The organism is Actinotignum sp. usb-actsch-213, from assembly GCF_059085665.1.
Genome location: NZ_JBHNSQ010000080.1, coordinates 1 through 48,890, shown reverse-complemented (window position 1 = coordinate 48,890; position 48,890 = coordinate 1). Strand labels below are relative to the sequence as shown.

Sequence of the window (48,890 nt, the reverse complement as noted above, 5' to 3'; positions counted from 1 at the left end):
CGCCTCGACCATGGAAAACACGCGCACACGGAGCACTTACTCACCCCGAGTTACCCCGGGTGAGTCTGGTTGGTTAGGCGCGCTTGCGGCGCACGAGCCACACACCACCAACAACCAGACCCGCGGCTGCGAGAGCAGCCAGGGTGATACTGGCGCCAGTGCGGATCAGCGAGGGAGGAGCCGGCGGCGTCGGAGGTGTCGGAGGTGTCGGAGGCGTATCTACGCTCACCGTCTGAGCGGAATCCTTCAGATCGTGATGGACCGAGATGGTCTTGCCGTCTTGGGTCACGGTTTCGAAGACCACGACTTTCTTGCCCGCGAGCTTGCTCGCATCGAAAGTGATGTCAATCGAGGCGCAGTCGTTCGCGGCCGCTGGAATAAACTTCGAGGTAACCGTCACCGGCTTGCCGTCCTTGTCGAGCAACGCATCGCCGTTATCCAACATCAACGCGGTCGTAATTTCATACTCGGTACCCGGCACCAACGTGCCGGAAACATCGCACACCTTGTCCGTAATCACGGCGTTAGGCACCGGCGCGATCACCTTGTCACCATCGCTCTTGTCGGTCGCGGTGGTTGCCAGCTTCGAGAACGTCACCGTCTGATTGAGATCGTTGATGTCGGCGTGGACAGCGATTTCACGACCATCCTGCGTCAGCTTCTCAAACGCAACCGTCTGCTTACCCGCAAACAGGCTTCCGTCCACTGTGAATACGACAGTGGCGGTGCCGTTCGGTGTCTCCGGCACAAACACAGCCGTGGAAACAATCTTGGTGCCGTTTCCGTCTTCGAGCGGCTTACCGGTTGCCTTATCCATCAGAGTTCCCTCAAGCACGTATTCCTTACCAGGCTTGAGATTCTGGTAAGAGACCGTATCGACAAGCTCCACCTTGTCGGTATTCGGCGCCACGTGCGTGTTCTCATGCGTCAAAGTGGTGTGAATCGACGGCTCAGGGGTGATGGTGAATTGCTCCGTCACGTCCTCGACGCTCGTCGTGAGTGGCTGGACGCGGTCATCACCAGCAAACGACGAAACGAAAACATAGGTGCCCGGCAGATTTTTACCATTAGCGTCTTGCTTCACCAACCAGGAAATTTCACCCACGCTGGGGTAGAAGCCGTTGCGGGCGGGAATTGTGACCGTTTCGCCGATCTTTTCTGCCCTATCGCGGTTGGCCTCGGTAACGGCAAGGCCGTGGGGGAAGAACAACACCTCATGCGAAATGGTCGCGGTGTCGGCCTTGAAACCCATCCCACCCGCGAAATCCGGATGATTAGCAGGGAGTCCCGTCACCCACACATCATCGACCAAATAGGTACCCGACTTGGTGTCGCGGATAGACAAGGTGGAGTCGATCTGTGCGGGGTAACGCACCGACGTGGTCTCGTCCGGCAGGCCAAACTGGTCGGCCCACCCTGGCTTAATCCACTTCGCGGAATCCGCGGGCTGGTCTTCAGCCTTGACTTCCCAAACCCAGGTGACAAACCCGGCCTTTACTGTGGGCTGCGAGAGCGTGGCCTTGATCTGGCCCGGCCCATTAGCTACGACCGTGACAGATTCAATCAGCTCCGCACTGGCCGGCACAGAGTCCGTGGTGGTCGGGAGTTCGGTCGGGGAAACATAATATGCGCTCGCCCGGTAGGTCACCGGCACGAAGGTGCCTTCATCAAACGACGCGCCAGGCGCAACGATGCGTGTCCATTCACCATCCCGATAAGCCGGGTCGGCCTTAGCCTCGAACGTATCGGACAACATTGTGCCCTTGTCGATTACTTTCGCGTCAGCCACGTTCGAGGTGCCGAGGGGGCGGAAGTCGAAATTCTCTGATGTCGTTTCTGCTTCCAGTCCGTAAGAATCCGCCCAGTTCTGGTGAATATACTGGCTGTTCGCGCCTTGCTTGGCTTTATCGACCGACCAAACCCAGCTCACGTAACCACGCTTGGGTGTGGTTAGCTTCGCTTCCAGCTTCTGGCCCTCACCCGTGGCTGTAACGTCCACGCTGCCGAGGACTTCGGCACCTGCTGGGATGGTGGTGCTGGTGGTGGGCTTTTCACGGCCCGCCCAATACGCGGTCGCGGTATAAACCACAGGAACCGGCTGGTTGTTTACCTGCGTCCACTGCCCATCACCATAGGACTTATCAACCGATGTGGTGAGAGTGTCCGAAATGGTGCCGTCAAGGTTGATCTCCTGGCTGGCGGCTTGGCTGGTGCCGGTGGGTTGGAAGTCAAAAATCACACGCCACGACGGCCCAGGCCCTGTGATGGTCTCAGGATCGTTCGCCGGTCGGTTGCCGTACGTGATCATGTCCTGGATGGAGCCATCTGAGCCGTACTTTGTGAGAGTCGTGCGGAACTTGGTTTTGTAAGCGTAATCCGCTTGAACAACGCCATTACCGCTGGCTTTCCATTCGAGAGTGATAGGGCGATCTTGTGTAACGCCCTCCCATACCGTGCTGCCGCTCTCCTTGAAAACGGCAGGCCCTGTGAGCGTGATTTTTACGGGGATATTGGGAACCCAAAAATCAGCGTTATCAGGATGAATACCGATGTTGAATAGCTTTCCCTCGCGTTGGCTCTCACCCTCTACGCGGCCGGCTTCGTAGCCGACGGCGGCACTGTTACGGGCCTCGGCAACGTATTGAATGGCTCGTGCCCACACGTCCGGCTGTTGGGTTTGCGTTGCCCCGGCGATTTCATGAGCCACCGAGGCGGTGTTCTCGAAGTTCGCGTGCATGAGCAAACCCAACGCCGCGAGATTTTCGTTATCTGTGGTGTTGCCCTGGTACTTGTTCAAAAGCCAAGCGGCCTGCGGTGTCGTGAGCGCCAGCTCGGGCACGTGCTGCGCGGAATCCGTCAAGGTCGCAATTGAAGTCAAATCATTCGGCCCCGGGTCGGCCTTCTTCCCATCAATACACCACTGAGGCGAAGCATCAATCCCTACCCCGCCAATCTGCGGAGTCTGGTTAATATGCGGCCCAAGCCGCAAAGCACCCGAGGCATTGATACCGATGAGGTCAATGCCGCGCCCAACCGTGGAATCGTAAGCCGCCATGGCACTCCCGCCAAGCAAGCTTGAAATTATCAGAGTAAATACCGCAAGGAGCGCGGCAAGCGTCCGGCCTCCTGGCCGGGCATGTGTGGTCGCTGCCATAATGGTAACGAGTCCTTTCTATATCGAAATGTTTAAGGTCATTGCGAAAAACTGGAGGGATTCACCGGCTCGGTGCTTGTTGGCGCAAGCACCGAGCCACCTTTTGGTTTTAGGGGCATTCGTAAGTCCAGCTATTGCCATTGGAATCCGTACCCGCGCAGAAATTACCTCCGGTCGAGGTGTCTACCCATCCGTCATTGTCAGCAGGGGCAGGCTCGGGAGCTGCGGGAGCAGGTGCTGGCGCCACCGGAGCCGGCGCAGGAGCTGCCTCATAACCAGAATCCGAGTTGTCGCTCCCCCACGAAGACGACACCGACGACGAAGACGCTGACGAGCCAGCCGAAGAAGCGGCCTGTTCGGGCTGGACTGCCTGGTCAGGCAACGCAACCGTCCCGATAGCGGCGCGAGTCTTATTCATCGCATCCTCCAAGTCATGAATCTGGAAACCCAAAGCCGCAACACGCTCTTGAACCTCACGCCACCGCATCTCACCGTGCTTATCTCGCACCCGAGCGCATTCTTCCTCTAGGCCGGCTGCTTTCTGGTTCATCGAGGTGATAATCCCACCATCAGCAACCTTGCCAGTCGCCTCACCAGCGAGCTGACGCGCTTCGCCCAAGACCTTCTCACACCGCTTCAAGACCGAGGTACCGTCCTCGCCCTTACCAGTCACATACCGAGTGACCTTCTTAGAGAAAGCCTCATCGAGTTCGGCCATCTTGGTTTCGAGTTCGCTACCCCACCCGCGCAACACGCTCACACGCTCGGAAATAGCGGTCGCAGCCGCGCGTGCCTCCTTAGCACCAAGAGTCTCGGCCTTGCGAGCATCTATAGGCTTGGCCAGTTCGCCCTCAATCGAGGCACGCAACTCAAGCGCCCTAAAACAGCTCTCGGGATTACCCCCGTCGTTAGAGCACTGGACAGGCTGGAAATCAACCGTCTTGATCTGTTCCTCCAGGGAGGTCTTCACTTCCGCATACTCCGCCGCCGCTCGCGTGTAGTCAGCACGGGCATCCTTAGTGGCCGATACCCCACGCAAATACAGCGCGATACCGACGATGAGCGCGATAGCGATAATTCCTATACCGGCAAGCACATACGCCTTCCGGTTCTTGATTCGGGTGATGTCCATGGTCTGGTTCTTCCTCGTAGTTTGCTTCTTCTCTTGTCTCTAATGGTGCCTTACCGTTACGACACTTTAAACACTCCGAAGCGTGTTTATGCGTTCGCGTATCGCGCGGAGGTTTTCCTGCCCGCCAACCTGGGAACCCACGCCACTCTTAGTGTCTGGTGGCTGGCGGGCAGGAAGACTAAACACCGCCAGCGAGGCCGCGCCCGGCTTTTCTTCTGGAGCCGGCGCTACCGGCGCGGGCGCTGGTGGTTGTTTGGTGCCGCGTGGCTGTTTAGACGCAATATGCCGGATCCGATAAATCACCAGACCCACTGGATTCTTCGCGTCCGCCGGGAATGGGTTGTTATTCAAAGCGTTGTAGATTGCGTGTTTCGTCCAGCCGTGATCGAGTGCTTCCTCGAGATACCCGGTGGCACGCTCACGACCCACCCCTTTCAGCAGATTCGCTAGCGGTGCGGGTACACACTCATCCACCACATCAACACCCGCAGGGACTTCGCGGCGTTCCCGACGCTCACGCACCATCCCCTGGCCCGTGCCGGTTGTGCTTGCGGTATCTGCCGACGCGGCTGCTGTGGCTTGCGTTGGAGAGGTTGTCATGGGAGTATCCGAGATCACCACCCGACCATCCGCGCCCCAGAACCGATAACCCGCGGCTTCCAGCTCCGAGAGGGCTTTACGGGTGCGGGCCTCACTCAAACCACGCCCCGCCAGTGCCCGATAACCCGCCGAAGCATTCTCACCCAGCCCCAGGCAGTAAACCGCCAACGCTAGAGCATCAAACGAGAGCCGCTCATCTTCCAGCAGTGCCTTGGGCACGCCGACGACACTGCGTTCAACGTGTGTGTCCATAACAACCTCCCTCCAAAAACCTCAAAAACCTAGTGTGTGGCTACCGCTACCGTTTGGGGTAGTTCGGCCAAGATCATTTGCCGCCACGCCCGAGAAAGCCGCGGGTCATCCCGAATCCGAGCCTCAAACACCCGAGCCTCACCCGGCGCAACCCTTTGCGCCTCGGTGAGCAGGCCGGTGAGTTCGTCCATCGAATACCCCCGCGCCGCCCGCTGGTTGGTTACTGGCGGGGAGGCAGCGATCTGGCGAATCCGATACGCCACCAAACCCCCAACATTCCGGACATCGCCCGGAATCGGGGAGCTATTCAAGAGCCGGTAAACCTGGCTTGCAGTCCAGCCCGCATCTAACGCGGCCCGCAAATCACGGGCCACCACTTGCAAGCGTGAAGGAGCAATAAACCCGGCCAGGCGCTCGGGAACACAAGACGCCACCACAACCGCATCCCCCGCCGCATCCACGCCCGGCCCCTGTGGCGTCGTCGAGTCCGGCCCGGCAGGTGCTGGCGTGTGGGTAGCCACGACAGTGGCACCCACCACGCCTTGCTGGCTTGGGTCACCATCCACACCAACCACACCCAAACGAGAATCATCTGCTGGCGTTTCAGGCCGGGCTGGTTGGTTGGATTTAATCCCTTCTGAACGTAGTGAAGAAGGGTATTGGTTTAAGGGGTACCGCTCACCGACGGACGATAACCGGTACCCCGGAGAACAATCACCTGTGGATAACCCGGTGTCGCCAACAGACACCCCCACGGTAGCGTTTTGGTTTTGGCGGTTTTCCGCCACTTCACTCCGAGGTACCGGAACCGGTACCCCGGCCACACCACCTATGGATAACCCAGGCATGTCGCTATGTGTATTCTCGTCACTGGAGGCTTCGTCCGTGCCGTCGGCGATGGTGATCGGATGACCGTCCACGTCCAGCTGGACGACTTCCTCACCATCGGGCCGCGGGGATACACACGCCACCACATCGCCGCGCACACTCTCCGGAACTTCAAGAAAAGCTTCCTCAAGACTGATCGGCTCACTAGAAAGCACCGTGACCGTCGCGAATGTTCCACGCCCACCAGCAACACGGAACCGATACCGCAAACCGGCAACCTCGAGTTCTTTGAGCGCGGTAGATACCGCACGCCGGCCGAGTCCGAAATGCCCGCTCATCGAGTCCCGAGTCTTCGGAGCGTGGGGTGGCATCGAGAGCATATAGACGAACAAGCCGAGCGTCGGGGCAGACAAGCGCACGCCCCACACGACATCATTCGTCATCCAGGTGCCGCCGCGGTTTTTCCGGGTAACGAAGAGATCACTACTCACGGGTGTTCACCTCCCCCGCTGTTCGTGTTGAAGAATAGGGCTGGCTGGCCCTCTAGGAGTACCGAAGGCCAGCCAAGCCCGCGCGCCAATGGGAAGCGCGCCCCCAACCAACCCACGCATAATAGAAGAAGCAAACCAACTATCAGCGTCGATGGAAGGGAAGAACATAGAACTACTGGCGGTTACCATGGGATTATCTCCAGCCACTCGCTGAGATTTTCCGCAGCGATCTGCGAGGACGCGGGCGGGAAAACCGTCTCTCGGGTAAGGATGCCCGGCGACGTGAAAGCCGCGACCTTCAAGCATTCCCCACCAAGCCACGTACCAATGCAGGTGTCCGTGCGGTTCGCGACTATAAGCCCCACAAGCGGGTCAATCTGGGAGTGGGAAACATACACATCCTCACCCTCGCTAGCGTTGGGGCCAAACGCCGGAGTCGTGCGGTAAGCCAGGCCGCACACCAGCCACGGCAAACACCAACCCCACAGCTCCTCCGGGAGTGCGTTCAGGTTGTAGCCCAGGCGAATCTCGCCGCCCTCCACGCACACCTTAAAATGCTCAAGCACCCGACACGCTTTATCGAAGTGTTCTTCGGGTACGCAGTCCACATCGAAAGCTACATACACCCACGGGTCACACACCCGCATGCCCAGTTCTGGCGAATACACGCCCTCATCGCCGATATTCAAATTCCAGCACTGAATAACAACCGACTGCCCCAACTCCAACGTCGTGTCCATGAGGTGCCTACCCGAAAATTTCCAACTGGCCCGGCAGAGCCGCGCCTGACACCTCGCCGGCATTATCCGGCGAAGCATCCTCCGCAACCGGCGCAAGAATACGATCAACCTCCGACTTAGGGATGCGCCATTGGCCGGACGGAAGTCTTACGGCGCGGATATCGTTCTCGGAGCACCAGCGTGTGACAGTAGTACGGCTTACACCCATAAGAGAAGCAACTTCTCTCGTCGTCAAAATCCGTTTAGGCACCATACCCCCTAGTTGCGCTACGCTCATCTGGTTGCAAGCCTATATGGTGCGGCCAGATGCGTCAAGACGTGCCAGTTGCGCGTGATGCGACTGGATGGTACGCTATAGGCATGTCAATCGCCGCTGAAGAACTAAATCTCACGAGCGACGAGGCCGTTGGCATTAATGTCATTCTCTGGCTTCGCCGTCGCGGAAAACAACAAATGGAGCTAGCGAACTGGCTCGGGCTCAATAAGGCAAGTGTTTCGCGGAAAACTTTGGGTAAAACTCCATGGTCAGTGCAAGACCTTGTTTCTACCGCAGCTTTTCTGGATGTGCCTATCTCCGCACTTCTTCCCGACTCCGTTGTAGAGGAAGAGCAAAAGAAAAAGGCCCGCACATCCGAAGATGCACAGGCCGTTCAGAGCCACCTGAGAGAATCGAACTCTCGACCTATTCATTACGAGTGAATCGCTCTGCCGACTGAGCTAAGGTGGCACGCTACCCGCAGCTAGCCGCGTATGCGGCCAGTTCACAAGGCAACAGATGCATACTACCCGGCCGGTGCGCGGGCACGCAAACCCCGGAGCCGTGAGCTAGCGAACGTTGCGGGCGGGGCAAGGCGACCGGGCGGCAGGCGCGGCGTCGTCGTAAAAAGAAAGGAAAGAAAAGTGTTGCTCCCCGGGGCGAGAGTCACATGAACTCGCCTCGGGGAGCAACATGGGGATTACAACATCCCCAGATGAGCACACCGACCACCACAACCGGCGGCTCAGGCCTATAAAGTTTTTGACAATCAGCCCTGCTTGAAAGCCCATTCAAGAATGGCCGCGTCAGCACATACAAGCATAACGCCCCGGCGCTAAGGGAGCAAAGAATTGCGTTCCCTATTTATGTGTACAACTTCACTACGGGACCGTAACTTCGTGAAATTTGCAGCAATTCCATGCCGACCTGGGACGATAGGCCGATATTAAGCACACGCCCCGGCCCGCTCAGCCCGGCGTTCACCGCACCTCGCCCACCTCGGCCGCTCGCCACGAAGCGCCCGCTCACCACGCTAACGCGCCGGGCAATTAAGGTTCTCCGGGACGGCTCCGGTGAGGTAAAACTGGCGAATCGGATCATCGATGCACCGGCCCGCGGTCCCGAAAGCGGTATGCCCATCACCTTCCCAGGTCACCAGCACGCCAGATTCTAAATCCTCAGCGAGGGACTTCGCCCAAGCCTGCGGGGTAGCCGGGTCGTACTTGGTGCCGATCACGATGATGGGCGCCGCGCCGGCCGCGCGGAAGGGCCCCGGATTCTCCTTCGCCTGGGTGGGCCACACCTGGCACAGATCCGAACCCGCGTAAGCATCCCCGAGCAGCGGGCCACCCTTGGTAGCCCGCGAGGCTTCCTCCAGTTCCGCATCCGTGGCGGGCCGGTAATCCGCACAATTAATAGCCCAATTCGCTTCCGTGGAATTATCCAGGAAATGCCCGTCGCTCGGATCGCGGCTCTGCCCGGTCAGGGCGATGAGCTGGAGAACCGTCCCCTTATTTTGCTTATCGACCTCCGAAATCCCCTCCATGAGCACCGGCCACAGCATCTTGCTGTAGAACGGAATAGTGAAAGCCGATAGCGCCTGCGCGCCGGTAAGCGGCATATTCGGATTCCCGGTGGCGATGGGGGTGGCGGTGGCGGCGTCGATAATACCGCGCATATGCGCGATGCCCTCATCCACGTTCCCCTTCAACGGGCAGCGCGAACCCTGTTCCTGCTGGCACCATTCCACGAAACGGCGCGCGGATTCTTCGAAACCACGCGTTTGATCGGTGGCGAGACGGGCCGTGCCCAGGGTGGTGTCGACGGCGCCGTCGAGCACCATACGCCCCACGTGAGCAGGGAAAAGATCCGCGTACTGCGCGCCCAGGAACGTGCCGTACGAATAGCCCAGGTAGTTGAGCGAGCGATCCCCCACCAGGTGACGCAGCACATCGAGATCCTGCGCCGCCGAACGGGTATCAACGTACTTGAGATACTCGCCGTTTTTCTCCTTGCAGCGTTCGGCCACCCGCCGCGCATCCGCGGCCTCCTTCGCGCCCGCCTCCGGATCGGAATCCGGGTAGGTGGTATCTACGAGCTGCTGCAATTCCGCATCCGTGAAACAGGTTATCGGGGTGGATTCGCCCACCCCGCGCGGGTCAAAACCAATGACATTATATTTTTCGACAACATCCTTGCCCAGAGAAATCGAGGCCGTGGGGAGCAACTCAAGACCCGAACCACCCGGGCCACCAGGATTAATAAAAATAGAGCCGACGGCGCTGCCACTCGCCTCTTGTTTCCGCATCGATAATTCGATGGTCGCCCCTTCCGGGTCCTCATAATTCATGGGAACCTGGACGCGAGCGCATTGATCTTTGCCGCAAGAAGTCCATTCCACCCGCTGCTCATAGAACCGGGCGAGCTGCGCCGGATATTCGGGCAACCCGCCGGTGGAGGTATTGCCGGTGCCGCCACGCACCAGGGCATTATTGGCACACCCGGAGACTAAAAACAGCACGGCGCCGAGAGCAGCAAGAGTTCTTTTCACGTGTCTAGCGTACGGGAGCAAGCTGGTAATAGGCAGGAGGCCGCCATAATTTCGCTAGCCGTGCAATTACTGCATTTTCGCGTCTCGGGCATTGCGCGGGCGGTCACCCTCTGACACACTAAATGTGATACTCACTACACATCTTCGGATGTATCGCGGTCGTTTATTTTCAACGCCACTGAACGGTGTCCACTGGCGCCGCCGTGAAAGGCCGCGGATGCAGAGGGTGCGCCGGAACGTCCCGGCAGGTAGATGGATATCGCGTGCGCGCTGTGCAAGCGTGCCCAAACATAGGAGGAAGAATGAAGGCTATTCGCTACTACGGCAAGGAAGATGTCCGGCTTGAGGATATTCCTGAACCTGAACTCCAGCCGGGAACCGTGAAGATTTCCTTGGCATATAACGGTATTTGCGGCTCTGATCTGCACCTGTATTTTGATGGGGTCATGCCACCGGCTCCCTCGGCTGATGAACCGCACCCCATTTCCGGAGAAACTCTCCCGGTGGTTTTCGGTCACGAGTTCTCCGGAGTTGTGGATGAAGTTGGCGAAGGCGTGACCAAGGTGAAGGTCGGGGATCGCGTCGCAGTGGAACCGTTTATGGTATGCGGGGAATGCCCGGCCTGTAAGAAGGGCATGTACAACCTCTGCGAAAAGATGGGATTCATTGGAATTTCCGGACGCGGGGGTGGCCTGGCTGAGAAGATCGTGGTGGAAGAACGTTGGGTTCATAACGTTGGAGATATTCCGCTCGATCAGGCCGCTCTTATCGAGCCGCTCTCCGTTGGTCATCACGCTGTCGTGCATGCTGGCGCTGCTTTCGGGAAGGCTGAAGGCAAGGTCGCCGTAGTGGGCGGAGCCGGTCCTATCGGGCTGCTCACCGCCTCGGTTCTCAAGGCCTACGGCGTGAAAACCATTGTTTCCGAACCGTCCGAAATTCGCCGCGCGAAGCTCGAGGAAGTGGGGGTTGCCGATCTTATCGTCAACCCTGCGGAAGAGGATCTGCTGGAGAAGGTGAAGGAATTTACCGACGGCGTGCTCGCGGACTTCGCTTTCGATTGCGCCGGTATTGCCGCGGTGGCCGATCAGCTTCTCAGCGTGCTCACCACCGGCGGGCACCTCGAAGTGGTAGCTCTGCACGCTCATCCCTTCGAGCTGGATCTCATGGGTGCCATTATGATGCCCGAACGCTCCATCAGCGCGTGCATTGGCTACTGCAATGATCACGAACCGGCCATCAAGCTGGTGCAGGAAGGCAAGGTCAACCTGGAGCCGCTCATCACCTCGAAGATCACCGCGGATCGCATTGTCGAGGATGGGTACAAGCGCCTGCGGGGTAATCCGGGTGAAGTAAAAATCCTCGTCTCGATGAAGTAACCCACTGAAGTAAGCGGTAACGTCAAGCTGGCGGGCCGGTACAGAAGCTATTCCTCGGGGGAAGACGAGGGAAGGTTTCTACCGGCCCGTTAGTTTGCTTGAGATGGTTGCGCTAGCGACGGCAAAGCGAGCTCGATAAACATCGCTTCGAGGGCGAGCTGCGGGGCAACATTCGCGGCCAGACGCCGCCGCGCCCGCGCCACCGCATCCATGCGCGCCACCGAGAGTTCCGGGGTGGAGGCAGCCGCAGCCGCGATGATCTGTGTTTCAAAATCGGCATTAATGAGTTCGACGCCGGCATCAACCTGCACCGCTAGCACATCACGATAGAGAGCCAGAACATCGAGCATGGCCCGGTCCAGATAGTCACGGTCCTCCCGCACCGCCCGCTTTTTTCGCTGTTCCTCAAAAGCGCGGATCTGAGCGCGCTGCGAGGCCGAACCGCTCTCCCGCTCCCCCAGGCCGATGCTCGCTCGGAATTCCGCGAGCTCGGTATCGGTTTCGGTATCAGCCGCCGCCTTCGCGCCCTTTTTCGAGGCGGTGCCAGAGTGCGCGGATTTCGAAGCAATATTTTTCGACGCCGCACCCGCGCTCGCCGGGTAGCGATCAAGGAGATGTTGGGCAGCGACCACCGCATCTGATGTTCCACCCAAATCGAGAGTTTCCCGCAGTAAAGCCGCGCGCTCTGCCGCAACCTGCGGATCACGAAGTAGTGCGCGAGCCCGCCCAATATGGCATTGAGCAATACGCGCGGTTGCGCGAGCTGTGCGCTCATCCACCTCGAATTCTCCGGCCAGGAGCTGGGCAACCGCCTCTACGCTCGGAACCTGGAGGGCCACGTGGCGGCACCGGGAACGAATGGTGGGGAGCATATCCTCGGGCGAGGCAGTAATCAGAATCCACACGGTATCGCGCGGAGGCTCCTCAATTGCTTTGAGAAGCACATTCGTGGTGCGTTCCAGCATGCGGTCCGCGTCTTCAATAATGATGATGCGCCGCCGGCCCACCGAGGGGAACGTATAGGAAGATGCCACCAGCAACCGGGTTTCTTCCACCGAAATTGTCACCGAGCGCGGATCCATCCGGATTACATCGGGATGGGTGCCGCCCAGCGTGGTGGTGCAGGCATGGCAGTGCCCGCAGCCGGGCACTGGGCCGGTGCATTGCACGGCAGCCGCGAAGGCCAGCGCGGCCACTGACCGACCCGATCCGGGCGGCCCGGTAACCAGCCATGCTTGAGCCATTGCCGCGCTGCTAATATCCGTCGTCGTACTAACATCCAGTGCCGTATTTAAATCCGCAGCCGTATCCGTATCCGACGCGGCCACCGCATCGGTAGCGGCGCGCGCAGCAGCCGCGGCAACGGCCGGACCGCGCAGCTCCGGGTCATCGATCCGCGAGGCCCAGGCCGCTCGCTGCAAGAGCTCGGCAACCGGCCGCTGGCCAATAAGCGCATCGAAAACACTCATGAGGTTTCTCCCGCGGTTAGCTGAGGCGCACCGCGATCCGCCAGCTCTTCGAGACCCGCCAGCAAACTTTCCACCCGCGCAATAATCTGCGCGGCAAGATCAGCAACGGTATCACGCGCGTTGAGCACCAGGTAGCGCTGCGGATTATCCGCCGCGAGCGCGAGGAAATTCTCGCGCACCGCCCGGTGGAACTCCCGGCCTTCCGACTCGATCCGGTCATACTGGCCATCGTCCGCGCGCGCTAAGCCTTCGTTTTCCGGGATGTCGAGGAGCACGGTGAGATCCGGCCAGAGTTCTTCGGTAGCCCACTCGGATATCGCCCGGATTCCCCCGCCCAGATCACGCGCCCCACCCTGGTATGCCAGGGACGAATCAATATAGCGATCCGAAAGCACGACCGCCCCGGCCTCCAGACCCGGGCGAATAACGGAAGCGACATGCTGGGCACGGTCCGCGGCGTACAGAAGGGCTTCGGCTCGCGGGCTGACGGCACCCCCGTGCAGGAGTAGCTCCCGAATCTGGGTGCCGAGCATGGTTCCCCCGGGCTCCCGGGTTTGCACAACGGTATATCCCCGCTTGGAAAGCTCCGCGGCAAGCAGCTGCAACTGGGTTGTTTTCCCAGCTCCATCCCCGCCTTCAAAGGTAATGAATGCCCCGCGCATTTATGCCTTCTCGGTGGTCGATCCGGTAACGGATTTTTTCGAGCTAGACTTTTTCGCCGTGCTCTTTTTCGCCGTCGTTTTCTTCGCGGCGGGAGCCTTAGCCGTGTTCTTCTTCGCCGCCGTACGCCGTTTTACCGGTCCCTTCGCGCGCCGATCCGCAAGCAGCTCGTAAGCGCGCTCGGGGGTAATATCCTCCACGGTATCGCCCTTGCGCAGGGACGCATTCGTTTTCCCGTCGGTCACGTACGGACCGAAACGGCCCTCCTTGAGCACCACCGGAGCTTCGGTCACCGGATCGGTCCCCAGCTCCTTGAGCGGGGGCTTAGCGGCTGCCTGCCCGCGGCGCCGCTTGGGCTGGGCCAACAACGCCTGCGCTTCTTCCAGGGTGATGGTGAAAATCTGCTCCTCGGTTTCCAACGAGCGAGTGTCTTTCCCGTGGGTAATATACGGTCCGTATCGCCCGTTCGTCGCGGTGATATCCACACCGTCCTCGCCCTGCCCGATCACGCGCGGCAGGTGCAACAAACGCAGGGCCTCTTCCAGCGTGACAGTTTCCGGCTGCATGGATTTCAGCAACGAGGCCGTGCGCGGCTTCGGTGCCTTTTTGGAGATTTTCCCGGTGGGCGTGAGCGCAACTTCACCTTCGCGAATAATTTCAGTCACGTACGGCCCGAAACGTCCAGATTTTACGACGACGCGCCGCCCGGTTTCAGGGTCCTCGCCCAGTTCACGTCCATCGGAGGATGCCTTCTCCAGGATGTCATGGGCGGCCTCAACCGTCATTTCATCGGGGGCCATGCCTGCCGGCACTGAGGCGCGCTTATCGGAACCTTCCACTTCCAGATAGGGCCCGTATTTTCCGTTGCGCAGGGTGATCCCCTCCCCGATTGGAGTGGAGTTAATGGCTCGCGCATCAATATCGCCAAGGGATTCAACCCGCCCTTCCAGGCCCGGTTTATCGCCATCTCCCCGCCAGAATTTCGACAGGTAGGTCACCCGATCCCCGCTACCCTCTGCAATTCGGTCGAGATCGGTTTCCATTTGCGCAGTGAAATCATAATCAACCAGGTCAGGGAGATTTTCTTCCAGGAGGCGCACCACGGAGAAAGCGGTCCAGGTAGGAACAAGCGCCTGACCGCGGTGCTCCACATACCCACGATCAGTAATAGTGGAAATCGTGGAAGCGTAGGTTGAGGGGCGCCCGATACCCAGTTCTTCCATCTTCTTCACCAGCGACGCTTCGGTATACCGCGGCGGAGGGAGAGTTTCGTGGCCGGTGGCTTGCGGGGCACTCACCGGCAGTTCCTCCCCTTCTTTCACATCCGGGAGCCGGGCGGCATCCGTGGCTTCGTAACGATTGGCATCCCGGCCTTCTTCGTATGCGGCTAGGAACCCGGGGAAAGTAATCACCGTTCCGGATGCGGAGAAGGTGGCGGTTTGTGCTCCGGCCGCACCACCAACCGGCACATCAATTTTTAGAGAAACCGTCTGCCCACGTGCGTCTTCCATCTGGGATGCAACGGTACGTTTCCAAATAAGTTCATAAAGTCGGAAATCGGCACCCGAGAGTTCACCGGCCACCATCTGCGGAGTGCGGAAATGATCACCGGCCGGGCGGATAGCTTCGTGCGCTTCCTGCGCGCCCTTCGCCTTCTTACCATAGAACCGTGGCTTTTCCGGCAAGCTAGCCTGCCCGTACAATTCCTTGATCTGGCTACGGGCCGCGCTAATTGCCTGCGCGGACAGGTTCGTGGAATCGGTACGCATGTAGGTGATATAGCCCGATTCGTACAGCGACTGGGCTATCCGCATCGTTTGACGCGAAGAGAGACGCAGTTTACGCCCGGCTTCCTGCTGCAAGGTTGAGGTAGTGAAAGGTGCGGCAGGACGACGGCGATACGGCTTTTCGTCCCGGCTGCGTACCGTGCCCCTCGCGCCTTCGAGGGTTTCTGCCAGCTGACCAGCCAGCTCAGCGTTGAGAGCCCGTACGCCGTCCTTAGTCGCCTTGGCGGATAGTGCGCCGTCGTCGCCAAAATCTTTACCGGAAGCAATCCGTGCGCCATCAAGAGAATGGAGGGCTGCTTCGAATTGTTCGGACACACCGAAGGTGGCGGTCACGTCCCAGTACGATGCGGAAACGAAAGCCATGCGTTCGCGTTCGCGTTGCACAACCAGGCGAGTGGTGGCGGATTGGACGCGGCCGGCGGAAAGCCCCGCGGCGACCTTGCGCCACAGCAGGGGCGAGACTTCGTAACCGACCAACCGGTCGAGGATACGGCGCGATTCCTGGGCATCTACCAGCTGGGTATCGAGCGCGCGGGGTGTTTCCAGGGCACGGGAGATCGCTTCGGGAGTGATTTCGTGGAAAACCATCCGCGAGGTGGGAACTTTCGGCTTGAGCACCTCGTAGAGATGCCAGGCGATCGCTTCTCCCTCGCGGTCCTCATCGGTTGCCAGGAAGAGTTCGTCGGCGTTCTTCAAAGCTTTCTTCAGCTCGGCAACCGTTTTGTTCTTCCCGGCAGAAATAACGTAGTAGGGCGAGAAGTCACCGTCCACATCGACAGCGAAGCGCCCGTAGGGTCCCTTCTTCATGTTGTCGGGTAATTCCGAGGGCTGAGGCAGATCTCGAATGTGCCCCACGGACGCCAGCACCTCGAAATCCTCACCCAGGTACCTGCCGATCGTGCGCGCCTTGGCGGGAGACTCCACGATAACCAGCTTCGTCACAACTGCATCCCTCACTACTCACGGCGTGACACGGCCACGCCTCCAACACATATTTTGTGCCCTGTTGTCACACGGTAGCACGCCCGCGGCGAAAACCGATGCTCGTCACGGGAACTCTCTTGTTTATCGCCTAGTTCCCAGTTCCTGTTCCTTCGATCAAGAACCCGGTGGCGATGAGCTCGCGCACCGTCTCGAGGAGACGGGTTTGGACATCCGCGCTCTCCTCTCCGTAAATACGCGCAATCGCCTGACACAGGGCGCTCACGCTCAACTCACCATCGCAGGCGCCCACGAAAGCCGCGACTTGGGAATCAGCCGGGAGGGTCTGCTGGAATCCGCCCGTGTGCGCGAGAATAATACGTAGCGGATCGGCCGCCCCCGGGTCATAAAACCGATGTTCGATCACCTCGGTGCGGGTCAGGGTGCGCTGTGCTAATTCCTCATCGGGGGCGGCCACCAGGTGCCGGTTCTTCCAAACCCGCTGAATATGCTGGCGGATATCGCCCTGGGGGCGGCCCGGTATTTCCTCGGTGCGGATCATGGGTTCGCGAGCGGCAGCCGGGCGGGAGAGGATCCCGTATCCCAGACTGATCGCGCGTATCCCACGCTCAGCAAAATCATCGAGCCAGGCGCGATACGCCTCCTCGTATCCGGTATCGCGCGGGCGCAGGCCACCATCCCGGAGCCACATCTCTACATAGTGAGCCGGATCGACCTCATCACGCGCAATAAACCAGGCATCGAGGCCCGCCACCCGGGCCCACACCTGCGGGTGGGTATCCCAGGAGCAGCCGTCTTCCACTTCCCAATTCCCCAAAATATAGGCAGTGCCGGTATCTGTGAGGTGGGCGGGAAGCGCGGAGATGAGTTCAGAAAGGAGTGTGTCCCCACCAAATCCACCGTCGCGATACTCGAAATCGACTTTTTGCCGGACGGCCGCGGGGGTGATAACAAAAGGTGGATTGGACACGATGGTGTCAAAACGCCCCTCCACCGGTTCGAAAAGAGAACCGTGCAGTAGTTCTACCCGTACGGCCGCGAGCGCGATATTTAGGGCGGCGAATTGCAAAGCTCGCGCAGAAATATCGGTGGCAACCACCTCGCAGCCTTGCAGTGCGGCGCTAATGGCATGGATTCCGCATCCCGTTCCCACATCCAAAACCCGTCCCCCGCTATAGGTGACGATATTCGCGAGGGTGCGGGTGGCCCCACCCACCGGCATAACGTGGTGGGCTCCGGGTACCCGGCCGGCCAGTTCCCCAAAATCGGAGGCGATAAGCACCTCGGTACGGGTGATACGCCGGGTGCCCCTCCTAGTAATGTCTAGCGGAACGGGAACCACTTGGAAGCGGGCCCGATATCCCGGGTTGCTGACCGCGAGCAGGGCATCGCGCGTGACCCGATCCCCGAAGGTGGCGGGGAAGGCGCTCTCAAGTTCTTCTGCGCTGAGAGTATCGCCGAGAATAAGGAGACGGACTTGGCAGGCCAGGATCTCCGCTTCGGTATGCGGCGCAGTGGCCTGGTGGCACACGTTTTCGCATGCGAGAAGAGCGGGAATGCGCTGTTCGCGGCGCATGGCAGCGGTGGCTTCGGGGCCGAGCAGGGTCGAGATATGCGCGGTGGTATAGCCTGTGAGATCTTGACGTAACGTGGTGGCGAGGCGCTCGGGGGCGCCCGGGACAAAGAGCTCCATGCCATAACAGTAAACTGCCCGGCCGTGTTGAGGAAAGCCCCGGGGAGAGAAACGGGAACTAGCGTGGCTTTCTTTGGCCCTCAACCCCATGGCTCTCGGCTCCATACCTCGCAGTTCTTTGGCCTTCGGTACCTCATCGGGCACACTACACATATGCGTCTCCTATCCGTTCTTGAAGAATCCGCCACCGCGGGACAGTTGGTAGCGCTGCGCAAACAAGATGCCCGCCCCGCGGGAGTAGCCGGGTGGCCCGCGTGGGTCAGCCCGCGGGTAATAAGCGCCTGCGCTAGCCACGGTGTGCCACAGCTGTGGAAGCACCAGGTCCGCGCCGCGAATCTCATTCACGCAGGTATCCACACGGTAGTGGCCACCGGGACCGGTTCGGGGAAATCTTTGGCGGCGTGGGTGCCGGCGCTCACCGAGATGCTGGGCCCGCGTAGCTCGACTAGTTTGGCGCGGGTAAGCGCTCCTCCCACCGTGCTTTATCTTTCCCCGACCAAGGCTTTGGCGGCAGACCAGTACACCTCGTTGCGGGCCCTGGCTCGAGATGTTGATTCCCGGATCACGGTGGCTACCGCAGACGGGGATGCCGACTCGGAGGAGAAGACTTTCGCGCGCGACCACGCCGATATTGTGCTGACCAATCCCGATTTCGTGCATCACGCGATGCTGCCCCAGAAAGACCGATGGCAGCGGATCTGGCGCGGGTTGCGGATGGTCGTTGTCGACGAATTTCATTCGTATAAGGGGCTCTTCGGAGCGCACGTGGGTCATGTGGTGCGCCGGATTTTGCGTATCGCAGCATTGTATGGCAGTCGGCCCACAGTTGTTTTCCTGTCGGCAACTGCCGGAGAACCGCAGGAAACTGCCACCAGATTTATCGGAACGGCCTTTGGCCCTGTCGAAGCGGTAACAGATGATGCCTCCCCGCGCGGCGAACGTACCATCGCCTTGTGGCAGTGTTCTCCTGTGGACGACGACGAGACCGACCATATTCTTTCCGGGCAGGTACGGGAAGGTGAGGGAGAAATCGTGCGCCGCTCGGCCACGGTAGAGGCGGCCGATCTCACCGCTCGTTTCGTGGCAGAAGGGGCGCGGGTTCTCACCTTCGTGCGTTCGCGGGCCGGAACCGAACGGGTAGCTGGGCTGACCCAAGAGTTGTTGCGCGAAGAACACAAGTCTCTGGCCCAGGCGGTAGCGGCTTACCGCGGCGGGTATCTTCCTGAAGAACGCCGTGATTTGGAGCAACGACTTCGTTCTGGAGCATTGCGGGCCGTGGCAACAACCAATGCCCTGGAATTGGGTATCGATATTTCCGGACTGGACGCGGTTATTCTCACCGGGTGGCCCGGAACAACGGCCTCGTTTAACCAGCAGGCGGGACGCGCCGGGCGGGCGGGAAGTTCCGGGCTGGCTGTCTTTATTGGAACCTCCAATCCTTTGGATCAGTATCTTCTGGCCCACCCGGATACGGTACTGAGCACGGGCGCGGAGGCCAGCGTTTTCGATCCGCTCAATCCGAATGTTTTGACCGGGCAGGTGTGCGCAGCCGCCGCCGAGCACCCGTTGAACGAAGGTGATGCTGCTATTTTCGGACTCCCTGATACTTCGCTTTTCGACGACCTGAGCGAGCAGGGGCTCTTGCGCCGCCGCCCCGGCGGGTGGTTCTGGGGGCATGCGGGGATTAGCGCTCACGAGCTGGTGAACCTGCGCGGCGAGGCAAGCACCGTGTCCATTGTTGACGAAGAAGACGGGAACGTTCTGGGGACGGTGGATGCCACGCGAGCAGATACCACCGTGTACCCGGGGGCTATCTACATACATCAGGGCATTCCTTTCGATGTACAGACTTGTGATGGTGAAGTGGCTATCGTGCGGCATCGACCCCAGGATGATCTGCGGACCTTTGCCGCTGAAGAGACAACCGTGAAGATCCTCCGTTCGCGCTCCCGTACCGCCACCCGGCTCGGGACCTGGGCCTGGGGGGATGTGGAGGTATTCAATCGGGTCGTCGGATACCACCTGCGCCGGGCCCGCGATGGCATGTACCTCGGGTTTCACCCCATTATTCCGCGAGAGCGCAGCATGGAGACGTGCGGAACATGGTGGACGATGGCATCCCAGGATCTGGAGGAACTCGGTATCCCTGCCGCGGATGTTCCCGGTGCTTTACACGCCGCTGAGCATGCCGCAATCGGAATACTCCCCCTCTTTGCCATCTGCGACCGGTGGGATGTGGGAGGCCTGTCTACCGCGTACCACCCGGATACCGGAACGGCCACCGTGATTGTCCACGATGCTGCGGCCGGAGGTTCGGGATGTGCCGAACGGGGATATCGGGCCGGCCGGCAGTGGATCCGCGCCACGCGAGATGCCGTGGCCGGTTGCCCGTGCCAGAACGGATGCCCGCGCTGCGTCCAATCCCCGAAATGCGGTAATAACAATGATCCCCTGTGGAAAGAGGGCGCGGTGCTGGTGCTCAGTGCCTTGAGTTGTGCACTCGATGAGCTGGAGGTCGCGGAGTCGGAGCCGTGACCTCGCTCAATAGGACCTGCCCGCGATGTTACTCGGACCGTTACTGGCACCGCGCGAGCCCGGGTGCGTAGCCGAATCAAAAATACTTCTTCGGTTTCGCTGCATTCTTCGACAATTGAGCCATCGCGCTGCGCGCTACGCTCGCTCTTAGTGCAGGCTTCGGTTAGTGACCAGCCCTGGTTAATCACCCGCTCGGCTGTTTGCAGGGCAATAACATCTGCCGTGGCGCGAGCGTCCATTCGCGCGATTACCACGGTGCAGGCGGTGAGCACCGCTCCGGTCAGCCCCAGCACAAGGGCTATCACCCCTAGCGCGAGCACGGTCCCCGCGCCCCGCTCAGAGGCCCGACGCGGAACCCGGGACCAGGTCCGGAATAAATCCCAGTGCCGGACGCGGGACGGATCCCGGTGCCGGACGCGGCTTTCCCTTCGACACATGAGATAGAGCCGGTACCATTCGCTCCAGCTATCCCGCCATGAGACTCTCACGTTCCCAGCACTCCCGGTTCCAGATCTACAGAAGTGCTTGCTTCCATAGTGATACCCAGGGCCCGCAGGGGGCCGGTTGCTTGGGCACGCACCACCACGTTCACGTGGTCTTCCGCGCGTTGCAGGTACAACTTGGCCCGCGGTGGGAGTTCGCGAGTGCGCAAGGCCTCTTCACTTTCCCCGCGCGCGGCAAGGACCGCAATATCGTGGGAGGCGCTGCGCAAGGAGATGTATTGGGCCCCGGCGCTCAGCGCCCCGAGCGCGAGCAAGAGGATAATGAGTACGCTAACAATCCCGAGGGCCACTTCTACCGTGACCATGCCCGCTTCCCGGTTCTCCACGCCGTAAGGCCGGCGCAAAATGCGGGAGAGTTTGCGGGAACGGATCTCCCGGCGACGGCAAGCGCAGGGAATTGCTATATGCCCGCGCGCCTCAATGACCTCATGGCATTGCGCACATAAACGCCGGCGTTCCCGGAATCTGTGGGACCGGTGGGCCCGCTGAGCTGGCTGGCTGGCTAGAAGTGCGCCCTCACCGGCCGTGCCCCGCGGCAAAGAAGGTAACTCCTGGCATTGCTCGGAGGAATGCTTCGATATCATGACGGGCCTTTCTCTTTTCTGTGAAGCCGTGGGCCTCCCACCGGGGCCGATGGGAACCTGGACTTCGGTTTAGGCGATATTGAGCCCGCGCCGGAAAATCCCGGCGATCAGCTCACGCATCCAATCCTGCTGGGAGAGCCAGTAGAGGATGCCGGCGATAGCGCAGGCTCCGAGCGTTCCGACAGCGTATTCGGTGGTGGTCATGCCCGCTTCCGGATGGGATTTTCCCTCCAGGAAAGTGCTGCCCGGGTGGGTGGGGAGAGTTGATCTAACGGGGTTGAGTGCCGTGGTCATAATGGTGCCTTTCTTATCTGTAACGAGCTGTGCCGTGCCCATGGGTGGATGTGGTTGCCGGACCCCACTGCCCGCAGCCCAGGGCTGGGCTAGGGGCTGCTCGGAACGTGCTAGGTCCGGCTCTGCTAGTCTTCCGCGCCGTACACGCTCCCGCATCCGACGCCCACGCGCCTGTGGATAATCGTCCCGTATGAGCGTTCTGGGGATACAAGGGGATAAAGCAGGAACGAGCGTGGCGCGCCGTCGCAATTTAGCTTCGTTCACACGGTTTCCTTTAGCCGCCTTCGTTCACACGGCTGTTATTGGAAAAGACCGGCGGCTGCACCACCCACCGCCGGAACAATTCCCACGAGAATAAATGCTGGTAGGAAACACACGCCTAAAGGCACCACAAGGCTATTGCCGAGTTCGGCCGCCGCGCGGCGCGCTTCTCTAGAACGACGACGCCGGTAGCTGCGGGCGGCCGTGCCAAGCAGAGTGAGCGGGGCTACCCCATTCTCCCAAGCTGGCTGGAGGGCCTCGCGCAGCAGGTGGGCGCGTGGGTGTATTCCATCCCACGCCTCGGCCCAAGGTGCGCCCAGCAGGAGAAGCTGCGCCGTCGTACCGACATCAAGGTGGGCGTATTCTTCAGCGACGGCGAAAGATACCGCTTCGAGTGCGGCCGGAAGTGAAGCCCCGGAGGAGAGAGCCACCCGCGCGAGGTCTGCCAGAAACGCCGGGTCGGAGGGAGGTAAGCGCCGCCCGGCTCGCGGCGCCGCTCCCGGCCGGGATGGAGCATCCTGCCCGCCCGCACCCTGCCCGGCAGCGGGCATCCACACCCGGGCGAGAAGAAGAACCAGGAGACACAGGATCAGCCCCATTGCTCGGCTTTCCTGACCAGGCGACGCATCCATACGATACCGGCCACCTCGCAGATGAGCGCCAAAGCAAAGCAGCATCGCCCGATCGGGGTTTCAACGAGGAAAGTGACGGGATTACCTCCAAAAAACGAGCCGAGGAGCATGCCGAAAAGGGGCATGGCGGCGAGCATTTTCACGGCTGACCGCGGCCCGGCTAACGCGATGCGGCGCTCACCTAGCGCATCGCTGGATTCGGAGAGCGCCGCCGCGCAGTTCTCGAGAATGCGAGCTGCCGATGCTCCGGTGTGGTGAGTGAGCCGACACACTGCAATGAGCGCGGGAATGCCGAGGAGGCCGCGGGCCCGGCGCGGATTACGGGGCGCCCGCTCCCATAGCTCTCGGAGAAGTAAGGGAACTCCGACCTCGTCGATCTGGCCGGCATGGTCACCTCTCATCTCACTCGTAGCACCGGTTCCTGAGCTGTCCGCACTCTGCTCAAAACGGGCGAGCGCGGTGAGCCAAGCACGGCGGTGATCAGCGCCCGAATCAATGCGGGCCGCGACTTCCACCGCGAGCAGGCCGGCGTCAAAACTGGGCGGGGAATCACGCTTGCGCCGGCTCCGCGGCACGCGCTGACCACGCCTGCCACACCCATCACGGCTGTCACGGCTGGCTATTTCGCTTCTCGGGAAGAAGAATGAGTGGAAGGTCATCTTGCCGGCACGATCCCAAGGAACGCCAGCATACGCGCATACGCCCAGAAGAATGCCGAGCACCACCAGAATTACCATGTCACCTCCAGTCCTAAACGCGAACCCAGGGTGGCCCACCCGGGTCCGGCGTGGATAGTGCCATCGGCACCCACCGCCAAGGCATCCGGGGCTTCAAGACTGCCATTGCGGCTGCGGAGGATAGCCACGCGGGTGATGCGCCGGAGTGGCCCGTGGCGTTCAATAGAAATAATGGCGTCGAGGGCCGCGACCGCCTGTGCGGCGACCACCGCGGCAGACATTCCTGCCAATGCGCCGAGAGCCACGAGGCGGGCGGGAACATCGCGCGCCGAATTGGCATGGATGGTCGCCCATCCCCCTTCGTGCCCGGTATTGAGTGCGGTAAGGACCTCACGCACTTCTTCTCCTCGGCATTCCCCCACCACGATCCGATCCGGGCGCATCCGCAAGGCGGCCCGCACCAATTGACTCATGGTAATTTCACCGTGGCCTTCCACATTGGGGCGGCGAATTTGCAGGTGCAACACATGCGGATGCGCGGGCCGCAATTCCGAAGCTTCCTCAATAATGATGAGCCGTTCGGTGGCAGGTACGCAGCTGAGCAGAGAGGCTAATAATGTGGTTTTCCCCGATCCGGTAGCACCGGCAACCATGACGTTAGCGCGCTGCTCCACCAGGGCTCGCAAGACCGGCATAAGCGCTGCGGGGAATGTGCCCGCATCCTGAAGCTCGGCGAGCGTAAAGGTGCGGGCCCGTTGGGTACGCAGCGATATCGCGGCTCCTTCCGCGGCCAGCGGAGCGAGGACCGCATGCAGGCGCGTTCCGTTGGAGAAGGTACCATCGGCAATAGGAGCGGCGTCGTCCAAACGTTGGCCGGCGCCGGCAGCTAAACGTACCGCGAGTGCGCGTACTTCCCCCGGATCGACCAGCAAGGCGCTCAACGGTTCGTCGCGTTCCAGTCCATTTCCGCGATCCAGCCACACCCCGGTACCGCCGTTGATCAAAATATCGGTGACGGAGGGGTCTTCAATCACGCGCCGCAACTGCGGGCCCCAGCCGCGGGCCACCGCGTTGATATCCCGCGCCACTCCCAGCACATTTTTTATTCCAACGGCGTGTGGCGCCACGGTCGCGAGCACCCCGGGCACGCTGATGCCGCGGGCTAGCTCCCGGCGGGTACGAGCCAAGTTCCCGCGGGAACGGGCCAGATTTAGTTCCCCCGTGCTATCCATCGATTCACCCCTGAGCCACCGCCCAGAACCTCATCGAGATGCGCGGCGAGCTGCGTAACGTCACGCGCGGTCCCGGACCGGCGCTGTTCTCCCACAACAACGCCGTGCGCGAGGTCCTCATCCAAACCGCGCAGACGCCGCACGGGAATCACCTTCTGGCCGATATCCACCCCGAAGGCCTGCGCCTCCACTTTGTGAGTGCATCGCGCTGCGATCACCACTGGAGTACTCTCCCCCACATCACGAAGGATTCTGGGGAGGGCCCGGGCATCGCGGCCAGTCACCTCGGTAACAAGCACCACCACATCGCACCAGGCCCGCCAACGTGCCGGCTCGCTCCCAAGCAGCAAGGAGCTGCGTGGGAGATCAACGTAGGTGGTGTCGCTAGCTTGGGAAAGCGCATCGATGGCATGTGGAACCGCGTCCCCACCCGCGGGCGCTCCGCCGCGCACATCCGCGCTGAGGAGACTGAGTTGCCCGCGTGCCGGCAGGGCCGCCCGGAGCCGTTGCGGGATGAGCATGCCTTCCGCGTGGGCAATATCAGCCCAGCGCGCCCCGCGTTTTTCCTGAAACCCCATGAGGAGTTCAAGCCCGGCTGAGAGCGGATCCGCATCCACCACGGCGGTGCGCGTGATACTCAGCGACGCGAGCCAGGCCGTCAGCATCGATACCCCTACCCCGCCACGTACCCCGGCGATCCCAATAATGCGCCCGCGCCGAGTTTGCCCGGCCGCCAAAACTAGTTCGAGCAGGTCTTCCGCTTGGCGTGGAAGCTCCACGACTACCGATCCGCGCGGAAAATAATTGGCGAGGACCGGGTGGAAACGCGCGCGGACCGTGGGCAGGGCCGCCGAGATTTCCTCTAATTCAAGTATGGCCGGCGGCGCAGCTACCCCCGGTGATCCACGCGCCACCTGTATTCCGGCCAGTTCCGTAACGGCTTCCACCTCCCGCATCGCCTCCTCATGCTGGTAGGTCAGGGAGACGAGTTCGCGGGGGACGGCGGAAATGAGCGGTGCCGGCGACGCCCCAGCAGGGACAGAAACGCTGGAAACAGGAGCGCCAGACGCGGAAACGGTAGGCGGGAAACTACGGGAAGAAGTCATACCTCGAGCGTGCCTCGTCTCGGTCCCGGCCGCAGCCACGTATCGCTCCGCTGTGGATAACCACCTACACGAACGAATCTGTGGATACGCACCTCCCGATTTGTGACGCGCGACCTGATTCGTAACGCCTCATCCGTTTTGTGACACATCGCCCGGTTTATGGCACACCGCTGAAATTCTCCACATCCGCGTGATTTCTGGCATATCTTTGAGAAAGAACTATCAAGGGAGGACCCATGTCTACGCCAAATGACCCGTACAATACCGCGTCGCGCCGGCCACTGGATGATGACGATATTCTCGAGCCCATTGCCGAGGACCATCTCGCGGACCAAGAAACCGCTTACCTCCCCACCACGCAGCCTCCCGCTCCCACCCCAGTTTTTTCTCACGACGACGCTCCGCTCCCGCCGGCTTATCCCGCAGCAGAAAACACCGGCGAGCCCTCCCCTCTGAGCGATTCCGCTCCGGCGAGCACCGACGCGACCGAACCCGAAGGCGAAGCCGCTGACCGGCCCGAGCCCGCACCCGAATCCGCGAAGCAGGCAGCCCCGGCTCAGCCCGCTCCGGAACAATCCGAGGCCGAACAGGCAGCCGACGAAGAACTCGCTGAAACCACCTCCGCGGCGGCACCCACTCCCGCGGAGGCACCCGTTCCCGCCAACACCACCACCCGTGGGGAAAGCACCGGGCCCACCACTCCAGAAGCACCCGCACCGGAGGAGACAACGCCCGCGCCGGCCGCGCCGCGTCGTCGTTCCGTTTCTGAATCACTGGCAGCAGGCACTTTCGACGATAGCTACCACACGGAAACCCCCGCTGCTCCGGACCGCGAATACGCAAACCTCGCGCAGGCAGCCGGCGTAACCGCAACCGTTCCGGCAGCGTCCGCGGGCCCGGAAGTCACCGCCACCGCGGCTGTTGATCCCTACGTGGGGGCGGGCACGGATCCTTACGTGTCCGGGGAAGCGACCGCAACCGCGCTCTACCCGCAGGCCGGCCAACCCGCCGCAGAGCCCACCACCGCCCCCGCCGCGGGGCTTGACGGCCCGGTCTTCCCGGCCGTGCGCGAGGAAAGCTTGGAAGATCAGCGCACCTGGGCGGATATTGCCGAAATGGAGCCTATTCCGGATGCCCCGAAGGGTCGGGTGTGGACCCATATCTGGACCTCGGTGGTCACGTTGCTTCTGCTCCCGCTGACCTGGTATCTCATTTCGGACGCGGTGGCACGCCTGCACCTGGCCCGCACCTTCGCGCTGGAAACGGCCCCGGTCAATTGGGCCGCACTGGCGGAACTGGCCGGTGGCGTCGCCCTGCTCGTCGTTATCGCGCTACTAGCGCGACTCTCCTCCCTGGGCGCGCAGCTGTGGGGCTGGGCTCTGCTCGCCGCCAGTTTCGTGGGACTCATGATTCCCGGCCAGGCGCTGCGCGGGGTGCACTGGGTGGATTCCCTCATCGGCGGCTACAAGCCGGTCACGGATAATATCGTGCACCATTTCGCCTACGATCTTGCTTTCGGCGGATTCATCCTGCTGGGCGCTGCCCTGGCGACCATCGGATTCGCGGCGCACGGGGCGCGCTCCCGCGGTTCGCGGCGCGCGCGGGCTTTCACGGTGCGCGAATACCGCCTCCCCGAGGAGGAAGCATAAAAGCCGGAGCATCGACAAGCCCGAGCGCATAAACCCGAAGCCCTCAAAGCCGGAAGGTAACAAGGTGCCGCATGAGCTCACTTCCCGCCGATAATTCCTGCGTCTGGATCCCCGGACCGTGGGAGCATCGCCTCGTGACCGCCAACGGTGCACAATTCCACCTGGCCTACGCCGGGAGCCACTCGACTCGCACCCCGCTGGTGCTGTTCGTGCATAGCTACCCGGAATACTGGTATGCCTGGCGCCACCAGATAGAACCCGTGGCGCAGGCCGGTTACGAAGTTGCGGCCGTGGACCTGCGCGGCGTGGGTGGAAGCGATAAAACTCCCTCGGTGCAATCTGGGCCCGAACTGGCCCAGGACCTTATTTCGCTCACCGAATCCCTGGGGGCAAGTTCGGCGGTGATCGTGGCGGCCGGGTCCAATGCTGCCCTCGGATGGGCAGCTGCGGCGATGGCCCCCGATATTATTACCGGACTCGTGACGGTTGCCAGCCCACACCCGCTCGGGCTGCGCCATTTGGGGCGCGGTATTCGCCCGCGCGGTCTGCTCGGTTTGCTGACGTCGCGGCTGGGGAATCGCTCTCCGCGCGCGCTCGGGGACGTGCGCAATATGCGCCGTTTGCTCCTGGAATGGTCCGCCCCGCACAGCCGCGGCGCGGCAGGGGCCGCCGAACAGTACGCCGCTGCGATGCGCCTCCCGGAGGCCGCGACAAGCGCGGTGGAACAATTACGCTGGACCGCCACGTGGCGGCGCCGCCCCTCCGGGAAAGCCTGGCGCGATATCCTTTCCACTCCCGTGGACGCGCCTGTCTGGGCAGTGCGCGGCCTTGCTGATCGCATGATTAGTGAACGGGCCTGGGCTGATGACCGTTCTTTCGCCACCGGCTCCTACCGGCTCATCGCCGTGCCGGGCGCCGGGCATTTCATCCCTGAAGAGTCCCCGCGTGAATTCACGAATATCATGCTGGATTTCCTTTCCCAGCTCGAGAGGTCCGCACGGCGGTAGGCCGCCGCTAGACATATACAGCCCAGGTATGAGACATTTTCCGTGAATAATGGCAAAATGTGACATGAGACTACTTCAGGAATATTCTGAGTACATCGGAGGAAGGCTAGAGATGGATACCAGCGTTTTACGAACCGTGCCCCTTTTCAAGGACATGGATGAGGAAAGTCTCGCCGCTCTCGGCGCGATGATGAGCGATACGTCCCTCAAGCGGGGCGAATCGCTTTTCCACGAAGGCGACCAGGGTGATCGCCTTTATATTGTCACCGATGGCAAGGTGAAGCTCAGTCACACGTCTGATGACGGGCGCGAAAACCTGCTCGCCGTTCTCGGCCCCGGGGAAATCATCGGTGAACTTTCGCTCTTTGACCTGGGGGCTCGTTCCTCTACCGTCACTGCTATTGCGCCGACGCATCTGCTTTCCCTCGCGCATCGCGATATGAAGAATTTCATTGAGGAACACCCCACCCTCGCCATGTCGATGCTCCGTGAAATGGCGCGTCGCCTGCGCAATACTAATGAGAATCTTGCCGATCTGGTATTTTCCGATGTTCCCGGCCGTGTGGCGAAGGCGCTGCTCGACCTGGCCAATCGTTTCGGCGAACGCACTCCCGAAGGCATGTACGTTGCGCACGATCTCACGCAGGAAGAGCTCGCGCATCTGGTGGGAGCTTCGCGTGAAACGGTCAATAAGTCTCTCGCTGATTTCGTCTCCCGCGGGTGGATTCGGCTCGAAGGCCGCGCCGTGTTGCTCCTGGAGATTGGCCGGTTGCAGCGCCGCGCCCACTAGTCTCTACTTTTAATACTCACGTTCAACGCGTCACGCGGGTGGCTGGACTCTTTCGAGGGTTTCGGTCGCCCGCGTTCGTGTTCCTACCGGCACGTTTCCTCACGTTGTAGCACGATGCCGTCACTGGAGCGCGGCACAGTTGGTGCGACGGTGTAGGTGGTGCGACGCCGCAGCCGCGTTTCCGTGCTGTTCCGCTCATTGCGGCGCAGCCCCTCCGGTACGACGGCGCAGCGGTCGGCCATCACGAACCTCAGCAGTCACACCAGCACCCGGCGAGCGGGCATGTGTTCTCAGAGCTGTACTTCGCATGTACGACATCCGCAGTACACCCCGGAAAAACAACCCGTCCGGGAAGGCGGCCCGAAACCACGATTCTTGCAAGCCCAAAACACGAAAAATCCCGCGNCACAGGCGGACCTATGACGCGGGACATCACAATCGTCGGGGTAGCGGGATTTGAACCCACGGCCTCTTCGTCCCGAACGAAGCGCGCTACCAAGCTGCGCCATACCCCGTGCTTTGGCAACTCAATAATAATAGCCCTCCGCGACGGAAAAAGCTAAATCCGATCTAGTGATCTGGCGTACAACCAGGCCAGTACGCTATGCGCCTCACAGGCAGCGCGGGATCTTCCCCGCGGCATCTTCCCTGCCGCTCAGCCCCAGCACCTCCCCGATCAGCACGCTCACTCCGCACCGCCGCGCACCCGCAGCAGAATCGCTTCGGGTGGCCGGAGGAACCTGACCGGAGTATAGGGCGAGGTCCCCAGGCCAGCAGATACATTCACCGCCATACCGCCGCGGAGCACGCGCACGCCGTCGCCACGCAGGGGCAGACGCTCCTCACCAGGATCCTCCCCGCAAGGCCAATCGAAAAGCCCGGAATCGTAGCGTAGCGGGAGATCACAATTCGTGGTCAAAGCTCCGAATCCGGGCACGGCCAGCTGGCCACCGTGCGTGTGGCCGGCCAGCGTCAGAGCTGCGCCGTCGTTCATCAATGCGGCGAGAGCGGCGCGATACGGTGCGTGAACGACGCCGAGTCGCAGATATCCGCGTCCACCGTTCTTGTGCCCCTCACGTCCCGCGCCCGTGTTTCGCTCCGCAGCCTCGCCGCCTTCCACCGCATCAGTAGCCTCGCCGGGGCGAGGCATCCGGGCCCGGCCGATATGCGGGTCATCCATACCGACCGCGTCGATATCCCAGGCGGCCGCGCGCAGCCGCGCCCGCTGATTATTGAGATCGATCCAGCCGAAAGCTTCCAGCCCGGAGGTCATCTCTTCCCACGGCAAATCCGGTTCGCCCTTCTCGACCAGCGGCGGGAAGAGGCCCGGCGCTACGTAACGCAACGGGTTCTTGAGCACCGGGGCGAAATAGTCATTTGAGCCGTACACGAACAGCCCCGGAATATCAGCGAGCGGTGCCAGGGCGTCCAGGAGAGGGCCGACGGCGCCCGCTTCGGAAAGATGGTCGCCCGTCAGGACCACAAGATCCGGGCGGCAACGCTGGCCGAGCTCGCGCAAGAATTGCTGCTTGGCCCGGTGGCGGCGCAGCAGGTGCATATCCGAAAGGTGAAGAATACGTAGCTCACCGGCGGCGTTCGCAACGCGCGGCAGCACCAGCACCCGTTCGCGCAGGATATAGCGGTGAGCTTCGTGCAGCGCCCAGCTCAGGCACCCGGCCCCCGCGGCTGCACCCGCACTTAACAAGCCCAGCGCGGCGCGCCGAACTAGGTGTTTTTCAGCTTCACTCACGGTATCCACCTTCCGTCTCGAGTGATGTGCGGTTTCTGCATGGGCATCGGCCCGGGCTCGCCTGACACGCGCGGCCCGGGCCGTCCAGCCGGGGCCGCGTAGCCCCGGCTACTCTTCCACAACCTCAACTTCTTCGTATTCTTCGTTGCCCTCACCCTCGTGAATAGCCTCGGGCGGAACCGCGCCCTGCTCCCCCGGCGCGGGTTGCGCAGGTGCCGGCGTAGGCGTGGGCGAGGGCCTCGCGGGCGCTTGCGTGGCGGGTGCCGGGCGGCGCATCGGGGTGGTGGGCTGCGGGAAGGGTACAGCCGGCTGATTAGCCAAAGCTGCGTTCATATAGTCGGAGAACATCTTGGCGGGGAACAGGCCGCCGTAAACTTCCGAATGGCGCTCGCCCTTAATAACCGAGTCGAACATGGAAATATTGCCTTCCATGTGCCCCTGCCAGGTCACGGTGGCGAGCTGCGGGGTGTAACCCATGAACCACGCATGCCAATCGTTTTGCGCAGTTCCAGTTTTCCCAGCAGCCTGGCGCCCGCGCAGCACCGCATTCTCACCGGTTGCTCCGGGTTCCACCACGTGCTGAAGCACCGCATTCGTTTTGCGTGCCGCTTCCTTAGAAATGGCCTGTTGGCACTGCGGTTTGCGCTCGGAAATAACAGTGCCGTCATGTTCTTCGATGGAAGTATAGGACATCGGATCGCAGCGAATACCATCATTAGCGAGGGTGGCTCCCGCCGTCGCCATAGAGAGCGGGGTCACGTTGTTCGTGCCCAGAATCATCGGGGGAACAATATCGAAAGGCTTATTATCCCCGCGTTCCACACCCATGGCCTGGGCCTTATTCGCGATCTGGCATAGATCTAGCTTCTGGGCCATATGCGCGAAAGTACCGTTGGTGGACATACGGGTACCTTCCAGCACCGTACGCGGGCGGTTAGACTGCCCCAAATTACCCACCGGCCAGGGCTCACCCGCAAGATTCGTACACGAGGCCTGGAAGGAACTTTGCGGCAGCAAGCCTTCGCTACTATCCACCACGTCATAGGCACTACGCCCGGAATCCAGCCATTCCACCAGAGTGAAAATCTTGAAGGTTGACCCGGACTGGAAACCGGCCCCGCCCCCCATATCCTGCGGCGCCGTCACATTAACCTGCGTCATCCGGGTATCCGTTTCATTCGGGACCCCGAAGCGGGTATTTTGCACCATCGACACAATATGCCCGCTCCCCGGCTCCACGGAGACCAGCGCGGCATCAATTCCGGAAGCATCATCCACGGGCTGGTGCGTCACCACCGAGTCATAGGCCTGCTGCTGGCGCGCCGAATCCAGGGTGGTGCGGATAACTTTGCCACCTCGGTACAGCTGGCGGGTGCGCTCGGCGCGGGTGGCGCCCAGCGCTTTGTCATTGAGCAAATCCTTGACCACGTACTCGCAGAAGTAGGCGCTGATACCCGCCGAACCACATCCGGCCACCTGCTCCGACACATGCATATACGACTCAATCGGAGTGGCCTGAGCTTCTTTCATTTCCGCTTCGGTAATGAAACCGGAACGGTACATTTCACCCAGCACCACATTGCGACGCTCGGTATTAGCTTCCGGATGGCGCACCGGATCCCACTGGGCCGGGTTCTGCGTGATTCCGGCCATCGTGGCCGCTTCCACCACCGTCAAATCCTTCGCGGATTTGGAGAAGTAGCGCTGCGCGGCAGTTTCTACCCCATACTGCGAGGGTCCGAATTGGGCGAGATTGAGATAGCCGGTGAGGATTTCATCTTTCGTCATCGTTTTTTCGACGGCGATTGCGTAACGAGCTTCGTTGATCTTACGCGCAATGGTCTGTTCGGTAGCCCGCTTGATTTTCTCATTATCATCAGCAATACGCCCCTCTTCCAGGAGCGCATTTTTCACGTACTGCTGGGTGATGGACGAACCGCCCGAAAGTCCGCCCGAGGTGAGATTCGAGACCAGCGCGCTAACGGTGCCCTGCACGTCAATACCGTGATGCTCGTAAAAACGCCGGTCCTCAATGGCCACGACGGCGTTTTTCATATGCTGCGAGATCTGATCAGAGCGCACGTTAATCCGGTTCTCGATATAGAACCGGGCCAGCACCGATCCGTCTTTAGCCAGCAGCACCGTCTGCTCCGAAGGTTCAGTAAAGCCTAAGTCCTCCGGCGCGTCGTCGAAAATACCGGTGACCGCATTGGCCGTGGTCCCCATAGTCATCACGAAAGGCAGCGCAATCCCCGCCATGAGGGCGCCCCCGCCGCACAAGGCGAGGAGCAGCGCCAGTACGAACGTTCCGATTTGCCGTCCGGTCGCTTGTTTTTTCGGGCTAGAACTCGACATACCCATAAGAATACTGACCCGGCGCAGCGAAAGAAACGAGACATACGCTTCCTCCCCGGGGTTCCCCGCGGTTCTCCGGGAAGCCGTCACGCCGGAGTGAGGGGGATGGATGACCACAACACTAGCCCTATACCCGCATTGGGCAGATGCCGCCGCCTGCGCCGCTATCGATCCCGATTCGCTTTTTGTGCGCGGAGCCGCCCAACGCCAGGCGCGCTCGATTTGTTTTCGCTGCCCGGTGCGCCTAGCCCGCTCCCTGCGCGAGGGCGAAGGCTAAGCACGCCCCGGGAGCGCTGCGTCCGCGGGCAGCTGGTGCGGCGTCGTTCCACCGCAAGCACCGCAACTTCGCGCAGCCGTGCCCTTCGAGATAACCTATTATCACGCGCGGCATTCCGCGCACTCACACTCAACGATTCCGTGAGAGGCCTACACATGGACACCATCAGCACCCGTCTAACCCAGCTGGGTATCGCCCTTCCCCCGGTTGCCGCTCCCGTTGCCGCCTATATCCCCGCCAAACGGCACGGGGATACGGTGCGCACTTCCGGGCAGCTACCTTTCGTGGACGGCCAGCTGCCGGCCACCGGAAAACTCGGCGCGGAAATCACCGCGGAAGACGGCTATTCTTACGCGCGTATCGCCGGCATTAACGCCCTCGCGGCGGCCGCGGAGGTTGCGGGCGGCATCGATCGCATCCGCGGTATTTCGCACGTCACCGTATTCGTGGCGTCCGCCCCGAGCTTCACCGCGCAACCCCAGGTCGCCAACGGCGCCAGCGAACTTTTCGGGGAGATTTTTGGCGGCGACGGCGCACATACGCGCTCCGCCGTCGGCGTGAGTGTGCTCCCGCTGGACGCCCCCGTCGAAGTCGAAATCGAAGTGCTGGTGAACTAACTGCGCGGCTGAACCTCCAGGAATTCGCGCACCTCAGCGCTGGGGATCTCGCGCGCGTAACTGCCGCCCGCGAAAGTTTCCATCGCGCCAATGCCGCGTTGGAATACGAAGCGAATAGCCCCGCCCAGCGATTTCTTATCGTGGCCCATGGCGCGCATAATATCCGCCACGCTCACTCCGGCGGGTAGCTCGGTAGGCAGGCCGATGGCGCGCAGCAGGGTATCCACCCGTTCAGCCTCCGTTTCGCTGAGGTAGCCGTAGCGCAACCCGAGCCGGCATTGCAGATTTAGCCCAATGGCCACGCATTCCCCGTGCGGGAGGGCGTAATCCAACGCGGCCTCCAGGGCCCGCCCGATGGTATGGCCGAGGTTGAGAGCCATGCGGCGGTTACCTTCGTGCACATCAGATTGCACCACCTCCACCTTGATTTCCGCATTGCGGCGGGCAATATAGCCGCTCAGCTCGGCATCGCCCGCCATCTCCCGTACGCTCCCGCCGCGCCGCACGAAGTGGTCTTCCAGAATCTCGAAGAAATCGCGGTCAGCCAGGCAAGCGTGCTTGACCGTTTCGCCCATGCCGTCACGCAACTGCGCATCGGTGAGAGTCGCCCAGCGTGCCACATCAATAAGAACGGCGCGCGGTTGGTGGAAAGCTCCGATGAGGTTAGTGGCCACCGGGGTATCCACCGCGGTTTTACCCCCGATAGCGGCATCCGCCGCGCCCACAAGCGTCGTCGTCATGGTGATATACGGAACCCCGCGCGTGAAGGTTGCGGCCACGAAACCGGCGAGATCGGAAACCACTCCGCCGCCCAGGGCCACCACTACGGTGTCGCGGTTGAAGCCGGCGGCGAGCATGGCATCTTCCAGCTGTTCTTTGGTGGCGCGGGTTTTGTTTTCTTCTCCGGCCGGGAAAACGAAGATCCGCGGGGCGCGAGGCGCGGGCTGAGACTGTGCGGCGCGGGTGAGGACATCCATGACCTGCGCGCCAATAAGGTCATTGACGGTGCTATCGGTAATAACCGCCACCCGGGAGCGGCTCAGCCCAGCCGCATCCAGCACCCCGGGGAGTTCACCGGCAAGATCGGTGCCGATAAGCAGCGGGTAGGACTCGTCAACGGTGCGAGTCAATTCAACATTGAGGCGGGTAACCATGTGATCCTCCTGGGAAGTAAAACTAGTGCGAACGCGGGGTGGCCCGAAGTTAGGCATGCCGGGAGTGCTGGGCTACCCACCAGTGCATAGCGATGGCCGCGGCCGCGGCGACGTTGAGGGAACGGGTGGAGCCATCCTGGGTGATTTCCACCGCGCCGTCGCAACGCTCGAGTAAATCGGGGGAAATTCCGGCGGATTCCTGCCCGAAAACCAGGAGGCAATTATCCGGAAGCTCGGATTGTTCCAGGGGCACCGCGCCTTCCTGGTTATCGATGGCGATGAGCTGATACTCGTGCTCGCGGGCCCATTCTTCCAGGTCAGCCGGGGTGGGATGGTAATACATCGTCAGGTAGCGGTCGGTAACAAGCGCCCCGCGCTTATTCCACTTGTGCCGCCCCACGATATGCACGCCACCCATATTAAAAGCATTGGCGCTGCGCACAATTGACCCAATATTGAGATCGTGCTGGAGATTCTCAATAGCAATATGGGCGCTCACGGCACGGGTTGCCATATCAGCCTTGATCGCTTCCACGCTCCAATAGCGATATTTGTCGACGACGTTACGGTGGTCGCCTTCCGCCAACAGCTGCGGGTCCAAACGGGGATCTTCCGGCCAGGGCTGCGGGTGTGGCCCCACCCCAACCGTGCGTTTTTCACCGTAGGGCGAGCCGCCCGGTTCGGGAATGCGGTGCGCGGGCAGCTCAGCACCCTCACCGGAGGCAGTTGCCGCAGGGACGTTGAGCGAATCGCAAGACTGGGAAGAATCTGTCACTCCCCTAGTCTACCGGCGAGCACGCCCCGAACACGGCGCACGGCCTTATTCACGGTCACCTCTGGAGGAGCCGCGTGTTTCGCTGGCGCCGTCGGCCTTGTACAGTGGTACACGTAAGCGCAATAAACGATTCGCCACCCCAGGCCCGGGTGCGGGAAACCCCAAGAAGTGGAGCAGCGATGACGAAGATGTGGAAACCTCTCGCGGTGGTAGCCGCCGGTGCCCTGATCCTGAGCGGGTGCGCGAATAATGCGCTGGTCACCCCGGAAGCTAAGCCCGGCCCGTTGATGAGCGAAGGGCACGGCCAGGGCGGCTCGGGCGGCGCTCCTCTCTTTGACGAAAGCATCTCGAAAACCGGGCAATTCACGCCGGTGGCTGATAACGCTCAGGCCCGTGAGATTATTAAGCGCGCCATCGCCAAACAGGATGAGGTTATTGCGAAAAGCTCGCAGGATTTCTTCGGCACCTCCCTGGGGCTTGATATGTCCATGGAGATTTCCGCGGACGTGCCCGGCACCGGCCCCGGGGTTGCCACGATCGATATTGATATCGATGTGGATTCCGGCACCCGCCTCATGGCCATGCAGATGGATATTGACGCCTCCGGGATTCCCGGGGCGGAAGCGGAAGGTATGCCCAGTAAGATATCCACCGCGATCTGGATCGGGGAAAGCCCGAAGCCGGATACCGTCACGGTGTATACCAATATGGCCGGCATCTGGAGTAAAACCGAGGAAAGCATGGCCGATATCATGGATTCCGGGGATGCTCCCACCTCGCCCGGCTCCTACCGCGGGGAAGATATTTTCCCGGATATTGATAGCACCCAAGTCTTTGAGGACGCGGAGAACTACCTTATTGTTGGCCCGCTCTCCGGTGCGATGGCGCAGGAAATGCAGGGGGCATCCCCCGGTTTGGAACTGGACGATTCCGCGAACCTGCAGGTGCGCATCGATAAGAAAACGTACGAGGTGCGGGGAATGGCCATCGTGGCTCCGGCCTACTTCCAGGGCCTACCCACCGAAACGCGGGTGCGCTGGGATTACCGCCAGGCCAAGCCTCTCCAGCTACCAGATGAAGCCCGCAAGGCTCCCGCTGGCAGCGGTAGTTTCTAATCCTGGGCGCGCCCGGCAGCTTGTCACAAGCCGCCGGGCCGCTTGCTTTTTTGCCGGGTAGTTTTTTGCTACGTAGCCGGGTGGTTTTTGCTACGTAGCCGGGTGGTTTTTGCTACGTAGCCGGGTGGTTTTTGCTACGTAGCCGGGTGGTTTTTGCTACGGTGCCGGTCCGTTTTAGTTGCGCCCAGAAAGCCCCGGCCCGGCGAATTTCCGCACCAGGGAACGCGGTGCGATACGCAGCGCCGCGGCAGCCGCCTTGTAAAGCAGGGTGGGCGTAACAAGCACCCGCCCGCGCCGGCATGCCTCCAGCGCGGCATTCACCACCGCTTCGGGCTGGGCGAAAAGCAGATCGGCCCACTGGCTAGCATCCACCGCAGCCCGTTCGTGAAATTCGGTGCGGATAAGCCCTGGGGTCACGCAGGTGACCGATACCCCGGCCGGCGCCAGTTCCGCGGCCAGCCCCTCGGAAAAAGTACGCACCCAGGCTTTATGCGCCGAATAGGTACCCTGCGCGGTACCGGCCGTCATCGAGGAGACGTTGATAATTCCCCCGTAACCGCGGCGCGAAAATTCCCGCGCCGCCGCGTGACATGTGATGAGAACCGCGCGGACCATGACGTCGAGCGCTTCTTCTTCCCGTTCCCATTCGCCGGTAGAAAATTCCTGCCCCAGCCCAAAGCCCGCGTTATTGACGAGCAAACCGATGGGACGCGAATGCTGCGCTACCCGGCGCGCAACCGCACGTGCGTCGTCGTGCCGCGACAGATCTGCCGCGAGGACCTCCACCTGCACCCCGGCAACCTGGCGCAAGTCATGCGCAATAGCCTCCAAACGCGCCCGGTTACGCGCCACGAGCACGAGGTCATTTCCTTCGGCCGCGAGCTGCCACGCAAATTCCAGCCCGAGGCCGGCGCTGGCGCCGGTAATAAGAGCACTTCCCATAACCGCTATGGTAACGTGCCCGCGGCTCCCTACACTGGTGTTATGCGTATTGCCACCTGGAATATTAATTCTGTGCGCGCCCGCGCCGAACGCGCCCGCGCCGTCCTGGAACGCTGGGACCTGGACGCCCTCCTTCTACAAGAAACGAAATGCACGCCCGCGCAGTTCCCGCGCGAAATTTTTGAAGCCGCCGGGTATGAGGTCGCCTGCACCGGCCTCAACCAATGGAACGGAGTCGCGATTCTTTCCCGCGTGGGGATCGCGAACGTGCAGGTGGGCTTCCCCGGGCAGCCCGGTTTTTCTAAGGTCGACGACGACGGCGCCCTCCTCAGCGCGCCCACCGTGGAGGCGCGTGCCCTGGGAGCGCGCCTGGGTACCGGGCCGGACGCGGTCACGGTGTGGAGCCTGTATATTCCCAATGGGCGGGCTTACGGGGATCCGCATTTCCACTACAAGCTGGAGTTCCTCGAGGCACTGCGGGCCGCGGTGAGCGCGCGGCTGGGCGAGGAACCTGACTATCCGCTGCTGCTGGCGGGGGATTGGAATGTAGCTCCGCGCGATACTGACGTCTGGGATATTGATTATTTTCGGAACGACGTAGGCATGTATGTAACCGCGGAGGAACGCGGGGCGCTGGCCGCACTGCTGGAGGCCGGGGTGGAGGATATTACCCGCGCGGCCGAGGGAGCGGATTACACCTTCTGGGATTACCAGCGGCTGCGCTTCCCGAAGAATCACGGGATGCGTATTGATTTCGGTTTTGCTTCCCCGGCGCTGGCCGCCCGGCATACCCGCTCCATCATTGACCGGGACGAGCGGAAGGGCAAAGGTGCTTCCGATCACGTCCCGGTCATTATGGAGTTTGCGGGCTAGGCGGAGGGATTGTGGCGGGCACGGCGCCCCGTGCGGCTTAGGCAGCGGGGCTGTGGCGCGTGCCCACCACGCTAGGCCGCGCGGGTGATCTGGGCGCGGCGCCGGCGGGTACGCAGATACAAAATCCGCGCGCAGCCCAGCCCCGTGGCCGAGGCAATGATGGCGTAGAGGAAGGCGCGGGTGTAATCGCCGTCGTACATAGCACCGATTTGAGCGCCGAGCCGCGGGGCGAAAATAGCGGCCACCGAAAAACCGGTGAAGGCGAGCGCGTAGTTAATGCCTTGCCAACGCGGCCCGAAGCGGTCCATGACGCAGGCGGGCATGATCGCGATGGTGCCACCGTAGCTCAGGCCGAGCGCGAGCAGGCCGCCCGCCAGGAACATCCCGCTGGCCAGGTTGCCGGCACCGCTCGCGGCGCCGAACGTACCCGCTCCCCCGAATACGTCGTGTCCACCCACGATGAGGAGCAGCAAGCCGAAAGCGTCGCAGCAAAAAGTGACTTCGAGGGTGCGGGCATGGCCGAGGCGGTCGGCAAGCCAGCCGAAGCAGAAACGCCCCGCGGTTCCGGCGCAGGCGTAGAGGGAGACGAAAAGCGCGGCGTTGGCCGCGGAGAAGTGGAACATTTTTGCCGCGATGGGAGCCGCATTGGAGACAATCATGAGCCCCGAGAAGGCCCCGGCGATGAAGATGGCGAAAATGAGCCAGAAATCAGGGGTCGCGAGCATTTGGCCGGTGGTGAGGGACGCGCGAGTGGTGAGGGACGCGCGGGTGGTGAGCGAAGCGCGGGCGCGGCCCTCGGGCGCCGGACGTGATTCGGTGGCGGGCGTCGATTCGGTGGCGGGCGCCGGACGTACTTCGGTGGCGGGCGCGGCGGGCGCGGCTACACCCTCCACCGGGGCGGCGCGATAATTTAAGGCCACGACGAGCGCGATCACCGCGTAAAGGCTCGCAAAGACCAGTAAGGTGGTGCGCAAGTCGCTGGAATCGAGAAGTCGCTGGGCCAGGGGCGCCATAACGATGCCAGAGGCACCGTTCACACAGGAAATAATGCCGGAAATAAGCCCGCGCCGGCCCGGGAAGAAACGTAGGGTATTGGAGAGCGCGGAGGTGAGCACCAGGCCCATTCCAATGCCACCGATGAGTCCGTAGCCGAGCACGAAGTGGACCGGGGAACTCGCGCAGGCTGCGCTGGCCCAGCCGATGGCCGCGCAGAGCGCGCCGATTGTTGCCGTCCACACCGCGCGGCCCCGGTCAATAAAGTACCCGCCTAGCAGCATGGGCAATGGGGCGAGGGCATTCGTGAGAGTGTAGGCACCCATCGCCGCGCTCAGCCCGTATAGCTGAGCGGCCGGGAGTTGGAAAATTGAGAAAACGTATGAACACCCGGTGATAAAGGTGAGCAGGCAGGCACAGACGAGCACCCGCCAAGGATGAACCTGACGCATGATTTCTCCGTCGTTACACGAAACCGCCAGCCGCGGCACGGCCAGCGGGTAACGCGGAGGCGGCGAGCCGGCGCACCGGGCGCCGGGCGTCGGCACGAAGCCGCATACCGGGCACGGGCATATGACCCGCACGTCGGGCATAAGCACTCCACCCGCGTTACCTACGGTAGCGTAACTTAGGGGTGGGGTGCAGACCTTGCTATCTCATTATTCGACCATCGGTACCCGTGTGCGAGCTTGCGTTTGACAGCAAGCAACGGGTGAGAAGTATCCACAGAATCGCCAAACGTCGCCCTTGTCCACAGGGCGGTAAAAAGCTCTTTTTTGTGTCCCTATGCCATGCGAGAATGGCGGAGAAGGACGGGGAAAACCACCCGGAACTATGCAATTGAAGGAGCAAAGTCATGAGTTTTGTTAGGGGACGCAAGTTGTTTCCAGACCTTACTTTTACATCGCTTGAAGATGTTCTCAAGCGCAAAGAGGAAATTTTGCGTGAGGTCAGGATGACCCGCGAAGAATTCGACCAGCGCGCTGATAACTACCAGCTCGGACCCGACGAGTCTGACGCTTATTTCGAGATGGTAGGTCTGGATCGTTTCGAGGAGTATTACCGTGGTGAACGAACACTTGGATGAGCATGCCGATAAATTTGCGGCACATCTACAGCTGATTGGGAAGTTGATTGACCCTGAATTTTCACTATCCACGCAGAAGGTTACAAAAGGAGATCTTCCGCTAAAAAGACTGTCGGGGCGCATTTGCGTTGATCGTCTCCTTTTTATCCGTTTCGATTACGAGGTTTTCCTGGATTCCGAAACTGGATCTCTCACTGTTAATGAATCAACGTTCTCGGTCACCCGGGGAGCAAAAAACAGCGAGCCTTTGGCGCGTTGGGACTATATTCGCTCACCACGCTCGAATATTCCCTGCGCGCATATCCAGGTACATGCCCATCGTGACGAATGGACACATGCTTTGCTCCTGGGCGGTCACCATTCCCGTCGCTCTCGCCGGCGCATCAAGAACGAAGCCCGCACTCCCCGTATTGCCGATGTCCATTTCCCGGTGGGCGGGCACAGATTCCGGCCCTGCCTGGAAGAAATCATCCTTTTTGTTATTGACGAGTTCGGGGCCCAATGCACACCCGAAGCCCGCGCAACACTCGAGCAAGGCATGCGGGAGTGGGAGGAGATCCAGCTGAAAGCCGTTGTGCGCGATAACCGTGCCAATGTGCTCCAAGCCCTCGAAGCATAACCACCCGAGAAAAATTGGGGGCCGATAGCGGAAACCAGGCGGCACGTATGGGAATGGCACGTAGAAGACCTCATACGGCCAGAGGGGCCCGTGCACAAAGCTGTATGCACGGACCCCTCTCAGTAAAATAGGCCGCCCGCATAAGAAGCAGCTAGAGCAGCTCCGCCACTTCCGCGATGGAAGGATGCACGTAATCCGGGCGGTAGGGGAAGTTCACGATTTCCTCCTGGGCCGTCGAGCCGGAGAGCACCAGGTGGGTTTGCAGCCCGGCTTCCATGCCCGCGAGGATATCGGTATCCATCCGGTCCCCTACCAGCGCGGTTTCTTCGGAATGTGCGTCAATAAGATTGAGGCCCTTGCGCAGCATCACCGGATTCGGCTTGCCCACGTAATAGGGCTGGCGGCCGGTGGCGGCGGTAATCATGGCGGCCACCGCCCCGGTTGCCGGAATCGGCCCCAGATCGGAAGGACCCGTCACATCCGGGTTGGTGGCAATGAACCGGGCACCCTTATTAATGAGGCGGATCGCGGTGGTAAGCGCTTCAATGGAATAGGTTCGGGTTTCCCCAAGGACCACCACTTCCGGATTGACGTTCGTCATCACGAAACCGACGTTGTACATCGAAGTGGTGAGGCCGGCTTCTCCCACCACGTAGGCACGCTTATTTTCGACCTGATCCGCAAGGAAATTCGCGGTTGCTGCCGCCGAAGTCCAAATATGATCTTCCGGGACGATCAGTCCGGCAGCTTCCAAACGCGCGGAAAGATCACGCCGGGTAAAAATCGAATTATTGGTGAGAACGAGATAGGGGTACTCTTTTTCGTTGAGTTTATTGAGAAAATCCGCGGCACCCGGAAGCGCCTTTTCTTCGTGGATGAGCACACCATCCATATCGGTGAGCCAGTTCTTAATCACTCGTGTCATACCGCCATGATATCGAGTTTCGCAGGTCCCGAAACATGCCGAGGGCCCCGGGCCGGCCGCTCAAGCTCGCGCCTGGCGCAAATATCGATATACGGTGGGCTCGGAAAGATTCATCGCGAGCGCCAGGTCGGTTACCGCACCGCGCAGCTGGAAGAATCCATCCTCGTCGAGCGAACGCACCACTTCCAGGCGTTCGGCTTGGGTGAGGTGGTCCACCGATACGTGATAGCGCGAAAGCACCGACTCCATGGCAGCCGTTTTCATATCAGCAACGGAGGATGCCAAAATTTCCGGCTTTTCCTCCGTCGCCTCCTTGCGCCGTTCGGGATTGGGGAAATACAAGGCCGAAATTTTTTTGACAGTTTCGTCCAGTTGCCGCAGCACGGTTTGGTCAGAATTAAGGCAGAGCATCCCAATGATGCGGCCCCGTCGTCGTATAAAAAATGTGGACGAACGCAAGGTGCGCGCGCGACCCGGCGTAATCGCTTCGTAACCGGTGAGGTAATCGGCCGTGGTTCCTTCGCCGGCACGCAGCACCCGCAACATGAGATCGGTGGCCGGGGAGCCCACAGTACGCTGGGTGACATGCGAGTTGGCGATGGCGATAACCGAATGGTCGAGGTCGCTCACATCGTGGAGCACAACCTCGGTGCTCTCCCCCAGCGCCACCCCGAGGAATTCGACCAGCGGCTTGAAAGAGGCCACATATTCGCTATCTTCCCGGGATATCGCTTTGCCGGAGGTCACCTCGCGGGAGATTACCTCGCGGGAGATTACCTCGTCGGATATCGCTTCGTATTCCGCCGACTCCATGGCACCGGCTCCTTCCTCCGTACGGCCCCATTACTGTATCTTCTGACAAAATATCTTAAATGACGGGCATAGTGCGGGGGTGCGCACTACAGTGAGTGGCACCCCCGATTTTTTACCCCGCTTTACAGGGTTTCTTCGCCCTTGGCGATGTAGGAATCCATCTCCTTATCCGGAACCATATTGCCGCCGGTAATCCACGTGAGGTGCGTGGCACCCGCGAGCTTCTCCGGGGTGAGCCCCGCCCGCTCCAGGTATTCGCTCGCGGCGAGCACGTGGAAGGGGCCCTCGAAGGAGGTCGAGGAGGAAGGCTCGATGCGCAGGCCCTCGGTGTGGGCCAGGAGCGCCACGTTTTCGTACATGGTCTGGTCCTCAACGGTGTAGTAGCCGTCGATGAGGTACTGCATGCGCGAACCCACGAAAGCCGAGGGACGCCCGCAGGCCAGGCCGTCCGCGGCAGTGAGGTTATCAATACCGAAATCTTGCACCGCGATCTCGTCATGCTTGCCGGTCATAACGCCGAGGAACATCGAGGGCGAATGGGTCGGCTCAGCGAAGATGCAGTGGACGTTGTCGCCGAAAACGGTTTTGAGGCCGAAAGCAACGCCGCCCGGGCCACCACCCACCCCGCAGGGGAGGTAGGCGATGAGCGGATGCTCGGCATCCACCGTGACATCCAGGGACTGGAATTGGCCTTGCAGGCGGCGCGCGGCCACCGCGTAACCGAGGAAGAGCGAGGGGGAATTCTCATCGTCCACGAAGTAGGCGGTGGGATCCGATTCGGCTTCCTTGCGGCCCTGCGCCACCGCAACCGAGTAATCCGATTCGTATTCCACCACGTTCACGCCGTGGGAGCGGAGCTTATCCTTCTTCCACTGGCGAGCATCGGCGGACATATGCACCGAAGCCTGGAAACCTAGCTGGGCGGACATAATCCCGATGGATAACCCCAGGTTGCCGGTGGAACCCACCGCCACCTTGTATTGGGAGAAGAACTTTCGCGCTTCTTCGGTATCCAGCTTGCGGTAGTCATCCTCAAGGGTGATGAGGCCGGCTTCCAGCGCGAGTTCTTCGGCGTGCTTGAGTACTTCGTAAACCCCGCCGCGGGCCTTGATCGATCCGGAAATGGGCAGGTGGGAATCAAGTTTCGCCCACAGCTGGCCCGGGATCTCCACTCCCTTTCGTTCGGCGAGCTGAGCCTGCATGGTAGGAACCGCCACCAGCGGGGATTCCAGGATGCCAGCCGTGGGGCGGGCGGCAGGGAAAACCTGCTTGAGGTAGGGGGCCCAGCGCTTGAGGCGCGCTGCGGCGTCGTCCACATCAGCCACGGTGAGGCCGACCTTTGCCAGACCTTCCGCGGCCGGCAGCACCTCCGGATTGAACCAGTCCGCGACCTTGAGATCCACGAGGTCCTGAATAAGCGGGTAGTCCTCCACCCATTGCTCGAGAGTTTTTCCAGCGATAGTTGTCATGACTGAGTCCTTTCTCAGATTAGTTAGTAGATAAGTGCGAGGCGCCACTTCTACGCCATCTCAGCGCAAACCGCAGCCCTACTCCACGCGGCCTTTAGATGACGAGATGAAGCAGCATGGTCATGCACAGGGCCACCACCGAGGCAATAGTGGTACCCACGGTGAGGGTCTTGAGCGCATCCCCCACCGAGATGCCCATGTATTCCTTGTACAGCCAGAAGAGCGAATCGGTTACGTGGGTGAGACCGATGGCGCCGGCGCCCACGGCGATAGCCATAAGCGCGGGACTGAGATCCGGGGATGCTTGCAGCATCGGCAGCACAATACCGGCCGCGGAAATCATGGCGACGGTGGCGCTACCTACCGCGAAGTGCAGCACGATAGCGATGAGCCAGGCGAGGATAAGCGGGCTGACCGGCAAGCTTCCCATGGCGCCCGCGATGGCCTTGTCCATACCAGAGGCCATCAGCACCGCGTTGAAGGCACCGCCCGCACCGATAATGAGGAGCACCCCACCGATGGGCGCGAAAGAAGAATCGGTCACCGACGACAGATCCGAAAGCGACTTGCCCCGCGAAATCCCCAGCGAGAAGTACGCGAAAATCACCGAAATGAGGAGCGCCAAAATCGGGTTACCTACGAGGTCCACGAATTGGCGCACGCCGTTTTCCTCCGGAAGGGTCTGATCCGCAACGGTGCGGCACACCATAATAATGAGGGGCAGCAGAATCGTGAGGAGAGTAATCCCGAAACCGGGCAAGGTGCGCTCCGCTGCATCATCTTTGAGGATGGTTTCGCCCGCAGCAAGCGCGTCACTATGTGCCTCGCTCGGTTCGTGGCCCGGTTTTTCTGCGGCGACGACGCCGCTTACCTGGCCGGCGCGCGCAGCAACGTGAGCACGTTCAAGCTGACGCAGCCCAATTCCGGTGTAAAGCGGGCCGCCGATAAGAGCGGCCGGGATCCCCACAATAAGACCGAGCATAATAACCATGCCGATATCTGCGCCGAGGGTGCCCGCGATAGCGGTAGCGGCGGGGTGCGGGGGCAGGATGCAGTGGACCACCATGAGGGAGATAGCCAGCGGCACTCCTACCCGGATCTTCGAGCACCCCACTTCCTTGGCCACCACGAAAACGAGGGGAACCAGGAGCACGAAGCCCACTTCCACGAAGACCGGAATACCGGCAATCAAGCCGAGGAATGACATAACAATCGGGGCGCGTTTCTCACCGAAAACCCGAAGCATCCCCTTGGCGAGACGTTCGGCTCCGCCGGATACTTCCAGCATTTTCCCGAGAATTGCGCCGAAGCCAATAATAAGAACAAGGAATCCGAGGGTTCCGCCCACGCCTTGTTCGAGTACATCGCCCACTTCCGCGGGCTTCACGCCCGTGACCAGCGCGACAGTAATCGCCGCGATGGTCAGGGCGATCGAGCCGTGTAATTTCAAGCCGACGATGAGCACAACAACGAGCACAATCGCGGCGATGAGGACTGCGATCAGCCCTCCGGTTCCTAGGGTCATCATAACCTCCCGTTAGCGCCACATCAGTGTGGCCTATTCCCAGCCTACACACACGAAGATACTTTTGTCATCATGATAAGTTTATTATCACGCTGTGGCGCAGCTTGCACCAGCCCGAAGTTTTCCGCGGGCATGGCACACTTGAACCATGCCTGTGGATAACCGCCTCGCTTCGGATTCTTTTTCGTTCCCGCACGCGCTCGGAGTTGTCGACGCTGCCGGGCGCTGCACTTTTTCTTATGGGAATACGCGGGAAATATATCCCTACATGTCGGTAACGAAGCTGCTGGTGGCCTGGGCGACCCTTATTGCGGTGGAGCGCGGCCTGGCGGATTTTGACGATCCGGCGGGCCCTCCCGGTGCCACGGTTGTCCATCTTCTCGCACATGCTTCCGGTTTGCCGGAGGAGGAAGGGCCGGTACGAGCAGGCGTAGAGGAGAAACGCATTTATTCGAATTACGGTTTTGAGGTGCTCGGTGATTATTTGGAGCATCAGACCGGGATGTCGATTCAAAATTGGGTGCGTCGTGTTGTTATTGAGCCGCTGCGCCTAAGCTCGGTCGCGGTGGAGGCGAGCCCTGCTTATTCGGCGGTGGGGAATCTGCGTGACTTGGCGCGTTTTTCCGGGGAGTTGCTGCGGCCGCGTCTTATTTCTCCGAAGTTAGCACGCTACGCCCGCGCCGTGCATTTTGATGGATTGCCCGGCTTGCTGCCCGGCTACGGGTGGCAGCGCAATAATACCTGGGGTTTGGGCATGGAGATCCGCGGGGAGAAACATCCCCACTGGACAGGCCCGTCGTTTTCGCCGCGCACCTTCGGCCATTTCGGTCAATCAGGTTCGTTCCTATGGGTAGATCCGGAGCTCGGCAAGGCCGGGGTATTCCTGGGCGCTCAAGCTTTCGGGCGCGAACACCGAAAGTTCTGGCCGGCACTAACCGAGGAGATGCGCGGCCTATAAAAATAGCGCCCGCGGCAGGTGCTCCTACCACGGGCGCTATTTCTAAGGGACTCGCTCAGAGAGCTACGATTTTATTCTTCACCTTCGCCGTTCGGGGAAACGAGAATCTTAACCGCGGTTTCGTTGCGGTTGATGAGGGTATCGAAGCCCTTGTCTACGAGGTCTTCCAGGTTGATCTTGCCGGTGATGAACGGGGAGACGTCGATCTTACCCGAGGCAACCAGTTCAATTGTTTGCGGGTGGGTGTTCACGTAGGCGATGACGCCGCGCACATCCAGTTCCTTCATGACCACGGAGTGCATATCAATATTCGGCTGGTGTCCCCAGATGGACATATTGACGAGCACGCCGCGCGGCCCGAGCGCCGCGATGAGCTGGTTGAGTACCACGTCCACCGAGGTGCATTCGAAGGCAACATTGGCACCTACACCACCGGTGAGCTTCTTGGTTTCCTCCACGATATCGACTTCGCGGGGATCCCAGGCGTAGTCGACCACGCCGGCATCGACGGCGCGCTGGCGGCGCAGTTCGGAGAGTTCCGACACCGCGACCGTAAGCCCCTTGGCCTTGAGGACCGCACAGCAGAGCACACCGATGGGACCGGCACCGCCCACCAGGGCGAAGTTGCCTTCCTTGACGTCGCCGCGATCCACGCCGTGCACGGCCACGGAAAGCGGCTCGATGAGCGCGGCTTGGTCGAGCGGGATGTTATTCGGGATTTTGTGAACCCAGCGCCGCTTGACGACGATGTTTTCGGCAAGCCCACCACCGCGGCCGCCCAGGCCGATGAAGTTCATATCGGGGGACAGGTGGTAGGTGGTCGATTCCGGGCCGGTGTCCACGCTATCGCGGATAATATACGGTTCGACGACGACGTGGTCGCCAGCTGCAAGGTCCGTCACGCCTTCGCCTACTTCGGCGACGACGCCGGACATTTCGTGCCCGAGGGTAACCGGTACTTCCTCACCGGAAATCGGATGAGGATGGCCTTCCGCGGGACAGAAGATGGGGCCGTCGAGATATTCGTGAAGGTCGGTTCCACAGATACCGCACCAAGCAACCTTGACCCGCACAGTGCCGGGCTCTAGCGGCTGCTCTTCGATATCTTCGATGCGAATGTCGTGATTACCGTAGTAACGCGCTGCTTTCATATCTCCTCCATTGGGTAGACCGTGCGCGGTTGCGCGCCTTTTAGTTTACTCTACGACGACGCATTTTTGAGGTCCAGGCCACTTTTTCGCTTGACGCTGGATTGGAGGCACGCCCTTGCTTTTGAGCTGAAACGAATGACCCTACTAACCACGGCCCCCAGCAAGTACACCACTCCCGCATCTATCACAAGGTGCGGCCGAGAGCTATGGGCCCGAAGCAATAGTGAGCTCGGCCCGGGGTTAAATGTGTGTGGGGTGTTACCCAACCGAGTAACACCCCACACACAATAA

General features: G+C 61.1%; 41 protein-coding genes and 2 tRNA genes. 13 read left to right on the top strand and 30 right to left on the bottom strand.

Annotated elements, in window-relative coordinates:
- Positions 1-73 precede the first annotated feature (73 nt).
- The 6 genes from AC5RK6_RS08645 to AC5RK6_RS08620 form a co-directional block, all read right to left on the bottom strand.
- The gene (locus tag AC5RK6_RS08645; RefSeq protein WP_257960057.1) at positions 74-3,055 is read right to left on the bottom strand and encodes a VaFE repeat-containing surface-anchored protein; all 2,982 of its coding nucleotides are present in this window, start codon (positions 3,053-3,055) and stop codon (positions 74-76) included.
- Between the two features lie 208 nt (positions 3,056-3,263).
- Positions 3,264-4,286: a hypothetical protein gene (locus tag AC5RK6_RS08640; RefSeq protein WP_101657614.1), complete on the bottom strand. Its 1,023-nt coding sequence runs from the start codon at positions 4,284-4,286 to the stop codon at positions 3,264-3,266.
- A gap of 66 nt (positions 4,287-4,352) precedes the next feature.
- Positions 4,353-5,138, bottom strand: a complete 786-nt coding sequence (locus AC5RK6_RS08635; protein WP_435730814.1) for a hypothetical protein — start codon at positions 5,136-5,138, stop codon at positions 4,353-4,355.
- A 29-nt stretch (positions 5,139-5,167) separates the two neighbouring features.
- The gene (locus tag AC5RK6_RS08630) at positions 5,168-6,457 is read right to left on the bottom strand and encodes a hypothetical protein (protein ID WP_145989820.1); all 1,290 of its coding nucleotides are present in this window, start codon (positions 6,455-6,457) and stop codon (positions 5,168-5,170) included.
- 182 nt (positions 6,458-6,639) lie between these two features.
- Positions 6,640-7,197 carry a hypothetical protein gene (locus tag AC5RK6_RS08625; protein ID WP_101657611.1) on the bottom strand — a complete coding sequence of 186 codons (558 nt, stop codon included), beginning with the start codon at positions 7,195-7,197 and terminating at the stop codon, positions 6,640-6,642.
- A gap of 7 nt (positions 7,198-7,204) precedes the next feature.
- Positions 7,205-7,450, bottom strand: a complete 246-nt coding sequence (locus AC5RK6_RS08620; protein WP_369277840.1) for a helix-turn-helix domain-containing protein — start codon at positions 7,448-7,450, stop codon at positions 7,205-7,207.
- 53 nt (positions 7,451-7,503) lie between these two features.
- Between AC5RK6_RS08620 and AC5RK6_RS08615 the strand changes: the two genes are divergently transcribed.
- Positions 7,504-7,896, top strand: coding sequence for a helix-turn-helix domain-containing protein (locus AC5RK6_RS08615; RefSeq protein ID WP_145989824.1), 393 nt, complete (start codon positions 7,504-7,506; stop codon positions 7,894-7,896).
- On the opposite strand, the gene AC5RK6_RS08610 is transcribed toward AC5RK6_RS08615, so the two are convergent.
- Together AC5RK6_RS08610 and AC5RK6_RS08605 are read right to left on the bottom strand one after the other, a co-directional pair.
- Positions 7,852-7,924, bottom strand: a tRNA-Thr gene (locus tag AC5RK6_RS08610). The genes AC5RK6_RS08615 and AC5RK6_RS08610 overlap by 45 nt on opposite strands.
- A gap of 562 nt (positions 7,925-8,486) precedes the next feature.
- Positions 8,487-10,004, bottom strand: coding sequence for an alpha/beta hydrolase (locus tag AC5RK6_RS08605; protein ID WP_143231838.1), 1,518 nt, complete (start codon positions 10,002-10,004; stop codon positions 8,487-8,489).
- A gap of 302 nt (positions 10,005-10,306) precedes the next feature.
- On the opposite strand from AC5RK6_RS08605, the gene AC5RK6_RS08600 reads away from it, so the two are divergent.
- On the top strand, positions 10,307-11,380 hold the full coding sequence (locus AC5RK6_RS08600) for a 2,3-butanediol dehydrogenase (protein WP_016443332.1): 1,074 nt from the start codon (positions 10,307-10,309) through the stop codon (positions 11,378-11,380).
- Positions 11,381-11,469: 89 nt separating this feature from the next.
- On the opposite strand, the gene AC5RK6_RS08595 is transcribed toward AC5RK6_RS08600, so the two are convergent.
- The 4 genes from AC5RK6_RS08595 to AC5RK6_RS08580 form a co-directional block, all read right to left on the bottom strand.
- Positions 11,470-12,849, bottom strand: a complete 1,380-nt coding sequence (locus AC5RK6_RS08595) for a DNA polymerase III subunit delta' (RefSeq protein ID WP_435730815.1) — start codon at positions 12,847-12,849, stop codon at positions 11,470-11,472.
- Positions 12,846-13,511 (bottom strand): dTMP kinase, encoded by a 666-nt coding sequence (gene tmk / locus AC5RK6_RS08590; protein ID WP_320757817.1) that lies wholly within the window; start codon positions 13,509-13,511, stop codon positions 12,846-12,848. The genes AC5RK6_RS08595 and tmk overlap by 4 nt, the downstream gene beginning before the upstream one ends.
- The gene (topA, locus tag AC5RK6_RS08585; protein ID WP_320757816.1) at positions 13,512-16,238 is read right to left on the bottom strand and encodes a type I DNA topoisomerase; all 2,727 of its coding nucleotides are present in this window, start codon (positions 16,236-16,238) and stop codon (positions 13,512-13,514) included. It lies immediately after the preceding gene.
- 130 nt (positions 16,239-16,368) lie between these two features.
- Positions 16,369-17,931, bottom strand: coding sequence for a class I SAM-dependent methyltransferase (locus AC5RK6_RS08580; protein ID WP_320757815.1), 1,563 nt, complete (start codon positions 17,929-17,931; stop codon positions 16,369-16,371).
- Positions 17,932-18,084: 153 nt separating this feature from the next.
- Between AC5RK6_RS08580 and AC5RK6_RS08575 the strand changes: the two genes are divergently transcribed.
- Positions 18,085-20,466, top strand: coding sequence for a DEAD/DEAH box helicase (locus AC5RK6_RS08575; protein ID WP_320757814.1), 2,382 nt, complete (start codon positions 18,085-18,087; stop codon positions 20,464-20,466).
- 484 nt (positions 20,467-20,950) lie between these two features.
- Here AC5RK6_RS08575 and AC5RK6_RS08570 read toward each other — a convergent pair whose 3' ends face one another.
- The 6 genes from AC5RK6_RS08570 to AC5RK6_RS08545 form a co-directional block, all read right to left on the bottom strand.
- Positions 20,951-21,553, bottom strand: coding sequence for a TadE family type IV pilus minor pilin (locus tag AC5RK6_RS08570; RefSeq protein ID WP_435730816.1), 603 nt, complete (start codon positions 21,551-21,553; stop codon positions 20,951-20,953).
- A 69-nt stretch (positions 21,554-21,622) separates the two neighbouring features.
- Positions 21,623-21,889 carry a DUF4244 domain-containing protein gene (locus AC5RK6_RS08565; protein ID WP_320757812.1) on the bottom strand — a complete coding sequence of 89 codons (267 nt, stop codon included), beginning with the start codon at positions 21,887-21,889 and terminating at the stop codon, positions 21,623-21,625.
- A gap of 257 nt (positions 21,890-22,146) precedes the next feature.
- On the bottom strand, positions 22,147-22,707 hold the full coding sequence (locus AC5RK6_RS08560) for a type II secretion system F family protein (RefSeq protein ID WP_320757811.1): 561 nt from the start codon (positions 22,705-22,707) through the stop codon (positions 22,147-22,149).
- On the bottom strand, positions 22,698-23,477 hold the full coding sequence (locus AC5RK6_RS08555; RefSeq protein WP_320757810.1) for a type II secretion system F family protein: 780 nt from the start codon (positions 23,475-23,477) through the stop codon (positions 22,698-22,700). The genes AC5RK6_RS08560 and AC5RK6_RS08555 overlap by 10 nt, the downstream gene beginning before the upstream one ends.
- Positions 23,471-24,649: a TadA family conjugal transfer-associated ATPase gene (locus AC5RK6_RS08550; RefSeq protein ID WP_320757809.1), complete on the bottom strand. Its 1,179-nt coding sequence runs from the start codon at positions 24,647-24,649 to the stop codon at positions 23,471-23,473. The genes AC5RK6_RS08555 and AC5RK6_RS08550 overlap by 7 nt, the downstream gene beginning before the upstream one ends.
- Positions 24,628-25,755, bottom strand: coding sequence for a CpaE-like family protein (locus AC5RK6_RS08545; RefSeq protein WP_320757808.1), 1,128 nt, complete (start codon positions 25,753-25,755; stop codon positions 24,628-24,630). Before AC5RK6_RS08545 ends, AC5RK6_RS08550 begins: the two co-directional genes overlap by 22 nt.
- Before the next feature lie 236 nt (positions 25,756-25,991).
- On the opposite strand from AC5RK6_RS08545, the gene AC5RK6_RS08540 reads away from it, so the two are divergent.
- The 3 genes from AC5RK6_RS08540 (at position 25,992) to AC5RK6_RS08530 (ending at position 29,201) form a co-directional block, all read left to right on the top strand.
- A complete protein-coding gene (locus tag AC5RK6_RS08540; protein WP_320757807.1) occupies positions 25,992-27,404 on the top strand; it encodes a hypothetical protein in 1,413 nt (470 codons plus the stop codon).
- Between the two features lie 71 nt (positions 27,405-27,475).
- Positions 27,476-28,411 (top strand): alpha/beta fold hydrolase, encoded by a 936-nt coding sequence (locus tag AC5RK6_RS08535; protein ID WP_320757806.1) that lies wholly within the window; start codon positions 27,476-27,478, stop codon positions 28,409-28,411.
- 112 nt (positions 28,412-28,523) lie between these two features.
- Complete coding sequence (locus tag AC5RK6_RS08530; protein ID WP_016443318.1) at positions 28,524-29,201, top strand: Crp/Fnr family transcriptional regulator; 678 nt, start codon at positions 28,524-28,526, stop codon at positions 29,199-29,201.
- Between the two features lie 441 nt (positions 29,202-29,642).
- Here the strand turns inward: AC5RK6_RS08530 and AC5RK6_RS08525 are convergent.
- From AC5RK6_RS08525 to AC5RK6_RS08515, 3 genes are all read right to left on the bottom strand, one after another.
- Positions 29,643-29,716, bottom strand: a tRNA-Pro gene (locus AC5RK6_RS08525).
- A gap of 170 nt (positions 29,717-29,886) precedes the next feature.
- The gene (locus AC5RK6_RS08520) at positions 29,887-30,951 is read right to left on the bottom strand and encodes a metallophosphoesterase (protein WP_435730817.1); all 1,065 of its coding nucleotides are present in this window, start codon (positions 30,949-30,951) and stop codon (positions 29,887-29,889) included.
- Between the two features lie 108 nt (positions 30,952-31,059).
- Complete coding sequence (locus AC5RK6_RS08515) at positions 31,060-33,306, bottom strand: transglycosylase domain-containing protein (RefSeq protein ID WP_311373458.1); 2,247 nt, start codon at positions 33,304-33,306, stop codon at positions 31,060-31,062.
- Positions 33,307-33,415: 109 nt separating this feature from the next.
- Between AC5RK6_RS08515 and AC5RK6_RS08510 the strand changes: the two genes are divergently transcribed.
- A complete protein-coding gene (locus AC5RK6_RS08510) occupies positions 33,416-33,583 on the top strand; it encodes a WhiB family transcriptional regulator (protein WP_375713879.1) in 168 nt (55 codons plus the stop codon).
- Positions 33,584-33,738: 155 nt separating this feature from the next.
- Positions 33,739-34,200 (top strand): RidA family protein, encoded by a 462-nt coding sequence (locus tag AC5RK6_RS08505; protein WP_279058423.1) that lies wholly within the window; start codon positions 33,739-33,741, stop codon positions 34,198-34,200.
- Here the strand turns inward: AC5RK6_RS08505 and aroB are convergent.
- On the bottom strand, positions 34,197-35,354 hold the full coding sequence (aroB, locus tag AC5RK6_RS08500; RefSeq protein ID WP_435730818.1) for a 3-dehydroquinate synthase: 1,158 nt from the start codon (positions 35,352-35,354) through the stop codon (positions 34,197-34,199). The genes AC5RK6_RS08505 and aroB overlap by 4 nt on opposite strands.
- 49 nt (positions 35,355-35,403) lie before the next feature.
- Positions 35,404-36,129, bottom strand: a complete 726-nt coding sequence (locus tag AC5RK6_RS08495) for a TrmH family RNA methyltransferase (RefSeq protein ID WP_375712916.1) — start codon at positions 36,127-36,129, stop codon at positions 35,404-35,406.
- A 179-nt stretch (positions 36,130-36,308) separates the two neighbouring features.
- Between AC5RK6_RS08495 and AC5RK6_RS08490 the strand changes: the two genes are divergently transcribed.
- A complete protein-coding gene (locus tag AC5RK6_RS08490) occupies positions 36,309-37,244 on the top strand; it encodes a hypothetical protein (protein ID WP_274734481.1) in 936 nt (311 codons plus the stop codon).
- 174 nt (positions 37,245-37,418) lie between these two features.
- On the opposite strand, the gene AC5RK6_RS08485 is transcribed toward AC5RK6_RS08490, so the two are convergent.
- Positions 37,419-38,186 carry an SDR family NAD(P)-dependent oxidoreductase gene (locus tag AC5RK6_RS08485; RefSeq protein WP_274734482.1) on the bottom strand — a complete coding sequence of 256 codons (768 nt, stop codon included), beginning with the start codon at positions 38,184-38,186 and terminating at the stop codon, positions 37,419-37,421.
- 42 nt (positions 38,187-38,228) lie between these two features.
- On the opposite strand from AC5RK6_RS08485, the gene AC5RK6_RS08480 reads away from it, so the two are divergent.
- Entirely contained in the window at positions 38,229-39,059 is an 831-nt protein-coding gene (locus AC5RK6_RS08480; RefSeq protein WP_435730819.1) for an exodeoxyribonuclease III, read from the top strand.
- Positions 39,060-39,130: 71 nt separating this feature from the next.
- Here AC5RK6_RS08480 and AC5RK6_RS08475 read toward each other — a convergent pair whose 3' ends face one another.
- A complete protein-coding gene (locus tag AC5RK6_RS08475; RefSeq protein WP_435730820.1) occupies positions 39,131-40,504 on the bottom strand; it encodes an MFS transporter in 1,374 nt (457 codons plus the stop codon).
- A gap of 404 nt (positions 40,505-40,908) precedes the next feature.
- On the opposite strand from AC5RK6_RS08475, the gene AC5RK6_RS08470 reads away from it, so the two are divergent.
- Both AC5RK6_RS08470 and AC5RK6_RS08465 read left to right on the top strand, forming a co-directional pair.
- A complete protein-coding gene (locus tag AC5RK6_RS08470) occupies positions 40,909-41,139 on the top strand; it encodes a hypothetical protein (RefSeq protein ID WP_274734485.1) in 231 nt (76 codons plus the stop codon).
- A complete protein-coding gene (locus tag AC5RK6_RS08465; RefSeq protein ID WP_274734487.1) occupies positions 41,117-41,758 on the top strand; it encodes a hypothetical protein in 642 nt (213 codons plus the stop codon). Before AC5RK6_RS08470 ends, AC5RK6_RS08465 begins: the two co-directional genes overlap by 23 nt.
- Before the next feature lie 151 nt (positions 41,759-41,909).
- Here the strand turns inward: AC5RK6_RS08465 and AC5RK6_RS08460 are convergent, their stop codons facing one another.
- The 4 genes from AC5RK6_RS08460 to AC5RK6_RS08445 all read right to left on the bottom strand — a co-directional run bounded on the left by AC5RK6_RS08460 (position 41,910) and on the right by AC5RK6_RS08445 (position 46,493).
- Entirely contained in the window at positions 41,910-42,683 is a 774-nt protein-coding gene (locus tag AC5RK6_RS08460; protein WP_026429073.1) for an HAD-IIA family hydrolase, read from the bottom strand.
- Between the two features lie 60 nt (positions 42,684-42,743).
- Complete coding sequence (locus tag AC5RK6_RS08455; RefSeq protein ID WP_274734489.1) at positions 42,744-43,496, bottom strand: helix-turn-helix transcriptional regulator; 753 nt, start codon at positions 43,494-43,496, stop codon at positions 42,744-42,746.
- A gap of 122 nt (positions 43,497-43,618) precedes the next feature.
- Positions 43,619-44,965, bottom strand: a complete 1,347-nt coding sequence (gene dsdA, locus AC5RK6_RS08450) for a D-serine ammonia-lyase (protein WP_274734491.1) — start codon at positions 44,963-44,965, stop codon at positions 43,619-43,621.
- 94 nt (positions 44,966-45,059) lie between these two features.
- Complete coding sequence (locus tag AC5RK6_RS08445; protein ID WP_284911984.1) at positions 45,060-46,493, bottom strand: GntT/GntP/DsdX family permease; 1,434 nt, start codon at positions 46,491-46,493, stop codon at positions 45,060-45,062.
- A 145-nt stretch (positions 46,494-46,638) separates the two neighbouring features.
- On the opposite strand from AC5RK6_RS08445, the gene AC5RK6_RS08440 reads away from it, so the two are divergent.
- Positions 46,639-47,448 carry a serine hydrolase domain-containing protein gene (locus AC5RK6_RS08440; protein ID WP_274734494.1) on the top strand — a complete coding sequence of 270 codons (810 nt, stop codon included), beginning with the start codon at positions 46,639-46,641 and terminating at the stop codon, positions 47,446-47,448.
- Positions 47,449-47,519: 71 nt separating this feature from the next.
- On the opposite strand, the gene AC5RK6_RS08435 is transcribed toward AC5RK6_RS08440, so the two are convergent.
- Complete coding sequence (locus tag AC5RK6_RS08435) at positions 47,520-48,599, bottom strand: 2,3-butanediol dehydrogenase (protein WP_274734495.1); 1,080 nt, start codon at positions 48,597-48,599, stop codon at positions 47,520-47,522.
- Positions 48,600-48,890 lie beyond the last annotated feature (291 nt).

Coding starts and splice junctions, on each gene's coding strand:
- AC5RK6_RS08440 (WP_274734494.1), top strand. CDS start 46,639: ATGCCTGTGGATAACCGCCTCGCTTCGGATTCTTTTTCGTTCCCGCAC.
- AC5RK6_RS08555 (WP_320757810.1), bottom strand. CDS start 23,477: ATGGTAATTCTGGTGGTGCTCGGCATTCTTCTGGGCGTATGCGCGTAT.
- AC5RK6_RS08540 (WP_320757807.1), top strand. CDS start 25,992: ATGTCTACGCCAAATGACCCGTACAATACCGCGTCGCGCCGGCCACTG.
- AC5RK6_RS08475 (WP_435730820.1), bottom strand. CDS start 40,504: ATGCGTCAGGTTCATCCTTGGCGGGTGCTCGTCTGTGCCTGCCTGCTC.
- AC5RK6_RS08640 (WP_101657614.1), bottom strand. CDS start 4,286: ATGGACATCACCCGAATCAAGAACCGGAAGGCGTATGTGCTTGCCGGT.
- AC5RK6_RS08490 (WP_274734481.1), top strand. CDS start 36,309: ATGACGAAGATGTGGAAACCTCTCGCGGTGGTAGCCGCCGGTGCCCTG.
- AC5RK6_RS08580 (WP_320757815.1), bottom strand. CDS start 17,931: ATGGAGCTCTTTGTCCCGGGCGCCCCCGAGCGCCTCGCCACCACGTTA.
- AC5RK6_RS08505 (WP_279058423.1), top strand. CDS start 33,739: ATGGACACCATCAGCACCCGTCTAACCCAGCTGGGTATCGCCCTTCCC.
- AC5RK6_RS08545 (WP_320757808.1), bottom strand. CDS start 25,755: ATGACTTCTTCCCGTAGTTTCCCGCCTACCGTTTCCGCGTCTGGCGCT.
- AC5RK6_RS08645 (WP_257960057.1), bottom strand. CDS start 3,055: ATGGCGGCTTACGATTCCACGGTTGGGCGCGGCATTGACCTCATCGGT.
- AC5RK6_RS08510 (WP_375713879.1), top strand. CDS start 33,416: ATGACCACAACACTAGCCCTATACCCGCATTGGGCAGATGCCGCCGCC.
- dsdA (WP_274734491.1), bottom strand. CDS start 44,965: ATGACAACTATCGCTGGAAAAACTCTCGAGCAATGGGTGGAGGACTAC.
- AC5RK6_RS08615 (WP_145989824.1), top strand. CDS start 7,504: ATGCGTCAAGACGTGCCAGTTGCGCGTGATGCGACTGGATGGTACGCT.
- AC5RK6_RS08480 (WP_435730819.1), top strand. CDS start 38,229: ATGCGTATTGCCACCTGGAATATTAATTCTGTGCGCGCCCGCGCCGAA.
- AC5RK6_RS08435 (WP_274734495.1), bottom strand. CDS start 48,599: ATGAAAGCAGCGCGTTACTACGGTAATCACGACATTCGCATCGAAGAT.
- AC5RK6_RS08575 (WP_320757814.1), top strand. CDS start 18,085: ATGCGTCTCCTATCCGTTCTTGAAGAATCCGCCACCGCGGGACAGTTG.
- AC5RK6_RS08620 (WP_369277840.1), bottom strand. CDS start 7,450: ATGGTGCCTAAACGGATTTTGACGACGAGAGAAGTTGCTTCTCTTATG.
- AC5RK6_RS08445 (WP_284911984.1), bottom strand. CDS start 46,493: ATGATGACCCTAGGAACCGGAGGGCTGATCGCAGTCCTCATCGCCGCG.
- AC5RK6_RS08535 (WP_320757806.1), top strand. CDS start 27,476: ATGAGCTCACTTCCCGCCGATAATTCCTGCGTCTGGATCCCCGGACCG.
- AC5RK6_RS08565 (WP_320757812.1), bottom strand. CDS start 21,889: ATGGGCACGGCACAGCTCGTTACAGATAAGAAAGGCACCATTATGACC.
- AC5RK6_RS08460 (WP_026429073.1), bottom strand. CDS start 42,683: ATGACACGAGTGATTAAGAACTGGCTCACCGATATGGATGGTGTGCTC.
- AC5RK6_RS08470 (WP_274734485.1), top strand. CDS start 40,909: ATGAGTTTTGTTAGGGGACGCAAGTTGTTTCCAGACCTTACTTTTACA.
- AC5RK6_RS08600 (WP_016443332.1), top strand. CDS start 10,307: ATGAAGGCTATTCGCTACTACGGCAAGGAAGATGTCCGGCTTGAGGAT.
- AC5RK6_RS08485 (WP_274734482.1), bottom strand. CDS start 38,186: ATGGGAAGTGCTCTTATTACCGGCGCCAGCGCCGGCCTCGGGCTGGAA.
- AC5RK6_RS08595 (WP_435730815.1), bottom strand. CDS start 12,849: ATGAGTGTTTTCGATGCGCTTATTGGCCAGCGGCCGGTTGCCGAGCTC.
- AC5RK6_RS08530 (WP_016443318.1), top strand. CDS start 28,524: ATGGATACCAGCGTTTTACGAACCGTGCCCCTTTTCAAGGACATGGAT.
- AC5RK6_RS08635 (WP_435730814.1), bottom strand. CDS start 5,138: ATGGACACACACGTTGAACGCAGTGTCGTCGGCGTGCCCAAGGCACTG.
- AC5RK6_RS08625 (WP_101657611.1), bottom strand. CDS start 7,197: ATGGACACGACGTTGGAGTTGGGGCAGTCGGTTGTTATTCAGTGCTGG.
- tmk (WP_320757817.1), bottom strand. CDS start 13,511: ATGCGCGGGGCATTCATTACCTTTGAAGGCGGGGATGGAGCTGGGAAA.
- AC5RK6_RS08515 (WP_311373458.1), bottom strand. CDS start 33,306: ATGTCGAGTTCTAGCCCGAAAAAACAAGCGACCGGACGGCAAATCGGA.
- AC5RK6_RS08455 (WP_274734489.1), bottom strand. CDS start 43,496: ATGGAGTCGGCGGAATACGAAGCGATATCCGACGAGGTAATCTCCCGC.
- AC5RK6_RS08550 (WP_320757809.1), bottom strand. CDS start 24,649: ATGGATAGCACGGGGGAACTAAATCTGGCCCGTTCCCGCGGGAACTTG.
- AC5RK6_RS08570 (WP_435730816.1), bottom strand. CDS start 21,553: ATGATATCGAAGCATTCCTCCGAGCAATGCCAGGAGTTACCTTCTTTG.
- AC5RK6_RS08560 (WP_320757811.1), bottom strand. CDS start 22,707: ATGGGGCTGATCCTGTGTCTCCTGGTTCTTCTTCTCGCCCGGGTGTGG.
- aroB (WP_435730818.1), bottom strand. CDS start 35,354: ATGGTTACCCGCCTCAATGTTGAATTGACTCGCACCGTTGACGAGTCC.